The 57,671-nt window shown below is 71.6% G+C and carries 47 protein-coding genes (2 of these 47 cut by a window edge); 21 read left to right on the top strand and 26 right to left on the bottom strand.

Features of this window, described 5'->3' with window-relative positions:
• A protein-coding gene (locus Acy02nite_RS39575) for a ricin-type beta-trefoil lectin domain protein (protein ID WP_425548213.1) crosses the window boundary here: on the bottom strand, positions 1-1,921 show its 5' portion. It extends 503 nt beyond the left edge of the window; the window shows 1,921 of its 2,424 coding nt (coding positions 1-1,921); it begins with the start codon at positions 1,919-1,921; the stop codon falls past the left edge of the window.
• A 486-nt stretch (positions 1,922-2,407) separates the two neighbouring features.
• Here Acy02nite_RS39575 and Acy02nite_RS39580 point away from each other — a divergent pair, with 486 nt between their 5' ends.
• Positions 2,408-3,604 (top strand): PP2C family protein-serine/threonine phosphatase, encoded by a 1,197-nt coding sequence (locus tag Acy02nite_RS39580; protein WP_239175643.1) that lies wholly within the window; start codon positions 2,408-2,410, stop codon positions 3,602-3,604.
• A 114-nt stretch (positions 3,605-3,718) separates the two neighbouring features.
• On the opposite strand, the gene Acy02nite_RS39585 is transcribed toward Acy02nite_RS39580, so the two are convergent.
• Entirely contained in the window at positions 3,719-3,931 is a 213-nt protein-coding gene (locus Acy02nite_RS39585) for a cold-shock protein (RefSeq protein WP_203753449.1), read from the bottom strand.
• Positions 3,932-4,285: 354 nt separating this feature from the next.
• Positions 4,286-4,486: a hypothetical protein gene (locus Acy02nite_RS39590; protein ID WP_203753453.1), complete on the bottom strand. Its 201-nt coding sequence runs from the start codon at positions 4,484-4,486 to the stop codon at positions 4,286-4,288.
• Positions 4,487-4,906: 420 nt separating this feature from the next.
• Between Acy02nite_RS39590 and Acy02nite_RS39595 the strand changes: the two genes are divergently transcribed.
• On the top strand, positions 4,907-5,110 hold the full coding sequence (locus Acy02nite_RS39595) for a cold-shock protein (protein ID WP_106318046.1): 204 nt from the start codon (positions 4,907-4,909) through the stop codon (positions 5,108-5,110).
• A 332-nt stretch (positions 5,111-5,442) separates the two neighbouring features.
• Here the strand turns inward: Acy02nite_RS39595 and Acy02nite_RS39600 are convergent, their stop codons facing one another.
• The 4 genes from Acy02nite_RS39600 to Acy02nite_RS39615 form a co-directional block, all read right to left on the bottom strand.
• Positions 5,443-6,078 (bottom strand): LuxR C-terminal-related transcriptional regulator, encoded by a 636-nt coding sequence (locus Acy02nite_RS39600; RefSeq protein WP_203753456.1) that lies wholly within the window; start codon positions 6,076-6,078, stop codon positions 5,443-5,445.
• A complete protein-coding gene (locus Acy02nite_RS39605) occupies positions 6,051-7,478 on the bottom strand; it encodes a sensor histidine kinase (protein ID WP_307872309.1) in 1,428 nt (475 codons plus the stop codon). The genes Acy02nite_RS39600 and Acy02nite_RS39605 overlap by 28 nt, the downstream gene beginning before the upstream one ends.
• Positions 7,479-7,497: 19 nt before the next feature.
• The gene (locus Acy02nite_RS39610) at positions 7,498-8,835 is read right to left on the bottom strand and encodes a glucose/sorbosone family PQQ-dependent dehydrogenase (RefSeq protein ID WP_203753459.1); all 1,338 of its coding nucleotides are present in this window, start codon (positions 8,833-8,835) and stop codon (positions 7,498-7,500) included.
• A gap of 95 nt (positions 8,836-8,930) precedes the next feature.
• A complete protein-coding gene (locus Acy02nite_RS39615; RefSeq protein WP_203753462.1) occupies positions 8,931-9,818 on the bottom strand; it encodes a hypothetical protein in 888 nt (295 codons plus the stop codon).
• A gap of 301 nt (positions 9,819-10,119) precedes the next feature.
• Between Acy02nite_RS39615 and Acy02nite_RS39620 the strand changes: the two genes are divergently transcribed.
• On the top strand, positions 10,120-10,371 hold the full coding sequence (locus Acy02nite_RS39620; protein WP_203753465.1) for a hypothetical protein: 252 nt from the start codon (positions 10,120-10,122) through the stop codon (positions 10,369-10,371).
• A 45-nt stretch (positions 10,372-10,416) separates the two neighbouring features.
• On the opposite strand, the gene Acy02nite_RS39625 is transcribed toward Acy02nite_RS39620, so the two are convergent.
• The 5 genes from Acy02nite_RS39625 to Acy02nite_RS39645 all read right to left on the bottom strand — a co-directional run bounded on the left by Acy02nite_RS39625 (position 10,417) and on the right by Acy02nite_RS39645 (position 15,262).
• A complete protein-coding gene (locus Acy02nite_RS39625) occupies positions 10,417-11,250 on the bottom strand; it encodes a glycine betaine ABC transporter substrate-binding protein (protein WP_307872310.1) in 834 nt (277 codons plus the stop codon).
• A gap of 119 nt (positions 11,251-11,369) precedes the next feature.
• A complete protein-coding gene (locus Acy02nite_RS39630; RefSeq protein WP_203753470.1) occupies positions 11,370-11,972 on the bottom strand; it encodes a GTP-binding protein in 603 nt (200 codons plus the stop codon).
• Positions 11,956-12,375, bottom strand: a complete 420-nt coding sequence (locus Acy02nite_RS39635; protein ID WP_203753473.1) for a DUF742 domain-containing protein — start codon at positions 12,373-12,375, stop codon at positions 11,956-11,958. The genes Acy02nite_RS39630 and Acy02nite_RS39635 overlap by 17 nt, the downstream gene beginning before the upstream one ends.
• Positions 12,376-12,409: 34 nt before the next feature.
• A complete protein-coding gene (locus tag Acy02nite_RS39640; protein WP_203753476.1) occupies positions 12,410-12,835 on the bottom strand; it encodes a roadblock/LC7 domain-containing protein in 426 nt (141 codons plus the stop codon).
• A gap of 48 nt (positions 12,836-12,883) precedes the next feature.
• Positions 12,884-15,262: a sensor histidine kinase gene (locus tag Acy02nite_RS39645; protein WP_239175645.1), complete on the bottom strand. Its 2,379-nt coding sequence runs from the start codon at positions 15,260-15,262 to the stop codon at positions 12,884-12,886.
• 335 nt (positions 15,263-15,597) lie between these two features.
• Between Acy02nite_RS39645 and pdxY the strand changes: the two genes are divergently transcribed.
• From pdxY to Acy02nite_RS39665, 4 genes are all read left to right on the top strand, one after another.
• Positions 15,598-16,449, top strand: coding sequence for a pyridoxal kinase PdxY (gene pdxY, locus Acy02nite_RS39650; protein WP_203753480.1), 852 nt, complete (start codon positions 15,598-15,600; stop codon positions 16,447-16,449).
• 281 nt (positions 16,450-16,730) lie between these two features.
• On the top strand, positions 16,731-17,381 hold the full coding sequence (locus Acy02nite_RS39655; protein WP_203753482.1) for a hypothetical protein: 651 nt from the start codon (positions 16,731-16,733) through the stop codon (positions 17,379-17,381).
• A 408-nt stretch (positions 17,382-17,789) separates the two neighbouring features.
• Positions 17,790-18,791 (top strand): SGNH/GDSL hydrolase family protein, encoded by a 1,002-nt coding sequence (locus Acy02nite_RS39660; protein WP_203753484.1) that lies wholly within the window; start codon positions 17,790-17,792, stop codon positions 18,789-18,791.
• An 8-nt stretch (positions 18,792-18,799) separates the two neighbouring features.
• Positions 18,800-19,627 carry an SGNH/GDSL hydrolase family protein gene (locus tag Acy02nite_RS39665; RefSeq protein ID WP_239175646.1) on the top strand — a complete coding sequence of 276 codons (828 nt, stop codon included), beginning with the start codon at positions 18,800-18,802 and terminating at the stop codon, positions 19,625-19,627.
• Between the two features lie 7 nt (positions 19,628-19,634).
• Here Acy02nite_RS39665 and Acy02nite_RS39670 read toward each other — a convergent pair whose 3' ends face one another.
• Positions 19,635-21,194: a GGDEF domain-containing protein gene (locus tag Acy02nite_RS39670; protein WP_239175648.1), complete on the bottom strand. Its 1,560-nt coding sequence runs from the start codon at positions 21,192-21,194 to the stop codon at positions 19,635-19,637.
• Between the two features lie 274 nt (positions 21,195-21,468).
• On the opposite strand from Acy02nite_RS39670, the gene Acy02nite_RS39675 reads away from it, so the two are divergent.
• On the top strand, positions 21,469-21,969 hold the full coding sequence (locus Acy02nite_RS39675) for a cupin domain-containing protein (protein WP_203753488.1): 501 nt from the start codon (positions 21,469-21,471) through the stop codon (positions 21,967-21,969).
• A 132-nt stretch (positions 21,970-22,101) separates the two neighbouring features.
• Here Acy02nite_RS39675 and Acy02nite_RS39680 read toward each other — a convergent pair whose 3' ends face one another.
• The gene (locus Acy02nite_RS39680) at positions 22,102-22,560 is read right to left on the bottom strand and encodes a YybH family protein (RefSeq protein ID WP_203753489.1); all 459 of its coding nucleotides are present in this window, start codon (positions 22,558-22,560) and stop codon (positions 22,102-22,104) included.
• A gap of 145 nt (positions 22,561-22,705) precedes the next feature.
• Between Acy02nite_RS39680 and Acy02nite_RS39685 the strand changes: the two genes are divergently transcribed.
• On the top strand, positions 22,706-23,356 hold the full coding sequence (locus Acy02nite_RS39685) for a TetR/AcrR family transcriptional regulator (RefSeq protein WP_203753492.1): 651 nt from the start codon (positions 22,706-22,708) through the stop codon (positions 23,354-23,356).
• A gap of 41 nt (positions 23,357-23,397) precedes the next feature.
• Here Acy02nite_RS39685 and Acy02nite_RS39690 read toward each other — a convergent pair whose 3' ends face one another.
• Positions 23,398-24,399 (bottom strand): methyltransferase, encoded by a 1,002-nt coding sequence (locus Acy02nite_RS39690; RefSeq protein ID WP_203753495.1) that lies wholly within the window; start codon positions 24,397-24,399, stop codon positions 23,398-23,400.
• A gap of 149 nt (positions 24,400-24,548) precedes the next feature.
• On the opposite strand from Acy02nite_RS39690, the gene Acy02nite_RS39695 reads away from it, so the two are divergent.
• Positions 24,549-26,372 (top strand): substrate-binding and GGDEF domain-containing protein, encoded by a 1,824-nt coding sequence (locus tag Acy02nite_RS39695; RefSeq protein ID WP_203753497.1) that lies wholly within the window; start codon positions 24,549-24,551, stop codon positions 26,370-26,372.
• Between the two features lie 99 nt (positions 26,373-26,471).
• On the opposite strand, the gene Acy02nite_RS39700 is transcribed toward Acy02nite_RS39695, so the two are convergent.
• A complete protein-coding gene (locus Acy02nite_RS39700; RefSeq protein WP_203753500.1) occupies positions 26,472-27,167 on the bottom strand; it encodes a DUF6348 family protein in 696 nt (231 codons plus the stop codon).
• A 203-nt stretch (positions 27,168-27,370) separates the two neighbouring features.
• Here Acy02nite_RS39700 and Acy02nite_RS39705 point away from each other — a divergent pair, with 203 nt between their 5' ends.
• Positions 27,371-27,880: a SigE family RNA polymerase sigma factor gene (locus tag Acy02nite_RS39705; protein WP_203753503.1), complete on the top strand. Its 510-nt coding sequence runs from the start codon at positions 27,371-27,373 to the stop codon at positions 27,878-27,880.
• Positions 27,880-28,407, top strand: a complete 528-nt coding sequence (locus Acy02nite_RS39710; RefSeq protein WP_203753506.1) for a hypothetical protein — start codon at positions 27,880-27,882, stop codon at positions 28,405-28,407. The genes Acy02nite_RS39705 and Acy02nite_RS39710 overlap by 1 nt, the downstream gene beginning before the upstream one ends.
• 37 nt (positions 28,408-28,444) lie before the next feature.
• Here Acy02nite_RS39710 and Acy02nite_RS39715 read toward each other — a convergent pair whose 3' ends face one another.
• Positions 28,445-29,014, bottom strand: coding sequence for a GIY-YIG nuclease family protein (locus Acy02nite_RS39715; protein WP_239175650.1), 570 nt, complete (start codon positions 29,012-29,014; stop codon positions 28,445-28,447).
• Between the two features lie 91 nt (positions 29,015-29,105).
• On the opposite strand from Acy02nite_RS39715, the gene Acy02nite_RS39720 reads away from it, so the two are divergent.
• A complete protein-coding gene (locus tag Acy02nite_RS39720; RefSeq protein ID WP_203753511.1) occupies positions 29,106-30,683 on the top strand; it encodes an MFS transporter in 1,578 nt (525 codons plus the stop codon).
• Between the two features lie 51 nt (positions 30,684-30,734).
• Here the strand turns inward: Acy02nite_RS39720 and Acy02nite_RS39725 are convergent, their stop codons facing one another.
• Positions 30,735-31,196, bottom strand: a complete 462-nt coding sequence (locus Acy02nite_RS39725) for a phosphatase domain-containing protein (protein ID WP_239175652.1) — start codon at positions 31,194-31,196, stop codon at positions 30,735-30,737.
• Positions 31,197-31,216: 20 nt separating this feature from the next.
• On the bottom strand, positions 31,217-32,563 hold the full coding sequence (locus Acy02nite_RS39730; RefSeq protein ID WP_239175654.1) for a peptide MFS transporter: 1,347 nt from the start codon (positions 32,561-32,563) through the stop codon (positions 31,217-31,219).
• A 349-nt stretch (positions 32,564-32,912) separates the two neighbouring features.
• Between Acy02nite_RS39730 and Acy02nite_RS39735 the strand changes: the two genes are divergently transcribed.
• The 5 genes from Acy02nite_RS39735 (at position 32,913) to Acy02nite_RS39755 (ending at position 45,488) form a co-directional block, all read left to right on the top strand.
• Positions 32,913-36,380, top strand: coding sequence for a LamG-like jellyroll fold domain-containing protein (locus Acy02nite_RS39735; RefSeq protein ID WP_203753514.1), 3,468 nt, complete (start codon positions 32,913-32,915; stop codon positions 36,378-36,380).
• Between the two features lie 8 nt (positions 36,381-36,388).
• Positions 36,389-42,526 (top strand): RHS repeat-associated core domain-containing protein, encoded by a 6,138-nt coding sequence (locus Acy02nite_RS47355; protein ID WP_203753517.1) that lies wholly within the window; start codon positions 36,389-36,391, stop codon positions 42,524-42,526.
• Between the two features lie 103 nt (positions 42,527-42,629).
• On the top strand, positions 42,630-43,148 hold the full coding sequence (locus Acy02nite_RS39745; protein WP_203753520.1) for a hypothetical protein: 519 nt from the start codon (positions 42,630-42,632) through the stop codon (positions 43,146-43,148).
• Positions 43,149-43,367: 219 nt separating this feature from the next.
• Complete coding sequence (locus Acy02nite_RS39750; RefSeq protein ID WP_239175656.1) at positions 43,368-44,558, top strand: glycosyltransferase family 39 protein; 1,191 nt, start codon at positions 43,368-43,370, stop codon at positions 44,556-44,558.
• Positions 44,559-44,942: 384 nt separating this feature from the next.
• Complete coding sequence (locus tag Acy02nite_RS39755; protein WP_203753523.1) at positions 44,943-45,488, top strand: hypothetical protein; 546 nt, start codon at positions 44,943-44,945, stop codon at positions 45,486-45,488.
• A gap of 218 nt (positions 45,489-45,706) precedes the next feature.
• On the opposite strand, the gene Acy02nite_RS39760 is transcribed toward Acy02nite_RS39755, so the two are convergent.
• Positions 45,707-46,315, bottom strand: a complete 609-nt coding sequence (locus Acy02nite_RS39760; protein WP_203753526.1) for a response regulator transcription factor — start codon at positions 46,313-46,315, stop codon at positions 45,707-45,709.
• A gap of 189 nt (positions 46,316-46,504) precedes the next feature.
• On the opposite strand from Acy02nite_RS39760, the gene Acy02nite_RS39765 reads away from it, so the two are divergent.
• Together Acy02nite_RS39765 and Acy02nite_RS39770 are read left to right on the top strand one after the other, a co-directional pair.
• A complete protein-coding gene (locus Acy02nite_RS39765) occupies positions 46,505-46,774 on the top strand; it encodes a hypothetical protein (protein ID WP_203753529.1) in 270 nt (89 codons plus the stop codon).
• Positions 46,775-47,038: 264 nt separating this feature from the next.
• The gene (locus tag Acy02nite_RS39770) at positions 47,039-47,611 is read left to right on the top strand and encodes a hypothetical protein (protein WP_203753531.1); all 573 of its coding nucleotides are present in this window, start codon (positions 47,039-47,041) and stop codon (positions 47,609-47,611) included.
• 173 nt (positions 47,612-47,784) lie between these two features.
• Here Acy02nite_RS39770 and Acy02nite_RS39775 read toward each other — a convergent pair whose 3' ends face one another.
• The 3 genes from Acy02nite_RS39775 to Acy02nite_RS39785 form a co-directional block, all read right to left on the bottom strand.
• Positions 47,785-49,188, bottom strand: coding sequence for an RICIN domain-containing protein (locus Acy02nite_RS39775; RefSeq protein ID WP_203753534.1), 1,404 nt, complete (start codon positions 49,186-49,188; stop codon positions 47,785-47,787).
• 337 nt (positions 49,189-49,525) lie between these two features.
• On the bottom strand, positions 49,526-49,921 hold the full coding sequence (locus Acy02nite_RS39780; protein ID WP_203753536.1) for a roadblock/LC7 domain-containing protein: 396 nt from the start codon (positions 49,919-49,921) through the stop codon (positions 49,526-49,528).
• Positions 49,918-50,259 carry a hypothetical protein gene (locus Acy02nite_RS39785; RefSeq protein WP_203753601.1) on the bottom strand — a complete coding sequence of 114 codons (342 nt, stop codon included), beginning with the start codon at positions 50,257-50,259 and terminating at the stop codon, positions 49,918-49,920. Before Acy02nite_RS39785 ends, Acy02nite_RS39780 begins: the two co-directional genes overlap by 4 nt.
• A gap of 300 nt (positions 50,260-50,559) precedes the next feature.
• On the opposite strand from Acy02nite_RS39785, the gene Acy02nite_RS39790 reads away from it, so the two are divergent.
• The gene (locus Acy02nite_RS39790) at positions 50,560-51,453 is read left to right on the top strand and encodes a DUF5995 family protein (RefSeq protein ID WP_203753539.1); all 894 of its coding nucleotides are present in this window, start codon (positions 50,560-50,562) and stop codon (positions 51,451-51,453) included.
• Here the strand turns inward: Acy02nite_RS39790 and Acy02nite_RS39795 are convergent.
• The 3 genes in view from Acy02nite_RS39795 to Acy02nite_RS39805 are tightly spaced (at most 15 nt apart) and all read right to left on the bottom strand, a layout consistent with a single transcriptional unit that may run on beyond the window.
• Positions 51,440-52,642: a TIGR02679 domain-containing protein gene (locus tag Acy02nite_RS39795; RefSeq protein WP_203753542.1), complete on the bottom strand. Its 1,203-nt coding sequence runs from the start codon at positions 52,640-52,642 to the stop codon at positions 51,440-51,442. The two genes, Acy02nite_RS39790 and Acy02nite_RS39795, sit on opposite strands and share 14 nt — an antisense overlap.
• Complete coding sequence (locus tag Acy02nite_RS39800) at positions 52,629-56,675, bottom strand: TIGR02680 family protein (RefSeq protein ID WP_203753544.1); 4,047 nt, start codon at positions 56,673-56,675, stop codon at positions 52,629-52,631. Before Acy02nite_RS39800 ends, Acy02nite_RS39795 begins: the two co-directional genes overlap by 14 nt.
• Before the next feature lie 15 nt (positions 56,676-56,690).
• Positions 56,691-57,671 carry the 3' portion of a TIGR02678 family protein gene (locus tag Acy02nite_RS39805; RefSeq protein ID WP_203753547.1) on the bottom strand. It continues 339 nt past the right edge of the window, so 981 of the gene's 1,320 nt are visible here — the last part of the coding sequence; its start codon lies off the right edge, out of view; it ends in the stop codon at positions 56,691-56,693.

Below are 57,671 nucleotides of genomic sequence, written 5' to 3' on the forward strand. Positions count from 1 at the left end.
CGGTGCCGTCGACGGTGGCGGTCAGGGTGCCGCCGGAGAAGCCGAGGGCGAGGGTGTGCCAGCGGCCGGTGCCCAGCGCGGTGGTGGTGCCGCTGCGCAGCGTGGTCGTCTGGGCGGAGGTGTTGGTGCGCAGGATCGACCAGGCGCCGCTGTCGCTGACCCGCAGGTGGTAGGCGTTCAGCGCGCCCGGGTTCATCAGCTCCTGCCCGCCGACGCGGCCCAGCAGCTCGACGTACCCGGAGCGTTCCAGCATGACGTCGGACTGCACGGTGTAGTTGTTCCAGGTCGTGCTGCCCAGTTCGGCGTACGGGTCGCTCAGCGTCTTCCAGGTGATCGGCGCCTGGGTGCTGGCCTGCCGGACGCACTTCCCGGCGCGACCGCCACCGCAGGCGGCCACCTCGAAGGCGCCCTGCATGTCCATCAGGTACCTGGCCTCGCGCCCGGCAAGGTAGCTCTCGTAGTCGTCGGTGTAGGGCAGCCCGAGGGAGCCCTGGGCCGGGCTGGTGGCGGTGCCCTTGCCCTGTCCGGTCGTGGTGGTGACGGTGTACTGGTATCCGGGCTGCACGGTCAGCGAGTACCGGCCGCCGGACGGGGTGATGTCGGCCTGGCGGGCCAGGAAGTCGGCCGGGTTGCTGGAGTTGAGGTTGGTCGCCCACACGTGCACGGGCCCGGTGGTGGGCAGCCCGCCGGTGACGCCGAGATCGAGCGTCTGCGCGCCGGACGCGTCCATCGTCTCGACGATCATGCTGTAGGCGGCGTTGTCCGGCGACTTCATCGTGACGTAGCTGCCGTTGTTGCGGTTCCCGCCGAGGTAACCGGAGGAGGCGTCCAGGTACTTCCAGCCGGGAGCGGTGAACTGGGTGGTGTGCGCGATCGCCCAGACGTCCTTGCCGACCGCGTAGTAGCCCGACCACGGCTGGTTCGCCAGCACCAGGCCCACCGTGGACCAGAGGTTGTTCGGAGTGGTGGAGGCCACCAGGTCCCAGTTCATGTAGCCGGTCATCTTGGCGTCGAGGTACGCCCGGTTGATGCCCCGGGCGAGCGGTTTCGCGCCGCCGTTGTAGTCCTGGGAGCCGTTCTCACTGGACCACAGGGCCTTGCCGGAGTTGATGGCGGTGGCCGAGGAGTTGCAGGTCTTCTGGTCCGAGAGGTATCCGCACGAGTAGTGCACGCCGATCGCGTCGACGGCGTCGCGCAGAGCCGGGTTGCCGGCGAACTGGTCGGCCGGAGAGTAGGTCCAGTCCTCGGCGACCTCGATCCCGACGCTGCCGTAGCCGTTGGCGTCGAGCGCGTTGCGGACGGCGATCGTCGTGGCGGCGTTCCACTGCCGCTCGTTCTGCGCCGGCACCAGGTAGTCGATGGTCAGGTTGTGCTGCCTGGCGCAGCCGAGCCAGGACAGCAGATAGCCGGTCAGGTCGCTGGAGAGGAAGGTGCCGTTGCCGATCCAGCCGGGCGCGCCCCACGGCAGGCCCATCAGCTTGATGGCGGGATTACGGCGCTTGGCCTCCTCCATGATCCACCACTCGTAGCCGCGGTTGCAGTCGAGATCACCGCGGAAGTGCGCGTGGCTGGGCTCGGCGCCGCTGGTGGAGTTGGTGTCGCCGCCTATCTCGACCTTGAGGACCTGCAGCGCGGCGCCGTATCCGGGCGTGAAGAGATAGTCGAGGACCTGGCCGCGCTGGGGCTCGGGGTAGTCGATCAGCAGGCGGCTGTTGCCCCCTCCGCCGCTGACCGCGCCCACCCCGTCGAACGTCCGGCCACCGGACGACCCGTTGATCGTGATCGAGGTGGCGGCCAGAGCCGGGGTCACCGCGGTCAGCTGCACACCGGCGGCGAGCAGCGCGCCGGTCGCCATCATGCCGGCCATCCGGCGCCAGGCCGGCCGGCCCGGGGTGCGGCGTGGTGCCGTGTCAGACCTCATGAAAGCGTTCCTTCCGTGCCGTCGATCAGCAATGCCGGCCCCGAGGTAAGGAGAATGGAAACTGTTCCGGGTACGCGCCGAGGTCCGATTCCGCCGTGCGGTGACGGCCTGCGCGATGCGGGAAAGCCGCAGGTTGAATCGCTGGCATTCAGCGCGCTTAATGAAGCTGAAACATAAGTTATACGTGTGATGTATGTCAAGCGGTGTGCGTCAATGCCATCTACCGTATGGGAAATGGAAATGGGAGGCGGGAAACCGTTATCCGGGTCTCTTCGGAAAAGTCGCCGACCGGCCTCGCTGTCCCGGCTCCGAGCTACCCGTGGTCGTGCCGACCGGCCCCGCCTCGCCGGTGGCGCGCGGAGTCCCGTGCGAGACTCGGAGGGTGAACCGATCTATCCGTCAGGACGTCGATTGCGCAGGCGCCTAGTGTGGCCGCTGCCTCGCCGGGCAGCTCGCGAGCACCGGCCTGCGGTCCACCCCGAGACGGTGGGAGTTCCCTTCCCGGCGCTGCTGGAGGACGACCTCGACGACCTCTACGACAACGCGCCGTGCGGTTTCGTCTCCACCCTGCTGGACGGCACGATCGCCAAGATCAACGCCACCCTGCTCGCCTGGCTGGTTGAGGACAGCGCCGACCTGGTCGGCCGGCGGCGCTTCGGCGAGCTGCTCACGCCCGGCAGCCGCCTCTACCACGAGGCCCACTGTGCGCCGCTGCTGCGATTGCGCAACGAGGTCAAAGGCGTCGCCGTGGAGATGCGTGCCAGTGACGGAACGGTGTTCCCGGCGCTGATCACCTCCGTCGTCAAGACCGGCCGCGACGGCTCACCCCTGTTGATCCGCACGACCGTCTTCGACGCACGGGAGCGCCGGGCGTACGAGAACGAGCTGCTCGAGGCCCGCCGGACCGCGGATCGGGAACGTGACCGGCTCCGCCTGCTCGTCGGCGGACTCCAGCGCAGTCTGCTGCCCGCGTCCCTGGCCGTTCCGCCCGGGATGACCACGGCGTCGCTCTACCACATGGCTTCCGCCGACGAGGTCGGCGGAGACTTCTACGACCTCTTCCCGCTCCCGGGAGACCGGTGGGGATTCTTCCTCGGTGACGTCCGCGGGAAGGGGGTGGCCGCCGCGGCGGTGACCGCGGCCGCCCGGTACACCCTGCGGGCCGCGGCCGTCTACGACAGCGAGCCCGTCGCCGTCCTGCGCAACCTCAACGCCGTCGTCTACCAGGACTATGCCCGGCCGGAGCACCGGCACTGCACCGTCATCTTCGGCATCCTCGAACGGCGGGGCAGCGGTTACACCGCCACCATCGCCTCGGGAGGCCACCCGCCGGTGCTGGTGGTCCGCGCCGACGGGTCCGCCGCCTACCACCCCACCGACGGCGGCACCCTCATCGGCATCCTGCCCGCTCCGCGCCTGGTGAGCCGCACGATCATGCTGGAGCCGGGCGACACCATGATCCTCTACAGCGACGGGCTGACCGAGGCGCGGACGCGGACCGGCGGGCGTTACGGCGACCAGGCGCTGCTGGACTTCGTGCGCGACCGCGGCCGGACCAGCGCCGCGGCGGCCGTCGACGCCCTCGCCGGCCTGCTCACCACGTTCGCTGAGGTCGACGACGACGTGGCGGTGATCGCGCTGACCATCGGGGAGGGGACGCCGTCGGTGGCCGGCCCGCCGTGACTCCGGCCAGCCGGGTTCCGGGGTCGCGGCGCACGCAGTGACCACGGTGCCCGCCCGTGCGGCCCGCGGTGCCGCGCCGAGATCATGCCGGTGCTGCTGCACTTCCGCGCGAGATCATGATGACCGGAGGGGGCGGACGTTGACCGCGTGGACGTCCCTGGTGCCATGAGCGAGGTCGAACTCGACACGCTGGTTGTTCTCGATGCCGCGGGCGCCGGGCCCCGTGACGGCGGAGAAGTGGACGAAGACGTCCGAGCCACCGTCATCGCGGGTGATCCATCCGAACCCCCGGTCGGCGCTGAACCATTTCATGGTTCCGGAAGCCATGATCACTCCTGGCATTCGTAGAGACTGCACCGGGCATTCTCGCGTGCTGCCGATGGTGAAGGCGGCATCCAGAATCAAGTGAAAATGAGTGGCACCAGAACGACGCTAGCACGGGCGGACCATTTGTCAGGTGCCAGATATGGTGAACCGGACGATGCGAAATCTGCTCAGGTTCGGTCGTGTCCGGCGCGAGTAGTGTGAGGGGTGAGCAAGCCGCCAGGCGGGGCGACCCGGTCGATGACGCGCCGCCCGTTCGAGGCGGCGCCACGGCGAACACGGCGGGTCGGCGCGGGCACGAGGCGTAAGGCTTCGGTGCCGCGCGATCCCTGAGTGACCTGGCGGCTCAGTGCCGGCTCATTGAGCATCAGGCGTGCCCGTGGCCAGCGAGATCCGGATCCCCGTGGCCGTCTCCTCTATCGCGAATCCCTCACCGCGTCCGTCGGCGGGCAGCATCGCGGCATACAGATCCGCGTTGGAAATGTCCACCGTTCCACCCTCGCGGGCCACCAGAACACTCAGGACCGCACGCAGATTGACGTCGCTGAGATAGCGCATGAGGCGACTCGTTCCTGTGGAGGGCGACGGCCTGAGGGAATGGGATGAGGCAATCGAGGAGCCGGGGCAATCGAGGAGCCGAGGGGATCGTGGTTTCCGCAGCACCTCGAAACCTCCTCAGCCTACTCCCGGGCCGCCCTCGCCGGGTGTGTCGCTGCCCCGGTGGGGGACCGGCGCCGACAAGGACGCCGATCTCCCCGGGCCGGCGACCGGCGGCGTGGTTCCGGGGCGCAGCCGGATTTCTGTGCTACGGTTCCCTCGTTGCAGTTTTGATTTCCGTAGACGTTTTCGGCGCCTGATGGGTTATCTGAGCCCTTCCAGGCGCTTTTTCGTTTTCCGTGTCGGTTCGACGCGGGTGATCAACTCGGCGGCGGGAGAATCCGCACAGTGTGGATTCCGGCAGCTTGCGAGGACAAAGACATGGTTACAGGCACCGTGAAGTGGTTCAACGGCGACAAGGGCTTCGGCTTCATCAGTCAGGATGGTGGCGGCCCCGACGTGTTCGCCCACTTCTCGGCGATCTCGGCGAGCGGTTTCCGCAGCCTTGACGAGAACCAGCGGGTGGAGTTCGACATCACCCAGGGTCAAAAGGGTCCGCAGGCGGAGAACATCCGCGTGATCTGATCCACACACCACCAACGGCGGCTCGACTGGTTCAGCGAGCCGCCGTTGGCGTTCCATCAATAGCAATTGTTCACACCATGTTTGTTTCAAGGAAGGGCTGTATGACGACGATCAGCACGGCATCGCACGCATCTGTTTCCCGCCCGCTCTCCGGCCTCTCGCGTTTCCGGTCCCCGGTCGCGACCGCCGGAGGCGTGACCCCGTTCCTGGCTCCCGCCGGCGCTGACGACCTGTCGCCGGTGCTACCCACCTCCGACCGCGGTGAGCAGGCGATGCATCGCCTCCGCCACCCCTTCACGTCGCGGTAGTCGCGCCCGGCGGTTCCGGCGTCGTCAGGCGTCGAGGTATTTCAGCACGGCCATGACCCGCCGGTTGTCGTCGTCGGACGGCGGCATCCCGAGCTTGGCGAAGATGCTGTTGATGTGCTTGCTGACCACTTTCTCCGTGATGAACAGCCGGGCCGCGATCGCCGCGTTCGAACGGCCCTCGGCGATGTGCCGCAGCACCTCCTGCTCACGGGCGGTCAGCCCGGCCAGGGGCTCGCGGCGGGCCAGCATCTGGGCGACCACCTCCGGGTCGAAGGCGGTGCCACCGGCCGCGACCTGTTGCACGGTGGCCACGAACTGCTCGACGTCGGAGACGCGTTCCTTGAGCAGGTAACCCACCCCACCGGCCTGGTCGGTGAGCAGCTCCCGCGCGTACAGCGGCTCGACGTGCTGCGAGAGCACCAGCACCGGAAGGCCCGGAATCCGCTCGCGGGCCGCGATCGCCGCCTTCAGCCCCTCGTCGGTCTGGGTGGGCGGCAGCCGCACGTCCACGACCGCCACGTCCGGCCGGTGGCGCAGCAGCGCGGGCAGCAGCGCCGGCCCGTTGTCGATGGCGTCGACCACCTCGAAGTCGAAGGCCTCCAGGAGACGGGTGAGCCCGTCCCGCAGCAAGGTCAGGTCTTCGGCGATGACAACGCGCACGGCAACTCCATGGTGACGACGGTGGGACCGCCGGGCGGGGACGAGACCGCCATCGTGCCATCGAACGCGCCCAGCCGTCGCTCGATGCTGTGCAGACCGGTGCCGCGCCCGGCGTCGGCGCCGCCATTGCCGTCGTCGCCGACCTCCACCGCGAGCACCCCTTCCACGTGCGACAGCGAGACCCATGCGGACTTGGCGCCGCTGTGCCGGCTCATGTTGGCCAGCGCCTCGGCCACCGCGAAGTAGACCGCCGACTCGAGCGGCGCGTCGAGACGCCCCGGCAGATGGGAGCGGACGGCCGTGGGCACCGGCAGGTGCATCGCCAGCGCCTGGACCGCGCCCTCCAGCCCGCGCTCGGCAAGCACCGGAGGGTGTATGCCGCGGACCAGGTGACGCAGGTCGACCAGGGCGCTGGTGCTGGCCGCCCGGGCCTCGGCGAGCAGTTTCAGTGCGGCGGTGGGGTCGCGGCGCACGAGCCGTTCGGCCAGCCCGATCGTCATGCCGACCGCGACCATCCGGGCCTGCGCGCCGTCGTGCAGGTCACGTTCGATGCGGCGCAGCTCGGCCGCCTGCGCGTCGATCGCGTCGGCCCGGGTCACGGTCAGGTGCGCCACCCGCAGCCGCAGCTCGGCCGAGCGGGTCGGGGCGAGGAACAGCCGCGCGAAGCTGACGTGCACCCTCCGGATCAGCGGTGCCAGGATCAGGGCGAGAAGCAGCAGCGCCAGACCCTGGGGGAGGGCCAGCCATGCTTCGGCGCGATTCGCCGTCGGCCAGAACACGCCGTACCCGAACCAGAGCCCGCCCAGATGCAGCCACAACGGCACCAGCAGGACCCCCACCAGCCCGTACGCCGTGATCGCCACGACGATGAGGCCGAGCGCCGCCGCGACGAGCGCGCCGGGCAGCAGCCAGGCCGCGTCGCGCCAGGTCGCCGGGTCGGTGATGATCCACCGCAGCCATCGGCCGGTGCCCACCTCGGCGTCGGCCGGCGCGGGAAGATACGGGCGGCGGATGGGCAGGCCGGCCCGGGTGCTCAGGCGCCGCTCCAGGTCGGCACGCCAGCGCACCACGGTGGTGGCCACCGCGAGCAACTCGGCGCCGAGCACCGGAACGGGGCTGAGCACCAGCCCGGCCAGCCAGAGCATCAGCACCGGCGCGTTGAGCAGAGCGAGGCTGATCGCGAACAGCGCGTCCACGATCGCGCTCACACCGGTGCGCAACCGGCCCCGCAGCGTCATGCCCCCATCATCGCGCGGCGGCGCGACCACCCCGCCCGGTGGGGTGACTGCCTTCTCCGGGCGGAACCGGTAGAGGCCGTCACCTCGGGGTATCTCCGGCTGGGTGACGCCCGACCCGATCGACGTGACCGCACCGCTGGCGCCCGGCGCGCCGCGCCGCATCCTCTACTGGATGTAGGCTCTACCGGGCGTGCGGCCGGAAGGCCAGGATCGCGCCCCGGTGTTCGAGCTCGGTGGTGGGCCGCCCGTCCCGCCCCAGGACGCTGCCGGACGGGTCGGTGGCCACGTAGACGGTACGGCCGTCCGGGCTGATCGCGACGTCCCGGTAACGATCGACGGTGTGCAGCTCGGCGACCGGATCGCCGTCCCCGCCCGGCGGGAACCGGTACACCGTCCCGTCCTTGAGCGCCGGCATCAGCAGCGACCCACGCCAGGCCGGGATCCCGGGCGCGTCGTAGAAGTCCAGGCTCGACGGCGCCACCGTGGGCCAGCACATGTTCGCGTCGCCGGCACATCGCGGATCCTGGAAGTCGTACCCGTCCGGCACGGTCCCGACGGTGCGCAGCGGCTCGGTGTACGCCGCGCTCGTGAAACTGCTCTCGGCGGCGGTCGGCACCGACGGCGGGATCACGTAGTCGCTGTAGGTCAGTGACGAGCAGGGTGCCGGCGCGGAGGCGGACCAGTCGGCGAAGCGGTAGGCCCTGTCGTCGCGGCGCCCGGCGACCCGCGGCCAGCCGTAGTCGCCACCCGGCCGGATCTCGTTGATCTCGTCGTCGGTCTTCGGCCCCTGCTCACTGGAGTAGAGACGACCACGCCCGAAGACCAGACCCTGCGCGTTGCGGTGCCCATAGGACCAGACATGGGTGCGTACGCCGTCGAGCACCGGATTGTCCCGCGGAATCGTCCCGTCGCGCTCGAGCCGCAGCACCTTGCCCTGGTAGGCGGACCGGTCCCGCGCGTCGGCCGGCAGGTCGCGGGCACGGTTGCGCAGGCAGAACCGGTCGAACTGGTTGTTTCCCTGGTCGCCGATCGTGTAGTACAGCTTGTCGTCGGGCCCGAGTACGAGCCGGCCGGAGTCGTGGTCGGGACTGGCCGGCAACCCGGTCAGCAGATCGGCGTGGTGACGCAGGGTGCCGGTCGTCACGTCGTACCGGAAATCGGCGATCTTGAATTGCTCCGTCACGGCGGGCGACGGGTCGGCGTCGTAGCTGTACGCGAGGTAGACGTCCGGCAGGCGCAGCGCCATGCCGAGCAACCCGTCCTGGCCGCGCAGCCCGCCGATCGCCTCGGTGACGGTCGCCGCCACGCGGGTCGTGCCGGTGCCGGGGTCGATGCGGAGCACACGATGGCCGCTGCGCTCGGTCACCCAGAGCCATCCGTCCGGCCCGGTCAGCACCTCCCACGGATGCTGCAACCCGGAGGCGAGCACCCGCAGCGTGAAGCCGGGCGTCGCCGGCGCCGCGGTCGAGCAGGTGAGCAGGGCGGCCGTCGCCGCCGCGGCCGCCAGAAGTCTGCGCATCAGGCGCGCATACCCCGATCATGCCCGGTCAACCGGTCCGGCCGCCCACCGCGGCCGAGGCCCCGTCGAGCCTCGGACCCGGTGGTGCTCGGCGGCTAGGCGCCGTCCTTGTGGTTGTGGGCGCAGTCGGCACCGGTCAGCGTCGACGTCCGGGTGGCGACCTGCGCGCCGTCGACGACGGTGGAGCAGGTGACCGCGGGCGGCGGGAGCTTCGGCGTCAGGTTGTAGACGCTGAAGACGATGCGTACGCCCCGCGAGCCGAACCAGGGGAACTTGGCCCGGTACTCCCACGGCAGGCTGACGTCCTCCTCCTTGACCTCACCGGTGATCGGGTCGGTGTACTGGACGCGCGCCGTCTTGACGTCCTTGCTGTCGGCGCGCAGGACCAGTTCGTGCGGCTTCCCGGTGGCGTTCTTCCCGACCTCCGGAATGCGCTGCAGCAGGGTGGACACCAGCGTCGCGGCGGCCTTGCGGGCGTCGAAGTCCTGGTCGTCGTGGAGGAACCCGATGTTCAGCCCGACGAGCAGGGCACCGCGGCGTACCCACAGATCGTGGCCGTCGATGTCGGAGACGTCGAACCAGCTCTCGTCGGCGTCCGGGACGCCGTTCTCCTGCAGCTGGCTGTTCTTCACCCGCCGCCGGTGGTCGGCCAGATTCTGCTGGTAGGAGAGGTGCGCCGACTCGGGATCGGGTTGCAGGGCCAGGGAGAGCCAGTGGCCGCCGAGCGCGTGGCAGGAGAGCGAGCTCGGCTCGGGCGACTCCGACGCTTTACGGTCCTCCCAGTTCAGGGCGGTGACCCCGGACGCGGCGAAGTCGTCGGGGGTCAGCAGGTCGCACATCTGCGGTGTCAGCCTGCCGCCGACCGGCTGCGGCCACGACGCGGGCTTGGGGTCTGTCCCCGTCGCCGGTTTCCCGTCGGTTCCGGAACAGGCGGCCAGGCACAGCATCGTGACGGCCGCCGCCAGCAGGCGGTGCTTTCTCATCGGTGTCCTTTCCGTGGCGCGCGGTTCCGCGACGCACGAAAAGGAAAAGGGAAATCACGCCCGCGCGCCCCGATTCCCGGCAACTCCCGACGATCCGGCTGTCGGCCCTGCTGGTGGCGTCGTGTCCGGAGCCCGCACCGGACAACACCGGACATCCGCCGGAACCGGGCCGGATCCCGGCGAACGGCGGGCCGCCGCTGACCACGTGCCTCACCGGCGCGCTGCGGGCGGCGGCGTCGTGAAGATCATCTGTGAACAACGACTCGTCGGCACCGCCCCGGGTCGTTCCTAGGATGTGCCCATGACCGATGCCATCACCCCGGACCAGCTGCGCCAGCAGATCAAGGATCTCGATGCGGAGATCGCCGAGCTCCGCCGCCTGGACACCGACGCGCAGGCGCGCCGCGGCGAGGACGGCGACGAATCCGAGGGATTCGTCGAGAACGAGGAGCTCGCCACCGAACTGACCGGCATCGCCGAGAACGAGGCCGTCATCGACGTGCTCACGCAGCGCCGGGAGAGCCTGCAGGCCAAGCTCGACGCCGCCGGGTGACACAGCCGCACAGGCCGCCCGGCGGGCGGCCTGTGCGGCATCGGCTCAGCGGAGCCAGGTCTCCCAGGTCTCGCGGTGCGCGTCGGCCCACTTCTTGGCCGCGTCGTCGGCGGAGAGCCGGTTCTGGGTCATGTCCCTGGCGACCTCGTTCTGGTCGGCGTTGCTCCAGGTCCAGTTCTTGATGAAGGTCGCCGCGGGGGAGCCGGAGTCGACGAAGGCCTTGCGGGCGATCTTGTCGAGCTCGTAGGGCGGATAGTCGCAGGCCACCGCGTCCACGATCGTGTCGCAGCCGGGCTTGTAGGCGGGCAGCGGGATGTGCGTCAGCTCGAGGTCGGGCAGCATCGACTGCGGCTCGTAGAAGTACCCCAGCAGCGGCTTCTTGTCCTTCTGCGCCTGGCGGAACGCGGCGACCAGCTTCTCCTCGCTGCCGGCCGAGACCACTGTGTAGTCCAGCTCGAGGTTCTTGATCAGCGCGGCGTCGTTGGTGACGAACGACGGGTCGGCGCCGAGGAACTGGCCCTTCCCGCCCGAGCGCGACGTCCGGAACAGCTCGGCGCGGCTGTTCAGCTTGGTCCAGTCGGTGATGTCCGGGTACTCGTCGGCCATCCACGACGGGACGTACCAGCCGACGGAGCCCTTGTTGCCGGTCAGGCCCAGCTCGACGGCGACCTTCTGGCCGTCGATGTACTTACGCTTCAGGTCGTCGTGGCCCCAGTTCTCCAGGATCACGTCGATGCTGCCGTCGGCCAGGCCCGCCCACGACGCGGTCTCGGTCAGCGAGACGGTCTTCACGTCGCAGCCGAGCTCCGTCCTGAGCAGGTAACCGACGACGGCGGCGTCGGCCGCGTACCCGGCCCGGGGGTTGAGCACCATGTTCACCCTGCCGCAGCTCGCCTGGGCGGGCACGCCGGGCGGTGGGGTGATCGCCGCCTCGCTGCCCGAACAGCCGGCGAGCGCCACCAGCCCGAGGACGGCGAGCGCCCGGGCGAGTCCGCGCCTCACCACGCCGACCCCGCCCGCTCCCGGCTCGTGCGCTTGGCGAGAACCTCCTCGGTGAGCGAGACCAGCACGCCCTTGACCGACTCGCGGTCGCGGGCGTCGCACTCGACCATCGGGACGCCCGCGCTGATGCCCAGCGCGTCGCGGACCTCGGCCGGGGAGAAGCTCTGCGCCCCGGGGAACCGGTTGATGCCGACGATGAACGGGATCTCGTGCTCCTCGAAGTAGTCGATGGCCGGGAACGAGTCCTCGATGCGCCGCGTGTCGACCAGGACGATCGCGCCGAGCGCGCCGGTGACCAGGTCGTCCCAGAGGAACGCGAAGCGGTCCTGCCCGGGGGTGCCGAACAGGTAGAGCAGCAGCGCGTCGTCGAGGGTGATCCGGCCGAAGTCGAGGGCGACAGTGGTGGTGGTCTTCTCGGACACGGCGGACGTGTCGTCGATGCCGATCGACTTCTCGGTCATCTCGGCCTCGGTGACCAGCGGCTCGATCTCGGAGATGGCGCCCACGAAGGTGGTCTTGCCGACCCCGAAGCCGCCGCTGATGACGATCTTGACAGCGATGGGGTGCGCTGCCGACGGCTCGCTAGAGCGCCCGGACACGATCCCTGATCCTTTCGATCAAACTGGTGGAGAGCTCCTCGGGCTGTGGTGCCACGTCGAGGAAGCTCTGGGTGATCAGGTCGGCGACGATCACGCGGACCACGCCGAGCGGCGCGCGCAGCGCCACCGACAGATCGGCGATCGAGCGCGGCTCCTGGCACAGCTCGACGATGCGCCGCGACTCGAAGCGCAACGGGGCGGACAGGGCGGCCGGTGCCGCGCGCAGCAACGTCTCGACCCGCAGCCCGTCCTGCATCGGCTGGGTACGCCCGTTGGTGAGCATGAACGGGCGGATCACCGGATCCTCGTCCAGGTCGCCGGAGTGCAGCCCGCTGGACGGCCGGTGGTTACCGGCGTACGGGAAAGCCCCGGGCTCCTCGGAGCCCCACGACTGGCCGGTCATGCCGCCACCTCCGCTGCAGCGCTCGCGAGCTCGCTCATCGGGGCAGGTGTTGCCGGGACTCCGCGATCAACGCCGGGGTCAGCAGGGTGCCGAACCGGTCGGCGAGCAGCGAGATCTCGTAACCGACCAGGCCCAGGTCGGCCTCGCTGCCGGCCACCACGCCCAGGACGCTGCCGCCGGAGATGACCGAGACCAGCAGGAAGCCCCGATGCATCTCGATCATGATGAGCTTGAGGCCGTCGAAGTCGTACCGGCGGGAGGCGCTGCGGGCCAGGCTCGCCAGGCTGGAGACGATGGCGGCCAGCTGGTCGGCCTCGGCCCGGTTCAGCCCGTCCGAGCCGGCGATCAGCAGCCCGTCGGAGGACACCGCGACGGCGTCCCGGACGCCGTCCGTCTGGTGCACGAAGTTGCCGAGCATCCAGTTGAACTGGTGCCGGTCCGCCGAGGTGTCAACGCTCATTGTTCTTCTTTCCAGGTTGCTGCCAACGGGCCACTTCTCCAACTCCGGTCACGATGACCGCGCTGTCTCGGCGTTACCGCGCTGAATGCCGCCGCGCAGGGCGTTGAGCCGGTCCCGCACCGCCTCCGCCGAGTCCGCGACCGGGGCCGGGCGGTCGGCCGGCGCGGTGCTGGGCACGTCCGCCCGCGACTGGCCACGCTGCGCGCGGGGAATGCGCTTGCGCAGGCCGTTCGGCGTACGCGGCGCGTCGTCCTCCCCCAAAGAGAGCGAGGAGGCGGGGGACCCGGACGGCACGGTCCCGTCGACCACCACGTAGTCGATCGCCGCGGGCTCCAGCGCCCGATCGGCGGTGAGCACCGTGCCGGTCACCGGCTCCCGCTCGGCCGCGGGCAGCCGCAGGGCGGTGGCCGGCTCCGCGGTGGCGGTGACCTGCCGCGCCGGTTGCCGGGCCGGCCGGGACGGGGTGACCGCCGGCTGGTCGGTCAGGATCTCGGCGGGCAGCGTGATCCGCGCGGTCACGCCGGTCACCGGCGACGGGGTCAGCTGCACGTCGATGTTCAGCTGCTGGGCCAGCCGGCCGACCACGTAGTGGCCCAGGAATCGGGCCGGCGCGGTGATGAAGTCGCCCTCGCCGCGCAGTCGCGCGTTCGCCCGCTGCAGGTCGTCCGGGGTCATGCCGACGCCCTGGTCGGTGATGGCGATCAGGTAACCGGTGCCGATCCGGCGGCCGTGGATCTCCACGTCCATGTCCGGCGGGGAGAACGACAGACCGTTCTCGATCAGCTCGGCGAGCATGTGCGCGACGGCGCTGACCGCGGAGCCGGCCACCAGCCCGTCGTCCACCCGGCGCAGGGTGACCCGGCGGTACTCCTCGACCTCGGAGACCGCGGCGCGGATCACGTCCGGCACCATCAGCGGCTCGGCGAGCTGCCGCGGGCTCGCCGCGCCGACCAGGACCAGCAGGCTCTCGGCGTTGCGGCGCATGCGGGTGGCCAGGTGGTCGAGCTCGAAGAGGTTCGCCAGGCCGGTCGGGCTGGACTCCTCCCGCTCCAGCTTGGTGATGAAGGCGAGCTGGCGCCGGAGCAGGTTCTGGTTGCGCCGGCCGAGGTTGGCCAGCGACTCCGCCGTGGTGCGGCGCAGCACCGCCTGCTCGGTGGCCAGGGTGTACGCGGTGTCCTGCACCCGGTCGAACGCGTCGGCCACCAGCCGGACCTCGTCGCTGGCGCCGCGCGGCACGAGCACCGGGGCGGGCGGGTCGGTACTGGCGCCGGCCGACGCCCGCTCGACCGCCTCCGGCAGCTGCTCGCCGGCGAGCCGGTTGGCCTCCCCGGCCAGCACCGCGAGCGGCCGGGCCACCGACTTCGACGCGACGGTGGCGAGCCAGACCGAGCCGGCCAGGCAGAGCAGCACGGCGCCGATCAGCGCGCCCATCCGGGCGGAGGCGTCGTCCTCCAGGGTCGAGGCGCGCGCCGCGATGACGGAGCCGACGTGGTGTTCCAGCTGCAGCATGTCGCCCAGCACGGTGGTCTGCGCGGACCACCAGGACTGCGGGTCGACCGTCAGGCGTTTGCCGTCCCCGGAGGCCAGGGCGAGCTGTTCGAAGTACGCCGCCTCGCGCGCCGCACCGGTGTCCAGGGTGTAGTCCCGGCCGGCCTGGGCGAGCGGGTCGGCGTAGCGGTCGAAGGTCTTCAGCGCCGCGTCCTTGTCGGCGCGCATCGTGACGAACTGCAGGTATTCGCCCTGCTTGAAACCGCTGGCGGAGAAGACCGTGTTGAGGAACGCCCGCTCCTGGGAGGTGGCCTCCTTGACGTCGCCGAGCGCCTCCAGCGTGACCGCGCCGCGGCGCAGCTCCTCGTCGCCGGTGCTGTCCAGATCCAGGTCGAGGCCGCCGAGGTCGGCGATGCGCTGGGTGTAGAAGGCGACGGTGGGGATCCGCTTGCCGGAGCCGGTGTCGGTGCCGGCCCGGACGCTGGTCAGGCCGTCCAGCGCGCGCAGCGCGCCGGCGACCCGGTCGGCCACCTCGCCGCCGCCGGCGGTCAGTCGCTCCACCTCCTCGCGGCGCAGGTCCACCTCGTTGCGGGCCCGCTGCAGCTCGGTGCTGAACCCGTCGTTGCCGCCGAGCAGGCCGGCGGCCAGGCCACGCTCGGTCTGCAGGCCCTGGACCAGCTCCTGGACGGCGAGGTCGATGCGGACGGCCTTGGCGGTCGCGGACGCCGTCCGGAAGTTCTCGACCTCGCCGACGGCCACGATGGTGAGCAGCACCAGGGTGGTCGCGACCGGCAGGGCCAGGGTGCGGACCACGCGCCGGCGGATCGTGCCACCGGTCCGGCGCCGCCAGAATGCCCGGATCAGGTCGCCGGGGGTGGGGACGGGCGTTTTCTCCGCGCCCGGTCCGGCCTGCTCGGCGTCCTCGGCGTGGACGGACAAGCGATCAGCTCCTCTGTCGACTGCCGGCCCGGCGCGGTCACGGCCGGCGGGCACAGTCGATATCACTACGGGAATGCCTTGACGTCGATGATGCGAAGTAGGGAGGCGACGCAGCGCGGGATGCGGACCCGAGGGCCGATCCTCCATGATCGCCGCAATAGGATCTGCCCTTTGTCCTCGATGGTCAACACCGCGGACCGAAGTTTGCGTGAACGGCGGTCTTCGCAGCTCGGCCCGGTCACCCATGGTCACGTGGGAGCGCTCTCAGTTGCTGCCCGTCACACAATGCCGACAGCCGCGGCTCCGGGGCGCGAGCAGGTCTCTAGGCTGGGGTGATGAAGGTTCTGTCCATCCAGTCGGTCGTCGCGCACGGCCATGTCGGCAACTCCGCTGCCGTGTTCCCGCTGCAGCGCATCGGTGTCGAGGTCGTGCCGATCCCCACGGTGAACTTCTCCAACCACACGGGCTACGGCGCGTGGCGGGGGCCGCTCCTCCCACCCGCGGACGTGGCCGAGATCCTGCTCGGCGTCCAGGAGCGGGGAGTGTTCCCGCAGATCGACGCCGTGCTCTCCGGCTATCAGGGCGGGACCGGCATCGCCGACGTCATCATCGACGCCGTGCGCCGGGTCAAGGCCGAGAACCCGTCGGCCGTCTACGCGTGCGACCCGGTGATGGGCAACGCCAAGTCCGGCTGCTTCGTCGCGCCGGAGATCCCGGTCCTGCTGCGCGACCGCGTCGTGCCGGTCGCCGACATCATCACCCCGAACCAGTTCGAGCTGGGCTTCCTGACCGGCACCGAGCCGGCGAGCGTCGAGTCGACCCTCGTCTCGGCCGACCTGGCCCGCGCCATGGGACCCTCGACCGTGCTGGTCACCAGCGTGGAACGGCCCGACCGGGAGGAGGGCACGATCGAGATGCTGGTCGTGGACGACGCCGGGGCGTGGATCGTCACCACCCCGCACCTGCCGTTCAAGGCGAACGGGTCCGGCGACGTCACGGCGGCGCTGTTCACCGCGCACTACGTCCGGACCGGGGACGCGGCGGTGGCGCTGGAACGAACCGCGTCGAGCGTCTTCGACCTGATCGAGACCACGTACCGCTCCGGGGAGCGGGAACTCCAGCTGGTGCAGGCGCAGGAGTTCTACGCCACCCCGCGCATGCAGTTCAAGGCCGTCCAGGTGCGCTGACTCCTCGGCCCTGGCCGCTGTCCTCGCGGCCGCCTGGGGTTCCGCCCGCCCGGCGGCGCGACCTCGGCCGAGCCGGGTTCACCCCCAAGATCAAGGGTGGGCTGCGGCCGTACGGCAATCGGCCCTGGAAAGACCGCAACCGGAAGCGCACCCGGTCCTGACCGCATGCCGGTGCCCCCGGGGTCCGGAACGGCGGCCCCGGCCGTTCGCCGGTCGGCGAAGTCCCGCGTGAACGGCTCGCGGTGATGGTCGTCCGGCGCCGGATCGGGTATGAGTGGGCCGTGGATCAGATGCGGCTGCGGTTCGACGGGTGGATCGCCGGGCTCGGCCTGACCGGCGGGCCGCGGCTGGTGGTCGGTCACTGGCCGGAGTCGCCGTTCGGGCCGATCAGCGACGTCATGGTCGAACACCGGGACGGGCGGCGGGTGCTGTTCGCGCCGGCCGCGGACGTGGCCGAGTTCATCGCCGCGACCTACTCCTTCGACCAGGTGCACGTGGTGCCGACCGCGGTGCGACGGCACGGGCCGGCATGGACCGTCACGGCCGGGCCGCTGACCCTGCGGTTCACCGTCGGCGGGCGCGGTGCGCTCGGCGGTCTCCTGCGTGCCGTTCCGCCGCCGCTGGCCCGGCGGTTGTGGTGGGTGCGGCTGATCGGCGCGCCGGCGCGGCTCCTGCAGGGCGTGCGCACCTACGGGAGCGCGGGAAACGGCCGCCGCGAATGGTACGCCGCCCAGGACCTGCACCGGATCACCACCGCGGCGGGGACGCTGGACGGCGTGGACCTCGGCCACCTCACCGCCGTCGACCCGCCGGTGAGGTTCGGTTTCGGCTCGACGCCACACTTCCCGGCCCTGGTCCGCGTCACCACCACAGTGGAACTCCCGCCGGCCCCCACCCCGGACAGCCCGCTCCATCGCGGTTTCCCCGGTTGACCCCACTCCGGCAGCCGCATCCGTCGCGGTTTCCCCGGTCGACCCCACTCCGGCAGCCGCATCCGTCGCGGTTTCCCCGGTTGACCCCGCTCCGGCGCCCTCCGCATGCGCTCCTGGCTGCGGGAACGCCCGGCAGCGATGACCGGTCGCGGTGACACCACTCCATCCCGGCGTCGCATCGGCGCGAGCGTGCCGGCTGGTGCTCACCGTGGTTGTCGGCCGTCGGTAACGCCAGCTCGCGAGCGTGAGTCGCGCTGCGGCGCGGCACGGTAGCGGGGCCGGCGCGGCGTCGGCCGTCGAAGCGATTCGACATTGATGCGAGATTGCCCCGATGTTACGCGGGAGCGCTCCCATCGAGCAATGGAATCGATTAGCATCAATAACCCCCATCCCCTGAGGAGGCAGCGCATGCGAGTTCTCCTGGCCTTTGCCCTCACCCTGACCGGCTGGTTCATCCCCGCTCCAGTCCTGGCCGCGACCGGCGACGGCACCCCCACCGATCCCAACCTCAGCTTCGTCGGCCGCTGGAACAAGTCCAACGCCGCGGCGTACGTGCCCTACTGGGCGGGCGCGTACCTGCGGACCGGCTTCACCGGCAGGACCGTCAAGCTCCGGCAGCGCAACACCGTCGACCTGTGGGCCAGCATCGACGGCAAGCCGTTCACCGCGTTCAAGGGCTCCGGCACGATCAACCTGACCCCGGCCGCGCTGGCCGCCGGCACCCACACGCTGATCGTCAGCTACCGCCAGGTGGCCGGCTCCTACACCGGCGACGCGGTCTTCCAGGGCCTGACGCTCGACGCCGGTGCGCGCACGGTCAAGGCGCCGGCCCGCCCGAGACTCGTCGAGTTCGTCGGCGACTCGATCACGGCCGGCACGACCAGCAGCCAGCTCGCGGTGACCGATTACGGCTTCAAGGCCGGTGAACAGCTCGGTTACGACCACACCCAGATCGCGATCGGCGGCATGTGCCTGTCCGAGACCGCCGACGGCTGCTGGGCGCACGAGACCCGTTACTGGATGTCGAGCGGTGGCCAGGCCGGCACCGACCTGTGGAACTTCAGCCGTTACACGGCCGACGGCGTGGTGATCAACCTCGGCACCAACGACAAGAGCCACGGCGTCAGCAACGCGGACTTCCAGGCCAAGTACATCGCCTTCCTCACCCGGATCCGGGCCACGTTCCCCACCACCAAGATCTTCGCTTTGCGTACGTTCATCGGCCGTTACGCCGCGCAGACGCAAGCCGCGGTCCAGGCGCGCAACGCCGCCGGCGACGCCGGGGTGTTCTACGTGGACACCACGGGATGGTTGCCGGCGGACGGGCTCAGCGACTCCGTGCACCCCAACGACAAGGGCCACCAGGCAATCGCCGACCGGCTCGCCCCCATCATCAGCGCGCGTCTGTAGGAGCCCCCATGAAGATCTCCCTCGCGATCCTGACCGCCACCGCCCTGACCGTTGCGGCCGGCGCCTCCGGTGTCGTCACCGCGCAACCGGCCGCCGCGATGTGCCGCACCGGCACCGCCACCACCGCTGCCGCGCCCGTCAAGGTGTGGATGGCCGGCGACTCCACGATGATGAACGCCAGTTCCTGCCCGATCGGCTGGGGCAGCCAGTTCGGGTCGTACCTGACCACCGGCGCGACAGTGCAGAACAGCGCCGTCGGCGGCCGCAGCATCCAGACCTGGCTGTACGAGGGCAACGTGACCGGCACCAAGAACGCCGCCGGGGAGTGCGCGCTCAGCTCGACGGCCTACAGCTCGCGGTGGACGGCGGTGCTGAACGGCTTCGTCGCCGGCGACCACCTGATCGTCCAGTTCGGCATCAACGACGGTGACCCGGCCTGCCCGCGGCACGTCGGCAGCGCCCGGTTCAAGGAGCTGCTCGGCGTGATGGCGACGGCGGCCAAGGCGCGCGGCGTGCATCCGATCTTCGTCACGCCGGTCGCCGCGATCACCTGCAGCGGCAGCACCGCCGTCGGCAACCGCGGCTTCGTCACCGAGACGAAAGCCGCAGCCACGGCCAACGGCGTCCCGGTGATCGACCTGCACGCCCGGAGCGTGGCGCTCTACAACTCGCTCCGGCTGTGCCCGAACAACGGCGACTACACCAGCGGGGCGGTCGGCGCGTTCTTCTGCAACGACCACACCCACTTCGAGGCGGCCGGGGCGAAACGCATCGCCGGCCTCATCGCCACCGCGCTGCGCGAGCAGGGCATCCCGCTCGCCGCGTACCTGAAGTAGGTCCTTCTCACGCCGCGGCGGCCGCGGCCAGCTGGTTGCGGCCGCCGCGCTTGGCGACGTAGAGGTGGGCATCCGCGCGGTCGTAGAGATCCCGGCCCGGTTCGCCGGGCCGGCACGCCGCCACGCCCATGCTCAGCGTCACGCTCAGCCCCGGCATGATCGTGTTCCAGTCGCGGGCCAGGATGACCCGGCGGATCCGTTCGGCGACCTGCCGCGCCTCCTCCTCGCCGACGGACAGGAACACCGCGAACTCGTCCCCGCCGAAGCGGATCGCCACCTCGTCGTGCCGGCAGTGCGAGCGCAGCACCGCGGCGATCTCGCCCAGCACCCGGTCACCGACGCCGTGCGAGAACCGGTCGTTGATCTCCTTGAAGTGGTCCACGTCGATGAGCAGCAGCGAGCCGCCGGTCGTGACCGTGCTGATCCGGCGGTCGAACATCCGCCGGTTGCCGAGCCCGGTCAGCGCGTCCGAGGTGGCGGCCAGGTCGGCGGTGGTGCGCGCGGCCTCCAGCTCGACCCGGCGGTACGCCTGCCGCAGCATCGTGCGCCGGTCCAGCCGCAGCTGCCACAGCGCCTCGACATGCTCGCGCAGCGACTCCAGCACCGCGTGGGTGACCTCGCCCGGGAACTCGAGCGCGGCCGTGATCGTCAACTCGTACTGGAAGAGCAGCCGCTGCGACCGCAGCACGGAGAGCTCCACGGCGGCCCGGAACTCGCGGCGGGCGGCCCGCCACTCACCGTTCGCGCGCAGGGCCAGCCCGTTCGCGAGGTGCAACAGGCGTGACTCGTGGTTCTGCTCGGCCGCGCGCATCGCCGGCAGCAGGTCCTCGACCAGCGTGAGCGCTTCCTTGATCCGCTCTGCCTTGGCGTGGCAGACCGCCAGCAGCGCGCTGGCGAGCGGGGAGTCGATGCCCTGGTCGATCCAGTACTCCAGCGCCGCGGTGCACTTGCCGACGAGGTTCGCGGCCTCCTCGGCCCGGCCCACCTGATCCAGCCGCAGGGACCACTCCAGCCACAGCTCGGCCTGGGTCAGCGCGGCGGCCGACCGGTACACGTCGTCGGTGGGGTCGAACGCCTCGATCGACCGGCGCATCGCGTCGTCGGCCAGCTCGAACAGCTCGGCGACCCGGGCCGCCTGGGCCAGCGAGGCCATCGCCGAGAAGTAGCGCAGACCCTTGCGCGGCGCCACGTCCAGCACGGCCATCGCCCGGGCGACGTAGTGCAGGCCGTCGTCGATCCGGCCCATGTCGATCAGCACCTCGGCGGCGTCCGCCATGATCTTGGCGTCGGTGGCTTTCGGGCCGCCCAGCCGGGCCTGGTCGGCGATCAGGTCCTCGGCGATGCGCAGCGCCTCGTCCAGCCGGCCGAGCGACTTCAGCGCGTACATCCGGCCCAGCCGGCTGACCCGGTGGGTGCGATGGTCGCCGAGCACCAGCGTGATCGCCTCGGCCTCGTCCGCCGCGTGCAGCGTCTCGGTGTGGTGACCGCGAATGGTCAGATCGTGCACGTGCAGCGCGAGGTCGGCAAAGGGACCGTACGGTGACACCAGCACCGGCAAGCGGTTCATCGGCAAACCCCGTTTCCCATGGCCCTAGGTTCGGCCGATCCGCGCCCGATGTGAGGCGTCCGCCCTCCGGAAGCCGATCGGCCCGGCGCCGGGGACAGCGGCAGCGGACTCACCACGTCGCGCCGCTCCGCTGCTCGACGGCCGCTCCGCGCGGGCGCCACCGGGGATCGCCCCCGGGAGCGCGCAGGGACGCCGAGGCACACGGCGTCGGCGGCGTGGGCCGGCAGCCCGAATTGGCTGGCAGGCGACTCCCCGGATGCGGTAAGCACGTCGCATGACGACATCGGAGCCGCCGCCGCTGACCGTGGTGCAGCCGGGCGGCGGGCGCGTGGGCGAGCTCGGCGACATCGGCGTGCACTTCAAACTCTGGGGCGAGGACACCGGCGGAGCGCTGGCGGTCGTCGAGCATCCGTTCCCGGTCGGCGCGCTGGTGGCGCCGCATCTGCACACCCGGGAGGACGAGTACTCGATCGTCCTCGACGGCGAGATCGGCTTCCGGTCGGGCGACCGGGAGGTGGTGCTCGGACCGGGCGGTTACATCACCAAGCCGCGCGGCGAACTGCACGCCATGTGGAACGCCGGCGCGGTCCCCGCCCGGATGATCGAGATCATCACCCCGGCCGGCTTCGAGCACTTCTTCCGTGAGGTGGCGGAGCTGATCGCGGCCGGCCCCGCGGCCGGGCAGGGCGACGACCTCGCGGAGCGCTACGGTCTGCAGTTCGGCGACCCCGAGTGGCTGCCCGGCATCGTCGAACGCTACGGGCTGAACACCTAGACGGCCGGAAGGCGCCGGGGTGGCAAGGCCGGTTCGCGATGCCTGCCCCGGCCCGCTCCTGGCGCGGCGTCGCGGCGATCAGGTGACCGGCGCGGTCACCTCCGGACCGGCGGCATGTCCGCACCAGCGGTGTCAGCGCGCCTGTTCCCAGAGCGGCAGGCGGAAGGTCGCGTAGGTGAACTTGCCGGTGATCTGCCCGGCGGCGTCGAAGTGGAAGACGTCCAGGCCGTGCCACTGCATCCGGCCGTTGTACCGGAGCCGGGCGAACCACCGCACCGGTGCGAAGGCGCGCCTGCCGTGCGTGCCGGTGAAGTCCAGCCGGCATGCCCACCGGATCGTCGCGCGGCGCCGGTCCGGGTCGATCACCCGGTCGTAGACGTCGAAGGTCATCGCGCCGTAGCGGCCGGCGAACTGTGGGGCGAACTCCGCGCGGATGGCCGCGAGGCCGCGCAGCTCGGGGCCGTGGCCGGGAAGGTACCGGGCGTCCTCGGCGAAGAACGACATGACCCGGTCGAGGTCGGGCTCCGGGTCGTTGAAGGCGGACACGAACGCGTCGATGGTCTGGCCGAGGCCGAGGTCACTGGTGTTCATGAGCTTGCTCCTGGGGGAGAGGCGAGCCGGGCGATCGGCACCGACACTATAAGAACGGTGTTCCTTTAACAAGGGAACACCGTTCTTTTAGAGAGCCACGGCATGGCGTCGACGCGCTCGGCGCCGGGCTATGGTGTTGGCTGTCATGGAAGCGTCGTTCCAGCGGGCCAGGCGCCCGGAGCAGAAGGACCAGCGGCGCGAGGACATCCTCGCCGCCGCCGGCCGGCTGGCGCTGGAGTCGGGCGTGGCCCGGGTCAGCCTGGGTGACATCGCCGCGGCGGTCGGGCTGGCCAAGTCCAACGTCCTGCGGTATTTCGGGACGCGCGAGGAGATCTACCTGCAGCTGGCGATGCGTGAGGGCAACGAGTGGGCGGCCGCCGCGCTCGCCGCGCTGCGCGGGGCGAGCGGCTTCTCAGCGACGGCGGCCGCGCTCGCCGACGCCTACGCCGACCGCCCGCTGTACTGCGATCTGACCACCCACGCCGAGACGATGCTGGAACACAACGTCTCCGTCGCGGCGCTGCGCGTCTACAAGCTGTGGGCCATCGACACCTACTTCACCGTCGGCCGGCAGATCACCACCGCCTGCCCGCAGCTGACCGACACCGACGGCGCCTCCCTGGTCATGGCGGCCAGCGCGTTCGTCGCCAAGCTGTTCCCGCTGACCCGCCCCCCGGAGGCGCTGCGCCAGCTCTACGAGCAGGAGCCGGAGATCGCCCGGGTGTTCCCGCCGCTGCGGCCGACGCTGCAACGCATGATCGCCGCCACCGCGGCCGGGTTGCAGGCCACCCACTGACCCGGCGGCCACCGGCCCCTTCCGAGCCGGCCCGGCCGTTCCTACGCCGCCACCACTGCCTCGATCACGAAGTACGGCGGCTGCACCGCCGTCACCGCTGCCCGGCGCAGGCCGGCCCGGGTCAGCAGGTCGTCGAACTCGGCGAGCGTCCGCTCCCGGCTGCCGGCGGTGGCCAGCATCGCGATGTCCATCAGCGGCGCCATGCCGGTCGCCTGATCGTCGATGAGGATCTCGGTGATCACGATGCGGCCGCCCGGGCGTACCGCGTCGCGGCAGTTCACCAGGATGCGCACGGCGTCGTCGTCGGCCCAGTCGTGCAGGATGAACTTCAGCAGCAGGACGTCCCCTTCCGGGACCGCCTCGAAGAAGTCGCCGGCCACCGCGGTGAGCCGGTCCTGCAGGCCGCGCTCGGCGGCCGCGGCCCGAGCGCCCGGCACCGCGTGCGGCAGGTCGAGCACGATCGCGTCGAGGCCGGGATGCTTGGCGAGCATGGCCAGGGCGAACGTCCCGTGAGCGCCGCCCACGTCGACCACCGTGGTCGCCCCGGACACGTCGATCACCTCGACCGCCTCCCGGATGACCGGCGCCGACATGCTGGCCATCGCCGCCCCGAACAGCGCGCCCTGGTCCGGGTGGGCGGCCAGGTAGTCGAAGAACGACATGCCGAGCGCCTTGTCGGTCTGCGCCTCGCCGCTGCGGATCGCTTCCGGAATCCGTGCCCAGGTCAGCCACGTGACAGCGGTGGACTGCGACGCGGCCAGGTCTCGCAGCGACATCGGCGCGTCGCGGTGCAGCACCGCCAGTGTCTCGGTGCCGGCGAAGCCCTTCCCGGTGGTCGCGACGAGCCCCAGCGACGCGCAGGCCCGCAGGAAACGCGCGGTCGCGCCCGGGTCGGAACCCTCCGCCTCGGCGATCTCGGCAGCCGTGCGTGGCCCCTCCGCCAGGTGCTCGGCCAGATTCAGATCGACAGCGGCGCGTACGGACTGGGCCAGCCACGGCCCGATGATGAACCCCATGACGGTCTCATATGGACTCTCGGTCATGCCCGGAACCTAGTGCCACCGGCAACCCGCGTCTGCCCGCCGTCAGACAGTGCGAAACACGACCCGGTCATGGTCCGCGGCGGTGCCGGCCGGGCGAGAATCGGGGACTTCGGTGTCGTACGGTCCGCGCGGCGGGGGATCATGGAGCGGTGAGTGGCCGTACCTTCGGGATTTTGTCGCCTTTCGTCGGTGGTGACTACTACGGGGCGATCGTCGAGGGCATCAACACCGCCGCGGTCGCGGGTGGCGACCGCGTCATGGCGATGCAGACCCTCGACCCCGGCGCGCACAGCGCCGACCGCAGTGGCCTGCCCGACTTCGGGCGCCCGCTCGCCTGGGGCCACCTGTCCGGGCTCGTGGTGCTGCCCGGCGCGGTCGGCGCGGAGTACGCGTCGGCGGCCCGCCGAGCCGGCCTGCCGGTGGTCATGGTCGCGCAGGACGCGGGCGGCACCGGCGCGGCGGTCGTCCTCGCCGACAACCGCAGCGGCGTCCGGGAAGCGGTCGCCCACCTGATCGAACACGGTCACGAGCGGATCGCGTTCGCCGGCTACCTGGCCCACTTCGACCTGCGCGAACGGCACGAGGGATACCGCGAAGGGCTGCTCGCGCACGGCATCACGCCCGACCCCGCCCTGCTGTTCGACACCGGCGACAACCACGAGAGCGGCGGAGCAGCGGTCGCGGACGCGCTGATCGCGGCGGGGATGCCGGCCACCGCGATCGTCCTCGGGACCGACCGCAACGCGATGGGGCTCATCAGCCGCATGATCGCCGCCGGCCACGACGTGCCCGGTGAGCTCGCGGTCGTCGGGTTCGACGACATCGCCGACGCGGCCTACCTCGAGCCGGCGCTCTCCAGCGTGCGGCAGCCGCTCGACCGGGTCGGCGCAGCCGTCTACGAACTGCTGAACGGTGGCACGGCCACGCTCGCGCAGGTGCCGACGATCTTCCAGCCGCGGCACTCCTGCGGCTGCCCGGACGCCGGGCTGCCCGTCTCCGAGCCGCACACCCGCGACCTGTTCGCGCAGGTGCAATACCTGCAGAGCACCCTCAACATCCAGTACGAGCTGGGCATCGCGCTGCTCGGCACGCAGCAGGTCGACGCCCGTACGCTCGCCTGGCTCGGATTGACGCCGGCGTCAGCCGGCTGCCTCGGCCTGTGGGACGACGACCTGGAGAAGGACCATCTGCGGATCGTCGGGGAGTTCCGGATCGAGGTCGGCGCGCCCGGCGCCGAGACGCCGGTGACCCTGTTCCCGCCGGCCGAGCTGTTCGCGCGGGCCGACGGCGCCGCCGGCGACATCGTGTTCACGGTCCCGATCCGCTCCCACACGCGCGACTGGGGGATGCTCGCCGCCGTGAGCCGCATCCAGTCGGCCACCCCGCCCGGCCGCGAGACGATGAACCAGTCCGGTGCGCTGCTCACCTCCGCCCTCGACTACCAGGTGATGATGGCCGCCCTGCGCGAACAGGAGGAACGCCTGCGCACCGCGGCGCTGCGCGACCACCTGACCGGCCTGCCGAACCGGGTGCTGCTCGAGGATCGCCTCGCGCACGCCGAAGCGCGGGCCGCACGCGAGCCCGGCTACCGGTTCGCGGTGCTCCTGCTCGACCTCGACGGCTTCAAGGCGGTCAACGACTCCCTCGGCCACGCGGCCGGCGACGTGCTGCTGGTCGAGGTCGCCCGCCGCCTCACCACCCTGCTGCGCCGCACCGACACGGTGGCCCGGCTCGGCGGCGACGAGTTCGTGGTGCTCATCGACGGCCTGGCGGCGCCGGACGCGTACCAGCGGGTGTGCGACGCCATCCAGCAGACGGTCGCCGAGCCGATCGCTATCGACGGCCGTACGGTGTCGGTCGGCGTGAGCATCGGCGTCGCCGTCTCCGGCGACGGCCCGGCCGATTCCGATCACCTGCTGCGCGAGGCCGACGCCGCGATGTACCGCGCCAAGTCCGCCGGCCGCGCCCGCTGACCCACTCCTGACCAAGGCGATTGCCACGGTACGGCCGTTCGCCGGGTGATGTCCGTGGTTGCTCTCGCGTGCCCTGCCGTCATGCTGATCGCCGCCCGGTCAGGCGTCGGGCCCCACCAGCAGGACGAAGGTCCGTGCCAACCCGAATCTCTCGGAGCGTGGCCAGTCCAGCGCCGCGAGCGCGGTGGCGGACGGCTCGTGCCTCCGGCCGTTGATCCGGACCTCGCACTCGGTGAAGTCGCCGCCCTGACCGACGAGCAGGCGGATGCCGTTGAGATGCGGCCGGTCGAGGCCGGGCGTGATGACATCCGCCAAGGCCGACCACGGCATCCTCTCCGCGAACCACTGCTGCTTCTCGTGCGACCCGTCGACCGACCACCCGGTCGCACTGCCGATGATCGCGTGCCAGCCACGGAAGCCGCCCTCGTCGCCGGACCTGAAGTGGTTTGCCAACCGTCCTTGCTGTTCCACCATTTCCAGCACAGTGACCAGGCAGGTTTCGATCCACGCCTGGATCGCCTGCCGGGCGGCCTCGACCGGATCCGCAGCCAGGCCCGTCGAGCAGTCGACGATCGTCGGCACGTCCGGGCGGTCCGCGTTCAGCAGGACCTCCAGATCGAGGTGCCGGTAGTCATCGCTGTCCGACGGAAGGACCCGGATGCCCAGCGACCCCGACCTCAGCATCGGCCCGTCGACCAGCCGCCAGCTTCCGCCCACCGCATCGAGCATCGGCGCAGCGATCTCCAGCACCCGCTCGGCCGGAAGAGCTTGCGGTGTCTCCTGCGGAACGACCATGGTGAGCCACCCTATCGGTACGGAAGGCGGGTCAGACTTGCCCTCGACGCGGCTCGGCGGAGGTGCCCCCGCTTCTTCGGCCGGCCCGGCTCGGGGTCGCAGTCCGTGCGATCGTCCACCAGCCGAATTCGTCGGTGGCAGGTGCAATGCCGGCGGGGTGCCAGGTTGTCCGGCTGGGTGAGGGCAGTTGTCGAGGGGGTCGCGTGACATCATCCGATGCCGAGTTCTTGGAGTTCGCCGAGGCGGCGCGGCTGCCTCTGGTCAGGACCGCGCGCCTGCTCACCGGCGACTGGCATCTCGGCCAGGACCTGCTGCAGGTGACGATGATGAAGGTCTACCTGCGCTGGGGGCGGGCGGATCGGTGGGACTCGCCGGTGACCTACGCGCGGACTGTCATGGTCAACACGTACTGCACCTGGTATCGGCGGCGATGGCGGCACGAGGTGCCGAGCGAGCGCCTTCCCGACAACGCGGACGCAGGCGATGCGGCAGAGAGCGTGGTGACCACCGATGTGCTGGCCCGCGCGCTCGCCGGGTTGCCCCGGCGTCAGCGGGCGGCGGTGGTCCTGCGGTACTACGACGACCTGCCGGTCGAGCAGGTCGCGGCGATCCTGGGCTGTCCGCCGGGCACGGTGACGAGCCTGACCCATCGGGCGCTGATCCGGCTGCGGCGAAGCCCTGAGCTGCTGGACGACATGGCGGGAGAACGGTGATGAAGGATCGGGACGAGCGGGAACTGCGCCGGGGCCTGCGGGCAATGGTCACGGAACCCCCGCCGGGTCCGCCGATGACCGGAGTGATCGAGGCGGCCCGGGCGCGGCGCCGGCGCGACCGGGCCGGGCTGGGCGTGGTGGCCGTGCTGGTGGCCGGGTCGCTGGTCCTGCCCGGCATGCTGACCCGGGACAGGGGTGCGCAACGACCGCTGACACCGCCGCCGGTCCCGTCCGCCGTGGCGAGTGTCGCGCCGATGCCGCGGGGGTCGGGTCCGGTCGTCGTCGGCCAGCAGTACCACTTCGACCTGTACGTTCATTGCGGGATCCGGTACACGACCTTCGGCGGCCGCCCCTGGCGTGCCGCCCCGGAGGACACCGAGCGGTATGCCTCGTACGACGTCGGGCGTGTCTACACGCTGCGGGGCACCATGACGCTTGTCAGCACCGACGAGGCCCGATTCCGGAGTGACACCGGGGACGTGACCGCGACGTTCCGGCCGGTCGGCAGGATCGAGCCCTGCGACTGAGCGGCTTCCATCCGAGCGGCCCGGGGCGACGCACCGGTCACGAGCCGGGATGAGCGGACGCGTTGTAGGCGTTCTTGGCGGCGACCACGGCGGCCTGGACGTGTTCCGGGTCGACGCCGCTGACGTTCAGCGGTGGGTGCAGGCGCTGGACGAGGGTGGCCTCGACCGAGGCCGGCTCCACGTCCTGCGCCCAGGTCAGCCGCAGGTTCGCGTGCATCCAGGCGGTCAGCCGGGTCTCGTCCTCGGGGATCAGGACGACCCGATCGGTCCAGGTGGTCCGATAGTTCTCGGACACCAGGAGACCGGCCAGGGTGCGGCGCAGGGTGGAGCTGCCCGAGCGCCGCAGGTGGTTGCGCAGGATCCGGCCGCGCAGGCTGGACGCCCGGCCCAGGTACAGCATCCGCAGCGACGGGACCTGCTCGTTCGGCGGCCCGGGCAGGCCGGGGAAGATCGACGGGGCGGCCCACCACGCGTAGACGCCGCCGCCCCGGCTGACCCTCTTGACGGCGACGTCGAGGGTGACGGGCACACCGGACAGCAGTCGCAGGGCTTCCTCGGCTCGCCGGGCGGCGGGACCGTCAGCGGGGCGTACTTCCGGAGTAGTCATCGCGCTCATGCTACGGCGACCTCACCGGCCGGTCCGCACGCCGTGGATCACCGGCGGCATCAGTCGCCTGATCCGCGGGTAGTTTCAGGCCGTGAGCGTAGAGGCACCGTCGGCGTGGGCGCCGCTGCGAGTGGCGGCCTTCCGGAGCCTGTGGCTGGCGCTGCTGGCGAGCAACATCGGGACCTGGATGCAGACCGTCGGCGCGCAGTGGCTACTGGTCGAGAACTCCGGGACGGACACCCTGGTGGCGGTGGTGCAGACGGCGAGCACGCTGCCGATCGTGTTGCTGGCGTTGCCGTCCGGGGCGCTGGCGGACACGTTCGACAAGCGGCGGCTGCTGATCGCCGTGCAGGTGTTCCTGACCGGCGTGGGCGTGCTGCTCACGGTGCTGACCGTGACCGGGCACATGCCCCCGACGCTGCTGCTCACGCTGACGTTCGTGCTGGGCGCGGGGCAGGCGCTGACCGCGCCGGCGTGGCAGGCGGTCATTCCCGAGCTGGTGCCGCGCCCGCAGCTCGCGTCGGCGTCGGCGCTCGGGGCGATCAGCATGAACCTGGCCCGTGCGGTCGGGCCGGCGGTGGCCGGGGTGCTGATCGCGCGGGCCGGCACCGGGCTGGTGTTCGGGCTCAACACGGTGACGTTCGCGATCTTCGCGGTGGTGCTGTGGCGGTGGCGGCGCGCGGCCGACGACGCGGCCGGGATTCCGGAGCCGTTCACCGCTGCGGTACGGGCCGGCAGCAGATATGTCCGGCACGCCCCGGTGGTGCGGCGGATCCTGCTGCGGGCGGCGCTGTTCCTGGTGCCGGGCAGCGCGTTGTGGGCGCTGCTGCCACTGGTCGCGAGCCGCCGTCTGGGTCTGGGCTCCGGAGGCTACGGGGTGCTGCTCGCCGCGGTCGGCGCCGGCGCGGTCGTGGGTGCGCTGCTGCTGCCGTGGATGCGGGCGCGCTGGTCGATCAATCGGCTGCTGCTGATCGCGAGTGTGGTGTTCGCGGTGGTTCTCGCCGTCCTGGGGCTGGTCCGCTCGGAGGCGGCGGTGGTGGTCGCGCTGATCCCGGCCGGCGTCGCGTGGGTGATGGTGCTGTCCAGCGTGAACGCGGCGATGCAGCTGTTCCTGCCGAACTGGGTCCGGGCCCGCGGGCTCGCCGTCTACCAGATGGTCTTCGCGGGCGCGCAGGCCGCCGGGTCGCTGATCTGGGGCGCCGTCTCGGACGTGTCGGGGCTGATGATCGCCCTGGTCGCGGCGACCGTTCTGATGCTGGCGGGCGCCGCCACGCTGCGCTGGTGGCCGATGCGCGACACCAGTGGGCTGAACCGGGAGCCGGCAGTCTTCTGGCCCGAGCCGCACCTGGAGATCGAGCCGGGGGAGCACGACGCCCCGGTGCTGGTGACGGCGAGCTACCCGGTCAGCCCGGAGCGGGAGGAGGCGTTCGTGACGGCGATGCGCGACGTGCGGCGCAGCCGGCTGCGGACCGGCGCGGTGCGCTGGGGGTTGTTCCGTGACGGCGAGAAGCCGGGCCGGTTCGTCGAGGTGTACCTGGTGCCGAGCTGGGACGAGCACCTGCGTCAGCACACCGGCCGCCTGACCGGAACCGATCAGGCGGTGGAGGAGCGGGCGCGGGCGTTCGCCGACGGGCCGCCGGAGGTGAGCCACCTGCTGTCCCGCGAGTGACGGCGGGACGTGCCGTCCAGGCGGGGCACGCCGCCGCTTACCGCGGGCGTGTCATGTGCGCCCGTCACGCTCCTGGGCGCGCGCCAGGGACTTGCGGTGCGGGACCCAGTCGGCGAGCCGCACCGGGAAGCCGTCGCGCTGCAGGCGTCGCACCACCTCGGGGTCGTCGTCGACGATCACGGCGATCGTGGCGTCGGCGGCCAGCCGGCGTACGCGATGAGCCTTGTAGTCCTTCGCCGGACGGCGGTCGTGGTCGGGGCGCATGAGCAGCCGCCCGACCGGCAGGCCGTGCTCGGAGAACCAGCGTTCGGTGACTGTGCGCAGGCGCTCCGGCCGGCCGGTGAGCCAGACGAGCTCGTGGCCGGTGGTGTACTCGTGGACGAGGTCGACGCCGGGGCGCAGCGCCGGATCACGGTGCGCGGCGGCGAAGAACGCGGTCCAGTCCTTCGGGCGTTTCTCGAGGTGGCGCAGCCGGTGACGGACGTCGGCGACGACGCCGTCGACGTCGAACACCGCGATCGGCAGCGGCGGGGTCAGCGCACACCACCCATCAGCCGCGAGATGGGACGGCTGCCCGCTGCCAGCGCGAGTCCGAGAATGATCGCCACGCCGCCGAGGATACCGAAGTACGCCGTCTCGTGATCGGCGCTGTAGTACCCGGCGAGCGTGCCCGACGCGGCGGTGCCCAGCGCGATCGAGAGGAAGAACAGCGCGACCATCTGGGTCCGGAACACGTGCGGCGCCAGTTTCGTGGTCAGCGACAGCCCGACCGGCGAGAGCAGCAGCTCGGCGATGGTGAACACCAGCAGGATCCCGGCGAGCGCGAGCAGCGGCGTGCTGTTCGGCCCACCGCCGGCGAACGGCAGGAACAGCAGGAACGCCAGGCCCATCACGACCGTACCGGCGGCGAACTTGATCGGTGAGCTCGGCTGGCGATCGCCGAGCCTGGTCCACAGGGCGGCGAACACGCCCGACAGGATGATGATGAAGACCGGGTTGATCGACTGCACCCAGGAGACCGGCATCTCCCAGCCGCCGAGGGCGCGGTCCAGGCGCTCGTCCGAGTAGATCGTGACAACCGTGAACTGCTGCTGGTAGAGCGACCAGAACGCGGCGCTGGCCAGGAACATCGGGATGAACGCGAACACCCGCCGCCGTTCCTCGCCGGTGATCCGGTGACTGGAAAGGATCACGATGAAGTACGCGACGGCGGCCAGCACGCTGAGCACGACGACCACCGTGGAGAGCCGGTCCGCGGTCAGCCACGTCAGCGCGGAGACCACCACGGCGACGACCCCGGCGGCGGCCACGGTCAGGACCACCGGCCAGCGGCTCGCCGGCAGCGGGTTCGGGATCTCGCGGCCGGCCGCCGGAAGGTTGCGCCGGCCCAGTGTGTACTGGACGAGGCCGACCGCCATGCCGGCTGCGGCCAGGCCGAAGCCGTAGTGGAAGCCGGCGTTGTCCTGCAACAGCCCGGTGAGCAGCGGGCCGGCCAGCGCGCCGAGGTTGATGCCGAGGTAGAACAGGGAGAACCCGGCGTCGCGGCGTTCGTCGTGCTCGCCGTAGAGGGTGCCGACCAGCGACGTGGCGTTCGCCTTCACGCCGCCGCTGCCGACCGCGATCAGCACCAGGCCGACGCCGACGCCGAGCAGGCCGGGCAGGGTGGCGAGCGCGATGTGCCCCAGCATGACCACGACCGCGCTCAGGAACAGCACCCGTTCCGAGCCGAGCAGCCGGTCGGCGACCCACGCGCCGAGCACTGTGGACAGGTAGACGGCGCCGCCGTACGCGCCGACGATGCTGGTGGCCGTGGCCTGGTCGATGCCGAGCCCGTCGTCGGTGGCCGAGTAGTACAGGTAGATCAGCAGGATGCCCTGCATGCCGTAGAACTAGAATCGTTCCCACAGCTCCACGCCGAACAGGTTGGCCAGCGGTCGCGGCTGGCCGAAGAACGTCTTGTCGGATCGCGCGAGGGGTTCAGCACTGGCCATGGCATCGGATACCCGGCCACGCCACCGGACAATCGCCCGGCGGCCGTCGCGCCGCCGGCGCGATCTCCGATATCCTCGCCAAGGCCGGGAAAAGCGGATTTAGCCGTACGCTGTCCGGACGCCTCGCCGATCGGCAGCATTAACGCACGTCGAAGTCCTCTGTGGCCTGACATTCGTCACGGATCAACACAGGCAAATGTCATGCCGGCGTGATCGAACCGCTACTGATCATGATCGAGTGACAGCGGCGAATGACGACCTGGCTCCATCACGAGACGGTTCACGGGGACGACCGGCGATCGCGCGATGGGCGGCCCTCACCGGTCTCACCCTCGCCGCGGTCCTGGTGGCCGCCGGCGGACCCCCGACCACCAGCAGCGCCGCCGACGCGGCCTGTGCCACCCGGGGGCGCCCGGACCCGGCCTCGGCGTCGAGACTGGCGCAGTCCTGCCGGCGGACCGTCGAGGTCGACGGCGCGACCACGGCCACGTCGACGCTGGTGGCGAACGCGAACGGTTCGTTCACCGCGACCGAGTCGGCCGTCCCGGAACGTGTCCGGCGCGCCGACGGCACCTGGGCGCAGGTGGACACGACGCTGCACGCGAACGGTGACGGCACCCTCTCGCCGATCGCCTCGCCGACCGCGGTGGTGCTCTCCGGCGGGGGCACCGGCCCGCTGGCGCGGGTGGCGAGCCAGGGCCGGGAGCTCGTCTGGACGTGGACGGGCGTGGCCCTGCCGAAGCCGGTGACGGCAGGCCCCGTGGCGACGTACGCCGAAGTCCTTCCCGGTGTTGATCTGACGTTGCACGTCGACGAGTGGGGCTTCGCCGAGGTGCTGGTCGTGAAGACCGCGGCGGCGGCCCGGAACCCGGCGCTGGCGGCACTGCGGTTCGCGCTCTCCGGCACCGGACTGACCGCGGCCGGGGCCGCCGGCCGGGCGAGGACGCCGGCCGCGGCGGTCAGCGACGCCTTCGACATCGGGCCCGCGGCCATGTGGGACTCGACGCTGCCGGCCACGAAGCCGCCGGCCTCGATGCCGGCGCAGGACGTGCGGTCCGAGCTGGTGTCCACCTTCGACGGGCCCGGCGCCGGCGCGCGGACCGCGACGATGCCGGCCCGGATGTCCGGCACGACGCTGGTGATGACCCCGGTGCGGAGCCTGCTGACCGACCCCGCGACGACGTTCCCGGTCTTCATCGACCCGAAGTCGTCGTCGCCGGCCCGCAGCTACTGGGCGATGATCAACAAGGGTCACCCGAGCCAGCAGTACTGGAGTTACGACCGCTCCGACCACGCGAAGGTCGGCAACGCCGGTGACGGCACCGACATGTACCGGTCGCTGTTCCAGTTCTCCACCGCGACGTGGCAGGGCAAGCACGTCACGGCGGTGACCTTCTCCGACAACCTGCTGCACTCCTGGAGCTGCAGCAACACCGTGACCCAGCTGCATCACGTCACCCAGGCACTCAGCTCGACGACCACGTGGACGTCGAACAACGCCGCGTGGAGCTCGTCGCTGGCGACCGCCTCCAACCAGAACTGCACCGACAAGACCGGCGTACGGACCGAGTGGAGCACGACCGCTCTCACCAGCGAGGTCGCCGCGGCGAACGGCAACGCGACCATCACGCTCGGGCTGCGCGCGGCCAGCGAGACGGTCTCCACGAACGGGTCGAACGGCTGGAAGAAGTTCGACGAGACCGCCACCGCGACCGGCGCGCACCTGTCGGTCACCTACAACACCGCGCCGGTGATCAGCAACGGTCACACCGACGCGGCGACCTGCGCGACCTCCGCGGCGGGCGCTCCGGCGCTGGCCACGCTCGGCAGCCCGGCGCACAACCCGGTCCCGGTCGTGACGGTCACCGACGCCGAGGCTGACGCGTCGACGGTCACGTTCACCTACCCGGCGGCCGGCGGCGGAACGGCCACGACGTCGTACGCGAACGTGACCAGCGGCGCCAGCCAGAAACTGGCCGGCGGGATCCCGGCCGCGGCCATCCCGGGCGGCGGCACCTACTCGTGGAGCGTGTCGGTCGGCGACGGCACCGACACGTCGTCCGCGACCTGCTGGTTCACGATCGACAACACCGTTCCCGAGCCGCCGTCGATCACCTCCGCCGACGGCCGGTATCCCGACGACGACCAGGTCCACGGCGGCGTGGGCAAGCCCGGGGCGTTCACCATCGCGGCGCCCGCGGCCACCAGGGCGTCCGTGGTCAAGTACACCTGGGGACCGTCCGGGGGTGCGCTGCAGACCGTGACCACGACGGCCGGCGCCCCGGTGACGGTCTCCTTCACCCCGGCGACCGCGGGCGACACCACCCTTCAGGCGTACGCCTGGACCAGCACCGGCGTCATGTCCGCGATGGGCAGCGCGGAGTTCCTGGCCGGCACGTCCGCCGCGCCTGCCGGTGACTGGGCCCTGAACGGCAGCGGGGCCGACACCGGCACCGGCGCCCACGCCGCGACCGCCGCGAACGTGACCTGGACCGCCGACGGCCGGCAGATCGGGCGCAGCGTCGGGCACTTCGGCGGCACCGGCTCCGAGCTGACCGCGACCGCCCCGATCCACACCGACACGTCCTTCTCGGTGGCCGCCTGGGTCCGCCCCTCCGGCACCTCCTGCACGACCAACGCGGTCGGCCAGGACGGCGTACACACCAGCGGCTTCTACCTCGGCTGTTACCAGGGCAAGTTCACCTTCGACGTGATCGCGTCGGACTCCAGCTCGGTGGTGACCACCCGGACGGTGTCGGCCGCGACCGCACCGATCGGATCGTGGAGCAGCCTGCTCGGCGTCTACGACCTGTCGGCGAACCAGATCCGGCTCTACGTCAACGGTGTGCTGCAGCAGAGCGCCGCGCTGACCGGCCCGCTCTGGGACGCGACCGGCCCGTTCGTCATCGGCCGGGAGCGTTACGCCGACACCTCCACCGGCTGGTGGGCCGGTGACATCTCCGCCGTGCGCGTCTGGGACCGGGTCGCCTACCAGGCCGACATCGCCTCGCTGAGCGCCTCGAGCTGGGCCGACCAGTACCCGCTCGGCCTCGACCCCGCGCAGAACGCCAAGGACCCGGTCGCGAACCCGCTGACCTGGACCGGCAGCCCGCAGGTCGGGATCGACGACATGAACCCGCCGGGCACCGGCGGCACCCCGGCGGCGATTCTCACCCCCACCCACCCGGACTACGGGCTCTCGGCGCGGCCCTCGGTGCGCACCGACGGCTCGTTCACCGTGTCCGCCTGGGTCGACCCGGCCGCGCCGAACAGCACCTACACCAACGCGGTCTCGCAGAACGGCGCCGTGACGGCCAACTTCGGCCTGGGGCTGAGCAGCACCAACCACTACGACTTCTGGATGCACGGCTCCGACGTGACCAGCCCGACGGCCACTGTCGCCCAGTCGGCGGCGACCGCCACGGCCGGGACCTGGGTCCACCTGATCGGCGTCTTCGACGCCACCACCAAGGTGCTGACGCTCTACGTCGACGGCACGGTGGCCGGCACGGCGACGTTCACCGCGACCCCCTGGTACACCAGCGGGTCCGTGGCGGTCGGCAGCGGGCGCTGGCAGAACGCCAACGCCTATCTGTGGAACGGCGGCATCGACAACGTGGGCCTGTTCAACGGGGTCCTGAGCGCCACCGAGATCAGCAACCTCTACCGGTTCAACGACCCCTACTACGTCCTGGCCAACCAGTGAGACGACTGATGGAGGCTGCCGTGACCGGCCGCGCCCTGCTGACCGCGGGCCTGGCGATCGTGTTGTCCATCGGCGTCGCGGGCAACCAGCCCGCGTACGCCGCCGTGGACCGGACCGCCAAGCTGACCGCCCCCGACACCCCCAGCGTCGCCCCCGGCAAGGCCAAGCCGGCGGCCGGACGGCCCGCCGACCCGGCCGGCGCCGCGGCCCTGCGCAAGGCTCCCGCCGTCACCTGGCCGGCCGCTTCGGACACCGTCGTCGCCGCGCCGGCCGGACGGCGCGCGGTCGCGGTGACCGGCACCCCGGTCAGCGTCGGCGCCGCCGCCGCATCCTCGGTCCGCGTCCGCATCCTCGGGCACGACGCCGCCGTCCGGGCCAAGCGGGACATGCTGATCGAGGTCAGCCGGACCGCGGCCGCGCCGAGCGCCGGCCCGGTCGACGTCGCGGTCGACTACGCCTCGTTCCGGTCGGCCTACGGGGCGGACTGGGCCGGTCGTCTCCACCTGGTCCAGGTGCCCGGCTGCGCCACCACCACCCCGGACGCGGCGGCCTGCCAGCCGGTCGCGGTGCCGTCCCGCAACGACCCCGCCGCCGCCCAGGTCACCGCGACCGTCACGCTGGCCGCCACCGCGCAGGCCACCACGCTCGCGCTGACCTCGGGATCGTCCGGCAACGCCGGTGACTTCACGGCGACCCCGCTCAAGGCGTCGTCGACCTGGAGCGGAGGCAACCAGTCCGGCGACTTCACCTGGTCGTACCCGATGCGGGTGCCGCCGTCGCAAGGCGGGCCGGAGCCGGCCGTCGCACTGAACTACTCGTCCGCGTCGGTCGACGGCGAGATGGCGGCCTCGAACAACCAGCCCGGCTGGATCGGGGAGGGCTTCAGCTACCAGCCCGGCTCGATCGTGCGCAACTACAAGGCGTGCGCCGAGGACATGGGCGGCACGGCCACGAACAAGACCAAGACCGGCGACCTGTGCTGGGGCACCGCCAACGCGACGTTGTCGATGCCGGGCCACGCCGGTGAGCTGGTCCGCGACGACGGCGACGGGCACTGGTCGCTCAAGGGTGACGACGGCTCGAAGGTGCAGCTGCTGACCGGCGCGACCAACGGCGACAACGACGGTGAGTACTGGAAGGTCACCACCGCCGACGGCACGCAGTACTTCTTCGGCCTCAACCACCTCGCCGGCTGGGCGACCGGCAACCCGGTCACCAACGCGGCCTACACGGTGCCGGTCTTCGGCAACAACTCCGGCGAGCCCTGCTACAACGCGACGTTCGCGTCGGCGTCGTGCAGCCAGGCGTACGAGTGGAACCTCGACTACGTCGTCGACCCGCACGGCGACACGATGTCGCTGTGGTACACCCCGGAGACCAACAAGTACGCCCGTAACCTGACCAGCAGCTCGATCTCGACCTACACCCGCGGCGGCTACCTGAGCCGGATCGACTACGGCACCGACCAGCACACCGGTGGCAAGGACAGCGACCTGACCACCAAGGCGCCGAACAAGGTCGACTTCACCCCGGCCGACCGCTGCGTCACCGCCGGCACCACCTGCGTGTCGAGCACGCCGTCGAACTGGCCGGACGTCCCCTGGGACCAGTCCTGCACGTCGACCACCTCGTGCAAGGACTACGCGCCGACCTTCTTCAGCCAGAAGCGTCTCGACACCGTGCAGACCTCCGTCTGGAACGCCTCCACCAGCGAGTACGTGCCGGTGGAGAAGTGGACGCTGCACCAGACGTACCCGGACCCGGGCGACAGCACGCGCGCCGGCCTGTGGCTGTCGTCGATCTCGCACACCGGCCTCTACGGCGGCACGGCGACCCTGCCCGACGTCTCGTTCACCGGCGTCCAGAAGGCCAACCGGGTCGACACCGCCACCGACAACGCGGCGAAGATGAACTGGTGGCGGATCGCGTCGATCACCACCGAGACCGGCGACCTGATCGGTGTCACCTACTCCGACCAGGAGTGCACGGCCGGGTCGACGCCCACGCCGGACGCGAACACCGCGAACTGCTACCCGGTCTTCTGGACCCGGGCGGGCGAGACGAACCCGCGCATCGACTGGTTCAACAAGTACCGGGTCACCGCGGTCTCGGAGAACGACCAGACCGGTGGCGGCCCGCGCGTCCGCACCACCTACGACTACGGCACGCCGGCCTGGCACTACGACGAGGACAACGGCCTGGTGCCGGCCACCCGCAAGACGTGGGGCCAGTTCCGCGGCTACGACACGGTCACCACCACCACCGGGGACACCGGCGACCCGAGGTCGAGCACGACAGTCCGCTACTTCCTGGGCATGAACGGCGACAAGACCTCGTCCGGCACCCGCGCCGCCCAGGTCACCGACTCGACCGGGGCCACGGTCGCCGACGACGACGCGTACGCCGGGATGACCCGCGAGACCATCGTCCGCAACGGCCCCGGTGGCGCCGAGGTCAGCGGCGAGATCGACGATCCCTGGAAGTCCGCCGCGGTCGCGACCCGCACGATCAACGGCCGCACCGTCGCGGCGTACCGCACCGGGATCGCCGCCACGCACTCGCGCACCGACCTGGACGGCGGCCGATCGCCGCGGCGCACCGAGAAGGTCGACACCCTCGACGTGTACGGCATGACGACCCAGGTGTGGGACAAGGGCGACCTCGCCAAGAGCGACGACGACACCTGCACGATCACCACCTACAACCGCAACACGACAGTGAACCTGCTGGACACGGTCGGGCGGACCCAGGAGTACGCCAAGCCCTGCGGCACCGCGCCGGCCACGCAGGACGACGTGATCTCCGACGTCGAGAGCAGCTTCGACGGCCAGGCGTACGGCGTCGCCCCGACCAAGGGGGACATCACCAGGGAGCAGACCGCCAAGGCCTGGACGACGTCGTCGATCACCTGGCTGACCACGGCCGCGAGCGTCTACGACGCGTACGGCCGGGTCACCGACGCCACCGACGTGCGCGGCAACCACTCGCTGACCGAGTTCACCCCGGCCACCGGCGGGCCGGTCACCGCGACCAAGACCACCAAGAACCCGCTGGGCTGGGTCACCACCGCGGAGATCGCCCCCGGGTACGGCGTGGTCACGGCGTCGGTCGACGAGAACAACAAGCGGACCGACACCACGTACGACCCGTTCGGGCGCAAGACCGCGATCTGGAAACCGACCCGGTCGAAGAGCGCCGGCGCGACGGCGAACACCACGTTCGCCTACCAGATCAGCCAGACGGCGCCGTCGGTCGTCACCACCAGCAACCTCGACGCGTCCGCCACCTACGTGCCGGTGTACGCGTTCTACGACGGCCTGCTGCGCGAGCGCCAGACGCAGGAACTCGCGACCGGCGGCGGCCGTACCGTCTCGGATGTCTTCTACGACTCGCTCGGGCAGACGGTGAAGGAGAGCGGGCCGTACTACAACGCCGGCGCGCCGGGCACCACGCTCTTCCCGGCGCCGATCGACCAGAACGTGCCGGCGCAGACGCTCACCACCTACGACGGGGCGGGCCGGGAGATCCGCTCGGCGTTCGTCGCCCACGGCGTCACCCAATGGCACACCACCACGGCGTACGGCGGTGACCGCGTCGACGTCACGCCGGCCGCCGACGCCGCCACCCCGACGGCCGGCACACCCACCTCGACCGTCACCGACGCGCTGGACCACATGGTCGAGCTGCGGCGCTACACCGGCACCACGGTCAGCGGCACGTACGAGTCGACGAAGTACACGTACAACGAGAAGGGCGAGCAGACCGTCGTCACCGACAACGGCGGCAGCCAGTGGCGGTACGCGTTCGACCTGCTCGGCCGGACGGTCAGCAGCACCGACCCGGACAGCGGCACCACGACGACGGCCTACGACGACGCCGGCGACGTCACCAGCACCACCGACGCGCTGAACCGGACGGTGTCGTACGACTACACCCTGCCCGCCGGTTACGCCGACCCGCTCGGCCGGAGGACTGCTACCTGGCTCGGCGCGGCCGGGACCGGCACGAGGACGGCCACCTGGACGTACGACACCCTGGCCAAGGGCCACCTGACGTCGTCCAGCCGCTTCGTGGGCACCGACGAGTACAAGAGCACGGTGATCGGCTACAACAACCTCTACCAGCGGGCCGGCACGATCACCACGATCCCCGCGTCCGAGGGGGCGCTGGCCGGGACGTACGGGTTCAGCGCGACGTACAACCTCGACGGCACGATGAACAGCAAGACGCTCCCGGCCACCGGGGACGTGCCGGCCGAGACGCTCAACTACAGCTACGACCAGGCGACCGGGCGTCCGTACAGCCTCAAGACGGACCTCGGCGGCACCACCAAGCAGATCGTGCTCTCCACCCAGTACACGAGCTACGGCGAGCCGGCGGTCACCACCTTCGCCGACAGCAACACCGCCCCGTTCGCCCAGCAGGCCCTGACGTACGACGAGAGCACCCACCGGCTCGTCGAGGCCAAGACCCTCAAGTCGACCGCGTCGGCCGTCGTCGGGGACGTGCACTACTCCTACGACGCGCTGGGCAACATCACCAAGGCCGCCGACACTCCCGCCGCGGGCACGGCGGAGACCCAGTGCTACACCTACGACGGGTTGCAGCGCCTGACCGACGCGTGGACCCCGGCCGACGGCGACTGCGCGGTGACACCGGCGACCGATCGGCTCGGCGGGGCCGCGCCGTACTGGAAGTCCTGGACCTTCGACGGCAGCACCGGGAACCGGAAGACCGAGGTCACCCACACCGCGGCGGCGACCACCACGGTCACCTCGGCCTACGGCCAGGCCGGCCACCCGCACGCGGTGAGCGGCACGACCAGCACCTCGGGAACGGTCAGGGCGTACACCTACGACGCGGCCGGCAACACGATCAGCCGGCCCGGCACGAGCGCGCAGCAGACCCTGCAGTGGGACGCCGAGAACCACCTGGTGTCGCTCACCGAGGGCAGCAGCCACTACACCTACGTCTACGACCCGGACGGCAACCGGCTGATCGCCCACGAGCCGACCGGCACCACCCTCTACATCGGCGACGTGCAGTTGCGGCTCTCCGGCACCGGCGTCAAGACGGCGGTGCGGTACTACTCCTTCAACAACCAGACGGTCGCCCAGCGCACCGCCGCCGGGCTGCAGTTCCTGAGCTGTGACCCGAACGGGACCAGCACGATCGCGATCGACGACACGGCGGCGCAGAACACCACCAAGCGCTACCAGGACCCGTACGGCAACGCGGTGGGCCCGGCGGTCAGCTGGGTCGGCACGAAGTCGTTCGTCGGCGGCGACCAGGACCCGACCGGCCTGATCCACGAGGGCGCGCGGGAGTACGACGCGACCCTGGGCGCCTTCGTCAGCCGCGACCCGGTCGTGGACCAGGACGATCCGTCGCAGCTCAACGGGTTCTCCTACGCCGGGGACAACCCGGTGGTGCACTCCGACCCGACCGGTCTGCGCACCGACTACTACGACGACGTGCACGGCAACTCCAAGCCGAAGCCGAAGCCGGTGACCACCGTGCACACCGACCCGCGGCACGCGGCGCTGGTGCGGCACCACGCCCCGCACGCGCGGATCGTGACCAGCTCGCACACGTACTCGCCGAGGAAGCACTACAACCCGCCGCCGCGGTTGCGCTGGGTTCCGGCGAAGGCCGGCGGCAGCAAGTCGCATCCGGTGCCGCACCCGACGCCCTGGGGTGACACGCTGCCGACCACCGGCGTCCCGGAGCCGGGGACGTACACCGGAAGCTTCGGGTTCTGCCTCGGCGGCGGCGTCGGCATCTACATCGCGTCGGTCTCCGTCTCGGGCTGCCTGATGTTCGACGACGGCGGATCCGGCGGGACCCTCACGGTCGACCACTCGTACGGCCTCACCGGCGGCCCGGCGAAGGGCAAGGTCGGCGCGAACTGGGGCGCGGGCGTCACCTGGTCGAACGGGCGGGTCAAGGACCAGGCGGGCGGGTTCCACACGAAAAGCGGCGGCGGCGGCTACATCGCGACGGGGACGGTCACCAAGTCCACCGGGAAGAAGCTCGACGGCTCGCCGGAGACCACGTGGAACGTCACGATCGGCCCCGGCTACGGCGTCACCCTCACCGACGGCGACTCGTACACGGTGCTGCACTACGACAAGGATCCCGACTGAGCGGCATCACGCGCTGAGGCAAGATCGATCGACACGCGGGGGAGCGTGCGGCAGGCCGCCACCCGTTCCCCCGCATCCGACGTACAGGCAGGATGGTTGTCCCATGGCTGGTCGCGCCCCGGCACGTGTGCTGGACACGGTCGTCGTCATCGCGGCGGCGGTGCCGGCTCTCACCCTGCTCGCCGTGATCTGGCTGGCGGTCCCGGCCCTGCCGCCGCTGCCACTCGGCGTGGTGGTGCTCGGAGCTCTCCCGGGCATCGCGTTGCTGATCACCAGCGATCGGCTCGCGAAGGGACTGAGCAAGCGGGGGATCGACGGGCGTCCGCTGGTTGCGGAGCACTGGCGTGCGGTGCTCACCGCGGCGGCGGCGATGCTCGCGGTGCTGGCGATCGTCGTCATCACGGTCAAGGCCACGGGCACCGTCAACTGGCCGGCGGGGCAGCCGACCGAGACCGGCGGCCGCTACTACCTGAACGTCCACGGCGGCCTCCTGCCGGTCACCGAGCCCGAATACCGCCAGGCCCTGAAGTCCAGCGTGCTGATCTTCCTGAGCGGCGGCCTGGTCCTCGAGCTCGCGGCCCTGGCGAGGCTGGGGCTGATGGGCAAGAAGCTGAACCCGTGAGAGCCGGGTCCGGCACCGGCCGATGATCATCCGAAACCGGGCGGGCGGGGGATCGCGCCGGCGGCTCGGGAGCGATAGCCTCATGCACCGATTGACGTCGGTTGGCGTACGCCCAGGAAGGCCGGTCCGATTTCTCATCCCACCGCCGACACCGCCGAGGGCAGCACCCCTGCTCCGGAGCCCGCCGCGCCGCCGGAGCCGGCCGGGCGGCTGACCCGGTTGCGTGCCGCCGCGTGGGCCGCGACCCCCGCCATCGGGCTGTACCTGGTGCTGCGCTCGCTCAGCCTCGACGTCATGTACGTGCTGGCCAGCCACGCCCACGTCCGGGCGCCGGGCAAGGAGGTCTTCCCGGACGGGACGATCAACAACCAGTGGCGCAGCTTCACCTCGTTCATGGACGCGCTGCTGTCCTGGGACGCGCGGTGGTACACGAAGATCACCGAACTGGGACTGGGTGGCCCGCTCGGGGCGGTCGACAGCGACGGGGTGCCGTACCAGCTGCGCCTGATGTTCTTCCCGCTCTACCCGTGGCTGGCGCGCCCGCTGACGTACCTGCCGTTCGTCTCGCCGGTCGCGGCGTGCCTCATCGTCTCGTTCATCTCCGCCGTCGCCGCTGCCTGGGGCCTCTACGCCATCGGGCGCCACCTGCACAGCCACCGCGTCGGCATCCTGCTCGCCTGCGTGTGGGCGCTGGCGCCCGCGGCCATGACCCAGAACGGCGCGTTCACCGAGTCGCTGTTCACGGCGCTGGCGGTGTGGGCGCTCTACAACGTGCTCAAGGAGCGCTGGCTGATCGCGGGACTGCTCGCCGGGATCAGCGGGCTGAGCCGGCCGACGGCTGCCGCGCTGATCGGCACGGTCGGGCTGGCCGCTCTCGTGGCGGCCATCTCACGGCGGGGCGGCTGGCGGCCGTACGCCGCGATGCTCCTGGCTCCGGTGGGTCTGCTCGCCTACATCGGCTACGCCTCCTACCGGCTGGGCGGCGTCGGCAAGTACTTCGAGGTCCACCAGAACACCTTCGGCGCCGAATGGGACTGGGGGAAATCGGCCTGGACGACGGTCACCGACATCATGATGGGCGTCGGCGACGACAACGGGAACAAGCCGATCCGCATCCTGTCCGTGCTGATCCTGGCCGGCTTCCTGATCCTGCTGGCGCTGCTGGTCAGCCGTGCGCCGTGGCAACTGACCGTCTACGCCGCCGCGACGCTGATCCTGGTGGTCGGCTCCCGCGCGCACATCTCGATGATGGGCCGGCACCTGCTGCCCGCGTTCCCGGTGCTGCTGATCCCGGCCGTCGCGCTGGCCCGGGCGAAGGACCGCGACCTGGTGATCCTGCTCGCCTCGATGGCGCTGCTCTCCGGCTGGTACGCGGGCTGGCTCCCGTTCATCTCCGGCCAGGCCATCTGAGGATCAAGGCGGTTGCCGCCACTCGCGGCGGCAGCCCGGCCGGGCCGGCTGGTCCGGCTCGCACGCCGGTCCCGGCTGGTGCTGAGGGTTCTGAACGGGCCTTGATGCAGCCGTGAGGGCCAGCCGCGCGGGTCCGGCTGGTGCTGAGGGTTCTGAACCGGCCTTGATACAACCCTCAGCGCCAGCCGGGCCGGGAGCCGCTCATCGGCCGGGGTCGGCGCCCACCTTGCGGACAGCGTCGGCCGCACGTCTCCTGGCCGGTACACCATTGCCGGTTGAACGTGACATTTGTCAGCGGTTCTCCTGACTCTGCTCACTGGGGCGGGCCTCGCCCGGCAGCGAGGCTTGTCGATGTCAACGGAACACTGTTCACCAGGAGGAACGATGACATCTCGGCTACGTCTATCGATGATCGCCGCGACCTTGCTCGTCGCGCTCGGATTCAGTTTCACGGGTGCCGGTGCTGCCACCGCCGCCCCGAGCGCCCCGGCCGCGGCGGCGCCGGTCACCGCCCTCACCACCCCGATCACCGGCACGGGGGACAACGGTTCGTTCGCCGGCACGTTCACCCCGTCGAGGTTCTCCGGCCAGAACGGGAATCTGGTGGCCACAGGCGTGCTCACCGGCACGGTCAGCGACGCGTCCGGCGACACCGTCGGCACCGTCACGCGTACCGTCGCCCTGCCCGTGACCATCGCGGCGGTGACCTGCCAGGTGCTGAACCTGGTCCTCGGCCCGCTGCACCTCGATCTGCTCGGCCTGGTGATCGACCTGAACCAGGTGCATCTGCTGATCAACGCGGTGCAGGCGCCCGGCAACCTGCTCGGCAACCTGCTCTGCGCGATCACTCACCTGCTCGACGGCACCCCGACCGCTGGTGGGCTGGCCGCGTTGCTCAACGCGATCCTCGCCCTGCTCGGTCGCCTCTGACCCGCACCCGGTTCGGACAGGCGCAGTCGCACCCCGCCAGGTGCGGCTGCGCCGCCGTGCGCCCCAGGTGCGGTTGCGCGTCGTGCGTTCGAGGTGCGGCTGCGCCGCCGTGCGCCCCAGGTGCGGCTGCGCGTCGCGCGTTCGAGGCTCGGTTGCGCCGCCGTCGCCACGACGGGCGGGGCTACGCCGGCGCACCCCGCAGGGTGGAAGCGGCGCCGTCACCGGAACCAGCCGGCGCCCTCCGCGAGTCGGACCGCCTCCAGCCGGTTGCGGGCGCCGGTCTTGCGCAGGATCGCCGAGATGTAGTTGCGCACCGTGCCGGCGCTCAGGTGCAGCTCGGCGGCAACCTCGGTGGACGGCACGCCGGAAGCGGCCACGCTCAGCACGGTCAGCTCGCGCGGCGACAGCGGACTGCGCCGTGCCGTCACCATCGCCACCGCCAGGTTCGCGTCGATGACCCGCTCGCCGCGGACCAGCCGGCGGATGCCGCGGGCCAACTCGCACGGGGCCGCCTGGGTGCCGACGACACCGTCGACGTGCAGGTCGAGCGCCTGGTTGAGCAGCGCCGGATCGTCCGGGCCAGCCAGCACCAGGGTGGCGCAGCCGGGCTGCTCCGCGGTGAACCGGGCGATCGTGGCCAGCCCGTCGCCGGCCAGCAGCGCGAGGTTGATGACGGCCACGTCCGGCGGCGCCGCGCGGGCCATGTCCAGCGCCTTGCCGAGGTCGCCGAGGTCGACGACCACCTCGAGATCGTCCTCCAGGGACAGTGTCGCGGCCAGGGCGCCGCGGAGCAGGTTCATGGGTTCGACGAGCAGAATGCGGATCACGAAGGGCCTCCCAGCCAGGGTTCGGGCGGCCGGGCATGCGCCGGCCGGTCTTCCGGATTCCTGCGGGAGGTGGTTCAGCTGGGCGGGCCCGCGTAGCGGACGGTGCGCCCGCGGGCGATCAGATTCCTGACGGGGGTACGGCCACCGGCCGTCACCTCGGGACACCACGACGACGCGACGATGCCGGTCGTGGGCGCACTGCCGCCGCCGGAGTCACGTGCCTGCCCGGCGGGGGCCGAATGCTCGGAGGGTCGCCCGGGCGATGGCGCCGGCTTCGGGGAACCGGACAGCTCGGCCACGGGCGACGAGGCACCGAACGGCCTGGCTGCCGGTGACGAGCCGCCGGACAGGTCGGCCGCCGGCGACAAGAGCAAGGCTTGGGCGTACGACGGCAGCCGCATGAGCATCGACGTCACGCCCACCTGGAACGTGGGGGCCGGCGGCGCGACCACCGGCTGAGACGGCGTCGAGGCACCGGGCAACGGGGCGGCCGGAGCGATCCCGGTCGCTGACGATTGGGGCAGCGCCGTCCGGGACAGCAGAGGCGGCGCCGTCCACGCGGGCAGCGCCGGCACGTGCCACGAGACCAGAGGCGGTGCCTGCCACGTGGGCAGGGACGGTGCCTGCCACGTGGGCAGGGACGGTGCCTGCCACGTGGGCAGGGACGGCGTCATCCATGAGGGCAGAGGCGGTGCCTGCCACGTGGGCCGTGACGGAGGCCGGGTGAGGGCTGCCAGTGCCGGCCGGACGATCGTGACCCGGCTCGGGAGCGCCGCGGCCCGGACCACCTCAGAGGTCGCCCTCGACGTCCGGGCCTGCACCTCCCGGAACGTCTTGCCGATCTGGACGTCCGATGCCGGAACCTTCGGCGTGCGGACCGCCGGCCGCTGGGTCTTCCGAGAGTGTCCCGTCACCGCGGCCAGCTTCGAGGTGGCAGCTTTCGAAGGCACGGACTTCACTGCGGCGACCCTGGGAGCGACCGATGTCAAGGCGCCGGCTTTCCGCCCGGCGACCTTCGGAGTGGCGACCTTCGGAACGGCGGCTTTCGAGGCGGTCCGCTTCCGGATGGCCGGCTTCGGGACGGACTTCCCGGCCGCGCCCGCAGCGGACTTGATCGAGGCGCTGGCGGCGGACTTGCCTGACGCGCCTACAGCAGACTTGCCCGAGGCGCCCGCAGCGGACTTGACCGATGCGTCGGAAGCGGACTTGACCGTGCCCGCCACGCCGGCCACACCGTGCCCGACAGGTCGATCATCCGCCCGCGCCGCCTGCTCGAAGAGACTCATGGCGAGGTAGGCCGCTCCCGCCACGGCGAGCAGCGTGAGCAGCCGGAGGACACGCCGGGGCATCCCGGGCGCACGACCCTCACCACGCTGCATTCAGACTTCAGTACCCGTTCCCGGCATTCTGACACCGGGACGGGCCCGCGAACGACGACGTGCGCCGCTCACGGGCCCCGGTGGAACGGCTCAGCCCTTGTAGGCGCCGATGATCTTCGTGAACTGGTACGCGGACTGGCTCACGCCACTGCACGTGTCGTCGTTCGGGTACGCGCCCGGGCACTGCCGGTCCCGGTTCAGCGACCAGAACGTCAGCCGGGCGATGGTGTGCTGCTGGGCGTACGCGGTGATGGCCTGCATGTCCGCCAGGGTCACGGTCGCGTGCTCGTCGGTGATGCCGTTCATCGACGAGATGCCCACGTGCCGGTACGCCTCGGCGTCCGACCACCCGTACGCCGTCTTCAGTTTGTTCTTCAGGCCGTCGGCGGCCTGGATGGTGAGCTGGCCCTGGTTGCCGGTGGTGTTGCCCCAGTCGAAGGTCATGATGCCCCAGCCGTCGACGACGAGGCCGGCCGCGGCCGCCCGGTTGATCAGCGAGGCGTCGGGGCCGCCGGTGCCGCTGCCGAGCGTGACGTAGGTGGTGATGCCCGGGTTGTTGGCCTTGATCGTCTTCAGCGCGTCGACCGTCTTCTGCTGGTCGGTGGCGTTGTTGTACGGCGTGCCCTCGATGTCGATGTCGATCGCCTTGAGGGAGTAGGCGTTGATCACCTTCTGGTACGCGGCCGCCAGTGCGGAGGCACTGCCGCAGGTGTGTTCCAGCCAGGGCCCGGCCGCGCCGCCGAAGGAGACGACGACGTCCCCGCCGTTGGCCCGGATGGTGTTGATCGCGGTCTGGTCGGCGCCGCCGGTCAGCGCGCGACTGCCGTCCCACTTCGGGTCACAGGTGCCGCTGTTCAGGATGAACGCCATGGTGAACCACTTGACGCCGGTCGTGCTGGTGACCGTGGTCAGGTTCGGCGGGTTGCCCCACCCGGTGTAGTAGTAGGGCGCGACGGCCTTGATGCCGGGGCCGCCGGTCGCCGGGGGAGTGGTCGGCTGGGTCGGCGTCGTGCCGCCGCCGAAGGTCCACTTCTGGTTGGCAGTGCCGGTGCACGACCAGAGCTGCAGTTTGGCGCCGTTGGCGGTGCTCTTGTCCTTGACGTCGAGGCACTTGCCGGAGGCGGTGTTCACCAGGGCGCCGGCGGCGCTGAGGGTCCACTTCTGACTGGCGACCGTGTCGTAGCAGTCCCAGAGGTGCACGGCGGCGCCGTCGGTGGTCGCGTTGTTCGCGACGTCGAGGCATTTGCCGCGGCCCTGGACCGAGCCGTTGTCGGCGAGGGTCCAGGTCTGGTTGGCGCTGCCGGCGACGCAGTCCCAGAGCTGGGGCAGGTTGCCGTTGGTGGTGGAGCCGTCGGTGACGTCGAGGCACTTGCCGTTGAGCGAGCTCGTCAGCGTGCCGGCGCTGGCCGCCGAGGCGCTGGTGATGCCGAGGACGCCGAGCGTCGCGACGACCAGCGCCGAGGTGGTGACGGCGAGGATGCGGGAGCGTTTCACGGGGGTCTCCCTAGCCGAGAGAGGGGATTGGTAAGGCGGTTAACAATTACGCCCGCGTCGATGTGCAGGTCAACGCCACGCAGCGCGACCAACGCCGCGTTTCCCCAGCTCAGCCACCCTCTGATGGGTAACCTTAAATAACCTTAAAAGTATGAAACACGGCAACATCAACCCCCGATTCGCGGGTACGGCCGTGGTCCGGCCACGCGCGAGGCCGGCGCCCCGGGCGGTGCTCGCGAACGCGGCGGTGCATGCGAAGGCGGCAGTGCACGCGAACGGGGCGCACAACCATCGTTGTGCGCCCCGCCGGAAGGTCTGTCTGCGGAAGGAGAGGTGCCTACATGTGGTGCGCGGGCCGGATCTGCAGCATCTCGGCCAGCCGGTTGGTCACCGGGCGCGCCTCCAGGTGCAGCCGGGCGATGTTGAGCTGCCCGTCGCCGATCACGACCAGCAGCGCGAGCTCGCCGATCGCGTAGACCGACAGGTAGCCGTTCTGGTTGTGGATCGTGACGTCGGAGAAGCCGCCCTGCGACAGGACGCCCCCCGTGGTCCGGCTGATGCCGTGCGCGCCCGCGGCGAGCGCCGCCACGTCGTGCGGCTCGGTGCCGGTGGTGGTGTCGTAGAGCATGAGCAGGCCGTCCACGCCCGCCACGACGCACCCGAGCACGCCCGGGACCTGCACGCGCAGGCGGGCGAGCTCGGTGAGGACGTGCTGCTCCTCAGGACTTGTCATACGTCCAGGTCCGCCTCGATCTTGCGGAGCTGGTGACGCGCCAGGCCCAGGTTGGCCCGGTCCTTCTGCAGCGAGAGGTAGAGGAAGAACGCGTCGCCGTTGCGCTTGTTCTGCAGCAGGCGGATCAGGTGGTACTGGGTGTCGAGGGTGATCAGGATGTCCTCGATGCCGTCCTGCAGGCCGAGCATGTTCAGCGTGCGCACCTTGGCGCGGATCACGTCGGTGTTGCCCGCCGCCGCGATGTTCATGTCCATGATCTGCCCGCCGCCGAGCACGCCCAGCGTCAGGCCGCTGGTGTAATCCACCAGCGCGACGCCGATGGCGCCCTCGATGGACATGGCTTCCTTGAGGGCCGTCTCGATATTCACTGCCTAGCTCCGTTCCGACAAGACATGGTCAGCCGCGACCACCGTGGCACGCCCGAATAGCAAGGGCACTGTACTGAACCGAGGTCGGTACGAAGATCTTTGCCCGGATCGCCCGAACGGCTCTTGAAACGACGCAACGGTGGATGGACTTTTGCCAGAACCGAAAGGACAGGAAATTATCGGGAATATCCGAATGGCAGGCTGATACGTCGGTCATCGGACAAGAAAACTGTGTTTCCCGTACGGGGTGTGAGCGTCCACGATGTCAGCGTGAACTTCGACCGAGCTCGTGCGCAGTCCAGCGCCGTCGCCCTCGCCGACGGACGCCAACGCCTCGCCCGCGCCGTGATCGCCGCGGCCCACGACTGGTCACCGTCGCAGCAGGAGATGCTGGCCACAGTCGCGACCCCGCCGGAGGACATCGCCGGCGTCATCGAACGGCTCAAGACCGTACAGAAGATTCTTGATGTCCTGCCGCCGAGCCCGGGCGCGAATCGGGTCGCCGCGTTCAACACCCTGTACCTGACGATCACCGAACAGGTGGCCGCCAGTCTGAGCGGGCCGGACGTGACCGACCCGGACTGGCTGGAGACCCTCGACGTCGAGTTCGCCCGGCTGTACTTCAAGGCGCTCGGCGCGTGGGGCGTGACCGGCAGCAATCCCGCCGACGCGTGGGAGGTGCTGTTCCGCCGCGCCCACGACGACTCGGTGACGGCCGTGGACGCCGCCGTCCTGGGCGTCAACGCGCACATCAACCACGACCTGGCCCTGGCCGTGATCGCCACCTGGGAGCGCCTCGGCCATCCCGGTGACGGCCCCCAGCACCCGGACTACCTGCTGGTGAACAAGATCTTCTACCAGCAGATCCCGCTGCTGCGCCGCCGTTTCGCCACCGCCTGGCAGCTGGAGATCGACCGCTGCGTCGGCGACCTGGACGACTGGAGCCAGCGCATCCTGGTCCGCACCACCCGGGCGCTGGCCTGGGAGCAGGCCGAGATCCTCTGGCGGCTGCGCGACGACCCGGAGGACCTGGCGCGCGCCCTGCTGGTGCTCGACCGCGCCTCCGCCTGCGCCGGCGAAACCCTGCTCACGGGAACCAGCCTGCTCAAAGCCGTGTGGCTGACCGCCACCGCCTGGTTCCGCCGCCTCGTCAAGCGTCGCTGACCAGCCCGCGCCCGCCGCATCCCACCAGGTCGCCGGCAAGGGTGTCGAGAAGGCGCTCCTCCATGACCGACCGGCCGTGTCGCCGCATCAGCTCCGCCAGCTCCGGGTCCCACGGCGTCGCCGCCGACGTGCCGATCAGCGCACCGCCGGTGGTCACGGCCCCCGAGTAGACGGCGGCGCTCATCCGCCACGGCACCGCCATCGGGTAGCGGTCCAGCGCCGCCGCGGTCAGTCGCACGCCGGCCCAGTCGAAGTCGTTGCGCCACCGGATCAGGGTGTCCGGCCCGGCCGCGCCCAGCAGCCGGTGCACCGCCACCGACGGCACGCCTTCGGTACAGACCAGGGGCGCGGTCGCCCGCCCGGCCATCGCCCGCAGCACCGCCGGGTTCTCGCACACGAAGATCTCCGGCACGTCCAGCACCAGGGACGACAGTCGCAGCTGGTGCAGCGTGACCCGGAACGGCACGTGCGCGGCGGCCGCCTCGGTCAGCCAGTCGCCGAGCAGCCCGCCCACGACCGGCAGGTTCAGCACGAGAACCTGACTGGCCAGGTCGTCGGGCACCACCCCGGCCAGTTCCCACAGCGCGCGTTCCGGCTCGGCGCCGACCGGCACGGGCACGTCGTGCCAGCCGGCCAGGGCCCGCAGCACCAGCCCGCGGACCGGCCCGTCGGCGAGCGCCTTGGTGTCGCCGAGCACCCGCTCGGCGAAGACCGGCATCGGCTCGTCGTCGGCCGGAAGCGCGTCCAGCACCGCCACCACCTGCGGGAACGGAAGACCAGCGCGAACGATCCGGGTCAGGGTCCCGTCCCGGCGCATGCTCTCCACGAACGCGGCGTACCAGGGCTGCCCGGCGTGCCGGCTCTCCGCGGCCAGCGCCAGCACCGCGTCCCGGCCGACCGCCTCGCGGGCGCGTTCCCCGGGCCGGTCCCGGAACGGGCCGACCGCCTCGGCCAGGGTGACGCCGTGCGCTGACCGCAGGAAGGCGTCGACGTCGGCCAGCCGCACGGTGACCCGGGCGACCCCGGCCGGCCGGTGCACCCCGGTCACCCCGATCACGACGAGCCGCTCGGCGTCGTCCGGCGCGGACAGCGAGACGGAGCCGCCGACGCCGCCACCGGTGCGTTCCAGGCTGCGCCGGGCCGCGGCGAGCAGCCGCCGCCAGCCCGGATCCCGGCTAAGCGGGGACACGCCGGGACTCCGGCGAACCGAGGGCCCGGGCCAGGGTCCCGTCGAAGTCCGCGATGTTCGTCTTGCCGTCCCAGACGAGCAGCACCGTCGAGACCGTGTGCTCCACCGTGGAGTGCGACAGGTCGTAGTGGGCACAACCGGTCACCGCCGGATGGGTGGCCCACAGGTCGTACCCGGTCATGAACAGATCCAGGTCGAACTGCTTCGCCAGCGACATCAGCTCGCCGCGGCCGTTGTCGTCGACCCCGGCGAACGCCTCGTCCAGGCCGAGCAGCCGCGGCGCGTCCGGCCGGGCCGAGCCGAACAGCGCGTTCGCCGCCGCGAACAGCGGCAGGTGCAGCGACACCGACTGCTCGCCGCCGGACAGCTGACTGTGCCGGGCCCGGGTCAGCGGCTCGGTGGTCCCGCCCGGCCGGTGCAGGGCGAACGCGAACACCCGCCACTGCCGGTAGTCGAGCACCTCGGCCAGCAACTCCCGGTAGGGCTTCTCCGGCGCCTGCGCCCGCGCCGCCTTGATCCGTGACGCGAAGTGCCGCCGCAGCGTCGTCAGCTGCCCCGGCCCGAGCCGCGCCGGATCCCGTTCCAGCAGCTTGCAGACCTCACGCTGCTCGGGGTCGAGATCGTCGGAGAGCCGCCAGCCGACCCCGACCGTCAGCCCGGACGACATCCGCCGGGCCCGCATCTGGGTGTCCATCGCGTCGACCAGGTCGCGCGCCTCGATCGTGCGCCGGTGGATCTGCCCGGCCAGGGACCCCAGCAGCGCGTCCTCGAAGACCCGCTGCTCCGCCTCGGTGAGCAACTGCTCCTGGTCACGGCGTTCCCCGGCGATCCGCTCGGCGAAGTGCGCGACCGGCGTCAGCCCCTGCTCGTCGGCGACCCGCACGACGATCACGCCCTCGTCGGTGTCCCACTCCGGCCGATGGTCCAGACCGGCCGCGGGCAGCTGCGCCTGCAACTCGGTCAGCGCCGTGGTCAGCCGGGTCGCCGACTGCTTCAGCGACGTCTCGGTCGGCGACAGGTCACGCGTGGCGGTGAGGATCGCCTCGTGCAGCGCCACCACCTCCGGCGACAGGTCGAGGTCCGCGTCGTCCGCGACCGGCCAGCGCAGCGTCACCGGGCAGCGCATCAGACCCAGAAGATCCGCTTGGGCGTACGGCCTGAGCCGCACCGCCTCGCGCCGGGCCTCCCCGGCCGCCTCCCGCACGGCCTGCTCCCCGACCTGCACACGCGCCTGGGCCGCGGCCCGTTGCCGTTCCGCCGCCGTGTACGCGTCCCGCGCGGTCCGCAGCGCCGTCTCCGCCGTGGCCACCGCCTGCTCGGTCTCCGCGACCTCGGCCAGCACCTGCGCCGCCTCCGCCCCGATCGCGGCGGACAGGGTGCGCAACTCCTCGTCCTTCTCCGCGTGCCGGGCCTGCGCCTCGCGCGCGGTCTGCTCCGCCGTCTCCACCCGCTGCTCGGCCTCGGCGTGCCGGTCCGCCGCCTCGGCCGCCAGGGACTCGCCCCGCTCGGCGGACTCGTGCACGTGCCGCAACTCGATCCCGAGCCGCTCGAACCGGTCAACCGCGGCGCCGGTGACCTGCAAGCGCTCGACCGGCAGGGACCGCTCGGCGACCGCCCGGCGCAACGCGGCCACGGCGGCGGACTGCTCGGCGACGGCCGCGTCGAGCCGTCCGGCGGCCTCGTGCGCGGTCTCCCGGCGTACGCGCAGCAGGGTGGTGCTCTGATCCACCGCCCGCTCGGCCCGGGTGATGGCGGCGCGCGACGGCAACGCCGCCCCGGCCTGATCGATCGCGGTCAGCGTGCCCCGCCGCGCCTCGCGAGCCCGCTCCACCTCGGCAAGGTCCGCGCCGAGTCGTGCCAGCCGCCGGTCGCAGTCGGCGAGCCGGGCCGCGCGGCGGGCGGCCCGGGCGGTCGCCCCGATGAACTCGGGCCGGTCCTTGGCGAACCGGCCGGCGCCGCTGCCCTGCGCCCAGCGGCCGTCGCCGGTCACGCCGGACGGCCCGGTCAGGTCGCCGAGCGCGATGCCGGTCAGCGCCGCCGTGATCCGGGCGGCCGGCACCAGCCGCTGGTCCTCGGGAACCAGGACGGCGGTCAGCGTGGCGCCCGGCGCCGGCGGGCCGGCCCGCAGGTAGGCGTCCTGCTCGGCGACCTCGTCGCTCTCCGGGTGCAGCCACGCGTCGAGCAGGCCGGCGGCGTGCAGGGCGGCCTCGATCCCGGCCGCCTCCGCCTCCGGCACCCCGTCGGCGAACCGCACCAGCTGCCACAGCGGCGCGCCGGGCCGGCCCGCACGCGGCGCCGGGCGGGTCGGCGAGGGCGGGGGAGCGTCGTCGTGCTCGGCGGCGATCGCGGCCCGCTCGTCCGTCACCGCCTGCCGGTCCCGGGTCAGCTGGCCGGCCCGCGCACCGAGCGCCGCCAGCTCGTCGCGGACGGCCCCGGCGGGCCCGGCGACCCGGGCCGCGAACACGTCCCGCAGGGCCGGCGCCTCCCCGCCCGGCCCGGCGGGCCCGTCACCGGCGTGCTCCCCGGTGATGGTCGCGGCCAGCTCCGCCGTCAGGCCGGGGAGATCCAGATCGGTCAGCAGGCCCGAGTGCTCGCCGCCCCACGCGTGCACCGCGTCGGCGGTCTCCCGGGTCGCCGTGCCCAGCGCCGTCACCGCGGACTCCTGCGCCGCGATCGCCTCGTCCACCGCGGCCCGCGCGTCGCGGTCGTCCTGGGCGGCGCGGCCGTGCTCGCGTTCCGCCTCGGCGAGCCGATCGGCCAGCCCGCGCACCACCCGCACGTCGGTCCGGCGGGCCTCGACCCGGGCCGTCAGCCGCGCGTCGAGCCCGTCCGGCTCGGTGTCCCCGGCCCGCCACTCGATGCCGCCGGTCTCCGCCTCGGCCGCCAGCTCGCCGGCGACCCGGCCGGCCCGGGCCCGGGCGTCCCGGGCCTCCGCCGCCGCCTTGACCGATTCGGATCGCCGCCGACCGGCCGTCTCCCGCTCGGTGCCGACCTCGGCCCGCGCCCGCACGACAGCGGCCGCCAGGTCGTGCACGTGCCGTTCCAGGTCGGCCAGCTGCTCGTGCGACCGGTACGCCGCCGAGCCCTTGAGCCGGTCCAGATGCGCCCGCAACCGGCCCGGCTCACCCTCGGCGGCCAGCAGGCCCGTCTCCGCGACCGTGGCGGCCCGCTCGGCGGCGAGAGCCTCGCGCCGGTCCGCGGACAGCCGTTCCCGCCGTTCGCCGGCCGCCTCCCGCCGCGCGGTCAGCGCATCCGCCGCGGCCCGGGCGTGGGTGCGCAGATAGGTGGCGTAGACGCCGAGGAACGCGCCGGTCGCGCCGTCCGCAGCGATCAGCCCTTCGAGGGTACGGGCGACCGCCTCCATGTCGTCGAACGAGCGCGCCGCCTCGACCAGCAGGTGATCCTCCACCGGACGCAGGCCGCGCTGCAGCGTGCGGGACAGCTCGACCGGGTTGAGATCCTTCGCCAGTTGCGGCTTGCGCAGCGTCAGCACCAGATCGAGGAGCTGCTCGTAGCGGGCCGGGCCGAGCCCGAACAGCCGTGCGTCGACCAGGTGCCGGTACTCCTCGGCCGAGTCCTTGACCGATTCTGGCCCCACCGCGTCGATCAGTTCCCGCCGCGACACCGGCCGGTCGTCGGCGTCCAGCAGCGACAGGTCCACCCCGATCCGGCCGTCGGCCACGAAGTGCCAGCGGGTCACCCGGTCGTTGTGCTTGTGCGCCCGCAGCCCGATCCCGATCGTCACGAACGACGAGCCGTCGCCGAACTCCATCCACACGTACGCGTGGGAGGATTCCTGCCCCCGGTAGAGCAGGTTCGACTTCATCGTCCGGTCCTCGCCCGCGAACGGGTTCAGCCGGCGCGGCTCGATCCGCCCGTCCAGCACGAACGGGAACAGCACCTCGAGGGCCTTGGTCTTGCCGGAGCCGTTCGGGCCGCGCAGCACCAGCCAGCCGTCGACGAACAGGAACTCCTCGTCCCGGTAATCCCAGAGGTTGACGATTCCGGCGCGGGTCGGTGCGAAGCGGGCCAACGAACGTTTCCTCTGCTAGAACAGCGTGCGCTGCTTGACCTGGGCGGTGGTGCCGCGGTAACGGCCGATCAATGGTCGGGCGAGCACGCCGCCGGGCACGGCGGTCACCGCGTCGAAGCGTACGAGCAGGGACACCGCCTCCCGGCGCAGCCGCTCCGGATCGGCGTGCCACGTCGCGCCGAACGCCGACCCGTACGTGCGAAGGATGTCGGCCGTCGCCTCGCGCAGGAAACTGTCGGTGAGCAGCGGCAGCCGTCGCTCGCCGGACTCGTCCCCGGCCGCCTCGACCGGCTCCACCTCGTCGCCGATCATCGGGATCCCCGCCGGCAGGCCCGCATCCACCAGGGCGACCAGCGCCGCCTGCGTGTCAGCGGGATCCGGCATCGGCATCCGGCGCGCCCGGCGACCGTCCGGATCGGACACCCGCTCGGCGATCGCGACCGCCAGCAGCACCGCGGCCTGTGCCACGCTGCCGGCGCCCGGGAACCGCTCCGCCGACCAGCCCGCCGTGTCGACCAGCAGCACGCCCTCGGCGCGGCGCTCCAGCCGCAGCCCGGTCAGCCGGTACAGGTCGGCCGGCAGCGCCTGCCCGCGCAGGTGATTGCCGACCTCGGCGCTCACGTCGTCGAAGTACACCACCGGCCGCTCCACCGCGGTCCGCCGGGCGGCCTGCGCCGCGGCCCGCCGCTCGGCGTTCCCGCTGCTGGTCAGGGACCGATCGAGCAGCGCCGTCACCGACTCCAGGTGCTGCAGTACCCGCGGCGGGCGGAACAGCGCGAACACCGCGTCGCGCGCCACGTCGTAGAGCGCCTCGCCGCTGCCCGGGTCGCTGGCCCACGCCGTGCTCGACCCGTCCGCCAGGCGCAGCACCCCCCGCTCCTCCAGCCACGCGACCGCGTCCACGAACGCCCGGCGGTCCGCGCCCGCATCCGGATCCAGCCCGAGGCCGGTGATCCGGTTCGCGTCCCCGGCGACCGCGTCGGCCAGCTCGCTCAA

The sequence above is a fragment of the Actinoplanes cyaneus genome (assembly GCF_016862095.1).
GTDB classification, from domain to species: Bacteria; Actinomycetota; Actinomycetes; order Mycobacteriales; family Micromonosporaceae; genus Actinoplanes; species Actinoplanes cyaneus.

Coding starts and splice junctions, on each gene's coding strand:
- Acy02nite_RS39610 (WP_203753459.1), bottom strand. CDS start 8,835: ATGCGCAGACTTCTGGCGGCCGCGGCGGCGACGGCCGCCCTGCTCACC.
- Acy02nite_RS47355 (WP_203753517.1), top strand. CDS start 36,389: ATGGAGGCTGCCGTGACCGGCCGCGCCCTGCTGACCGCGGGCCTGGCG.
- Acy02nite_RS39730 (WP_239175654.1), bottom strand. CDS start 32,563: ATGCAGGGCATCCTGCTGATCTACCTGTACTACTCGGCCACCGACGAC.
- Acy02nite_RS39780 (WP_203753536.1), bottom strand. CDS start 49,921: ATGACAAGTCCTGAGGAGCAGCACGTCCTCACCGAGCTCGCCCGCCTG.
- Acy02nite_RS39620 (WP_203753465.1), top strand. CDS start 10,120: ATGACCGATGCCATCACCCCGGACCAGCTGCGCCAGCAGATCAAGGAT.
- Acy02nite_RS39640 (WP_203753476.1), bottom strand. CDS start 12,835: ATGAGCGTTGACACCTCGGCGGACCGGCACCAGTTCAACTGGATGCTC.
- Acy02nite_RS39590 (WP_203753453.1), bottom strand. CDS start 4,486: ATGCGCTATCTCAGCGACGTCAATCTGCGTGCGGTCCTGAGTGTTCTG.
- Acy02nite_RS39685 (WP_203753492.1), top strand. CDS start 22,706: ATGGAAGCGTCGTTCCAGCGGGCCAGGCGCCCGGAGCAGAAGGACCAG.
- Acy02nite_RS39690 (WP_203753495.1), bottom strand. CDS start 24,399: ATGACCGAGAGTCCATATGAGACCGTCATGGGGTTCATCATCGGGCCG.
- Acy02nite_RS39670 (WP_239175648.1), bottom strand. CDS start 21,194: ATGAACCGCTTGCCGGTGCTGGTGTCACCGTACGGTCCCTTTGCCGAC.
- Acy02nite_RS39675 (WP_203753488.1), top strand. CDS start 21,469: ATGACGACATCGGAGCCGCCGCCGCTGACCGTGGTGCAGCCGGGCGGC.
- Acy02nite_RS39595 (WP_106318046.1), top strand. CDS start 4,907: ATGGTTACAGGCACCGTGAAGTGGTTCAACGGCGACAAGGGCTTCGGC.
- Acy02nite_RS39635 (WP_203753473.1), bottom strand. CDS start 12,375: ATGACCGGCCAGTCGTGGGGCTCCGAGGAGCCCGGGGCTTTCCCGTAC.
- Acy02nite_RS39745 (WP_203753520.1), top strand. CDS start 42,630: ATGGCTGGTCGCGCCCCGGCACGTGTGCTGGACACGGTCGTCGTCATC.
- Acy02nite_RS39700 (WP_203753500.1), bottom strand. CDS start 27,167: ATGGTCGTTCCGCAGGAGACACCGCAAGCTCTTCCGGCCGAGCGGGTG.
- Acy02nite_RS39680 (WP_203753489.1), bottom strand. CDS start 22,560: ATGAACACCAGTGACCTCGGCCTCGGCCAGACCATCGACGCGTTCGTG.
- Acy02nite_RS39660 (WP_203753484.1), top strand. CDS start 17,790: ATGCGAGTTCTCCTGGCCTTTGCCCTCACCCTGACCGGCTGGTTCATC.
- Acy02nite_RS39715 (WP_239175650.1), bottom strand. CDS start 29,014: ATGACTACTCCGGAAGTACGCCCCGCTGACGGTCCCGCCGCCCGGCGA.
- Acy02nite_RS39605 (WP_307872309.1), bottom strand. CDS start 7,478: ATGCGGCGCGGCGCGCCGGGCGCCAGCGGTGCGGTCACGTCGATCGGG.
- Acy02nite_RS39665 (WP_239175646.1), top strand. CDS start 18,800: ATGAAGATCTCCCTCGCGATCCTGACCGCCACCGCCCTGACCGTTGCG.
- Acy02nite_RS39585 (WP_203753449.1), bottom strand. CDS start 3,931: ATGGCTTCCGGAACCATGAAATGGTTCAGCGCCGACCGGGGGTTCGGA.
- Acy02nite_RS39710 (WP_203753506.1), top strand. CDS start 27,880: ATGAAGGATCGGGACGAGCGGGAACTGCGCCGGGGCCTGCGGGCAATG.
- Acy02nite_RS39615 (WP_203753462.1), bottom strand. CDS start 9,818: ATGAGAAAGCACCGCCTGCTGGCGGCGGCCGTCACGATGCTGTGCCTG.
- Acy02nite_RS39755 (WP_203753523.1), top strand. CDS start 44,943: ATGACATCTCGGCTACGTCTATCGATGATCGCCGCGACCTTGCTCGTC.
- Acy02nite_RS39785 (WP_203753601.1), bottom strand. CDS start 50,259: ATGTCCATCGAGGGCGCCATCGGCGTCGCGCTGGTGGATTACACCAGC.
- pdxY (WP_203753480.1), top strand. CDS start 15,598: ATGAAGGTTCTGTCCATCCAGTCGGTCGTCGCGCACGGCCATGTCGGC.